Genomic DNA, 57,671 nt, shown 5'->3' with positions numbered 1-57,671 from the left:
AGTAGCCATTGGTCTTTGGACCCTTTCAATCATTGGTTCTAGCTTACTGCCCGACTCTCTCAACCCACATTTGTCAAACAATGTCGTTGCCATCATCGGAGGAATTACCCTAGCGCTCCGTTTCTACCTCAAGAAACGCTTCAATATTAAGAGTGCAACCATGGGGCCAGCGAAATACTAAACAGCATAAAAAAGAGGTTTTTCAACCTCTTTTATTTTGCTCTTTTTGAAAAGTATAATACCAACTCATCGTTATTCTCGCACGAAGCATAGGGCGTGAGTGGCTGATTTTGAAACCAAACTCCTGACCCATCTGGCATATACCCGCGACCTACATATAGTCGTTGTGCTGGGCCATAGCCTTTATGCAGCTCAACACCCAAGCTGACCACATCTGAATAATGCTGTGCTACTTGCTCTGCTTTGTCCAATAAAGCTGTGCCAATTCCTCGCTTTTGGAAACTTTCAAAAACATTAAAATCCGTTAACTCAGGATAAAGACCAGCAAAGGGTCCATGCTTTGCCAAGGGAATAACCGTAATATAACCAGCCAAAGATTCCCCAACAACCGCCACCAAAACTTGGCGCTCACCCGCCTCTTGCTCCAGAAAGTAGGTTTTTAAAATCTCTCTCCGACCAGGCCAGCTTTGCTGGATAAAAGCATTCGATAAGCCTTCAATATCCTCAAAAAGCATCTTTCTGATGGCTAGTTCTTCTGTCATGGCAAACCTCCCATATCTCGATAGTTGCTCCTATTATAGCACTGTCCCTTCCTATCATCAAGACAGCAAAAATCCCTGCAAAAAGCAGGGACTCTCATTAGTCTTCGTTTACGAAAGGCATCAAAGCCATTACGCGAGCGCGTTTGATAGCTGTTGTTACTTTACGTTGGTTTTTAGCTGAAGTTCCTGTTACACGACGAGGAAGGATTTTCCCACGTTCTGAAACGAAACGGCTAAGAAGCTCAGTATCTTTGTAATCAACATATTCAATCTTGTTTGCTGCGATGTAATCAACTTTTTTACGGCGTTTGAATCCGCCACGACGTTGTTGAGCCATGTTATTCTCCTTTATATTATAGTTCTAGTTTTGTCCATTATTAGAATGGTAAATCATCGTCTGAGATGTCCATTGGGTTTGAATTGCCGAATGGGCTTTCATCACGAGAAAAGTTCGGTACTTGGTTGAATGAGTCAGCATTACCATAGCTCGGCGCAGAATTTCCACCGAAGCCACCGCCACCAAAGCCGCCTGAGGGCTGCCCTTCACGGCTTGCACGACTTTCCAGAAGCTGGAAGTTGTCTGCAACGACTTCTGTGACATAGACACGCTGGCCTTGCTGATTGTCGTAGTTACGAGTCTGGATGCGACCAGTAATTCCGATCAGGGCTCCTTTTTTAGCCCAGTTTGCAAGATTTTCTGCCTGCTGCCGCCAGATAACAACATTGATAAAATCCGCTTCACGCTCACCACTTTGATTTTTAAAGTTGCGATTAACAGCCAGAGTAAAGGTTGCGACCGCTTGGTTTTGCGGTGTATAGCGAAGTTCAGCATCACGGGTCATACGTCCCACAAGTACAACGTTATTAATCATAATTTACCTTCTTAAGCGTCAAGTTTGACGATCATGTGACGAAGAATGTCAGCGTTGATTTTTGAAAGACGGTCAAACTCTTTAAGAGCTGCATCGTCGTTTGCTTCAACGTTAACGATGTGGTAAAGTCCTTCACGGAAATCTTGGATTTCGTATGCAAGACGACGTTTTTCCCAGTCTTTTGATTCAACAACAGTTGCACCGTTGTCAGTCAAGATAGAGTCAAAGCGTGCTACCAAAGCGTTTTTAGCTTCTTCTTCAATGTTTGGACGAATAATATAAAGAATTTCGTATTTAGCCATTGATATGTTCCTCCTTTTGGTCTAATGACCCCAAGACGCTGCAAGGGGTAAGTGAGGTTCACTCACAAATAATAATTATACTAGATTTTCCAGCAAATAGCAAGAATAATTTTCGCTTTTCCTTGAATGATCTGCTAAAGCATTTTATCAACTAGATAAAGCATATAAGCCGGTGTTTATTGCACCTGTTCGGCTCCTTCTTTTAAGCGACCGTAAAGCAGATAGGGAACGGATGTTAATTCTTCAAGGTTGCGACAAGACAGGGCACACATCAATAAACGTAAGTCTTCCTTCCAACCATTTACAATAGCAATGACCTCTTCGACTGAGTGTTTTTCGACCAAGTCTAACATAGTCCGAGAAAGGCCGACTGCCTTGGCACCCAGAACTAAGGCTTTAACCATGTCTAGAGGATGGCGAATGCCACCGCTTGCCAGCAACTCCACCTTGTCCACCCAGTCTTGCACTGCCAGTAAGGCCTGGGCTGTAGTCTGCCCCCAACCGTTGAGATAGTCTCGCTGACCGCTCCGCTGATTTTCAATATAGGCAAAGCTCGTTCCACCACGACCAGAAATATCAAAGGTCGAAATACCTAGTGCCTGAGCTTCCTCAATCGTTTTCCGATCCATGCCAAAGCCTACTTCCTTGAGGACAAGGGGAACTGGAAAATCTTTTCCATAGGCTTCCAAATGCTGCTTCCAAGTTCTGAAAGTCCGTTCTCCCTCCGGCATTAGCAATTCTTGCATGACATTAATATGTAGCTGGAGAAACAAAGGTTTCAAATCCGACACCGCCTGTAAGCCTGCGGCTACTGGTTTGTCAAGACCGATATTGCTGGCCAAGAGTAGACTAGGCTTATCCTTTGCCACAGTATAAGAATCATCATCTGGATTTTTCAGGGCTGCACTGTAGGAACCTGTCACAAAGAGGATGCCACAGGCCTCCGCCACTTTAGCCAGTTTTTCATTGATTTCTCGCCCTTTTGGACTTCCACCTGTCATAGCATTGATATAAAAGGGAAAATCCCAGTCACGCCCGGCGAAATGAGTGGATAAGTCAATCTCGTCCAAATCATAGGCTGGCAAAGAGTGATGAATCAATTCTATATCATCAAAGCTATTGTAGCCAAGGGGCTGTTCTAGGGCGTAGTTGATATGATCATCTTTACGACTTTGGCTCATGAGCACCTATCCTTTCTTGGTAGAGTAATTCCAGACCAGCTTCTTGCCAGCGTTGGATCAAGGTTTGGCTATCTTCGGCAGCAAAAGACAGGGCGAAACCACAGTCTCCACCGCCAGCACCACTGCTTTTAGCGACACAATCCAAGCCCTGACTCGCCTCTCTTAAGGCCTGTAATTTCTCCGTGTAAATTAGCGGACTGAGGCTATCTAATAACTGACTGGCAGTCAATAGACTATTTTTTACAGCTGTCTTATCAGCCGACAAAAAAGCTTCTTTCAGACAGTCCACCTGAAGCTGGGTTTGAGTCAGGAAATCTTCGTTTAAACTCGACTTAACCCGCTTGACAAGGTCACTAGAAATAGCCGGTTCTCTCGTCCAACCAACCAGAAAATCACAGGATAAAGCAGGATGGATAGGCTTGATTTCATAGCCCCAATCTTGCTTTAAAATCTCTAACAGATTTGTTTCGACCAATCGCTGACGGATTGCCATCCGATCAAAAGAGCGGTAATAAACCAGTTGTTCATAAGCAATGCAGGCCAGATCTCCCATGGAGCCATTATCCCCCCGCTCGAGAAGCACTACTGCAGCTAGTCTAAAGAGGAGGTCAGAGCTTAGTTTCAGTTGATAAAAAGCGGCCATCGCCTTGATCGTCAAGACAACCACGCTGCCACTAGAACCCAGCCCAAATTTGCGCCCGTCTTTCTCCATTTTTCCCCTGATAGTCAGAGCAAATGGGTGCAATGGGCGTTGCAGCAAGCTGAGATAATCGTTCATCAGTTGAATGGTCTCTTGAACCAAGCCATAGTCCGCGTCTGGCGATAGACTGGCTTTGTGGCTAAAGAGATCCGAATCCAGCTCATAGGCATCCGCCGCCTCAATCTCTGCCCGCATATAGATGGGAATATTCTTAATCAAAGCCGCATGATCAGGGCTCAGAACAGCGTATTCCCCAGCTAGATAGAGCTTCCCGCAGGTCTGGACTTGCATCTTAGTTTCCATCAGGCAATTCCTTCGTTTTGGAGACAATCAGACGGTACTGATCCGCAAAAAGGGGCACCAAGTCTTCCAAGTCCTCTTCAAGACAGAGAACCTTGACATTGGGACCAGCATCCATGGTGAAATAGCAAGGATGTCCCTGGTCTCGGAGCTGGCGAACAAAGTCCATCGCAGCATAGCTTTCCTCTGTCAGATAAGTAAATGGAGGCGTAGCTGTATCGGTCGTTGCATGCATCCGCAGGGCATTCTCCTCGGTCAACTGCCCAACTTTCTCAAAATCATTATCCTTTAAGTAGGCCAGCATATCCTGATAGTCCTGAGCTGACCGATCAATCCAAGCTTGAAAATTTTTGGACGTTTCAGCACAGAGCTGCATGCCAAGTCGACTAGAAATCGGCTTTTTCTCATCATGAAGCACCAACATAATCATGGCCAGCTTAAGGTCGGTTGGCACAGGGTAAATCGCTCCGCTATCCTTGTCCCATGCTGCCAAAGGACCAAAGAAGGAGCGGGCTGACGAACCTGAAGCAAACTTGGCCAACTGAGCCAGCTCCTCAGTATTGTAATGAGTTTCAAAATAAGCATCACAAGCCTTGACCAGAGCAGATAAACCGCTGGAACTAGAGGATAAACCTGCTGCTGTCGGCATATTGTTACTGGTGTCAATCCGAACCCAATCACTTGGCTCCGTCCGAAAACGATCAATAATCCGACTGACCTTAGCATGCTCTTCTGGGCTTTGCAGTTGCCCATCGATATAAAATTCATCGCCAGCAGCCTCAGCCGAAAGCGGGCTTAACTGGGTTTGGGTGTACATATTCTCTAAAGTCAAGGAAATACTACTAGTAGCAGGAATCATCCGCTCAGCATCTGCCTTGCCCCAATACTTGACAATAGCAATATTGGCGTAAGACTTGACACTTACAGGCTTTCTATCCATATATTGCTGGCTCCTTTCTCTCTCAAAAGACGGGCTAGGTCTTCCGCCTCTTTCTTTTCTTTTATTAGCACAATCACGCAGCCACCTAGGCCACCGCCACTCATTTTGGCTCCGAGAGCCCCATTTTCAAGCGCCAGCTCGACCAAGTCATCAGATAGCTGGCAGGAAACTCCCAACTGGGCTAGTTTGCCGTGAGCCTTGGTCATGGCCTGTCCCATGGTTAGCAAATCCTTTAGATGGATCGCCTTCTCAACGATTTTTGTCAGATTTCCCAGCTCCTGTAAGAGGGGCAGAGCCTCTTGACCCAAACTTTCTACCTTTTTGATGGCTTCCCGCGTATGTCCGTGAATACCTGTATCCGCAATCAACAGATAAGCGCTCAAATCTAACTCAATCTCTGAAAATCCGACATTGCGGATAAACTTGATGGCTACATCACTAAGACAGGTCTTGGCATCCAGACCACTTGGATTCATATGGGCAATCATCTCTGCTCGATTGGCCAGAATTTCCAACGTTTCATGATCCAAGGATTCTTCAAAGTAGTCAAAAACCGCACGAATAGCTGCAATGCTGACAGCTGCAGACGAACCCATGCCCCGCTTTTCTGGCACCATAGAATTCACCTGGCAACGAATCTGAGCACCTTGCTTCCCCAAGTGCTCCAGACAGGCAAAAACAGCCATGGACAAGGTATCTTCCTCATAGAGAGTCCAAGGCTTCTCAGAAGGAAATACCTGACAAGTCACTTCGATATTATTGAGAGGCAAAGCCAAGGCTGGATAGCCATAGACCACCGAATGCTCCCCCATCAGAATAATCTTGCTATGTGCCTTGCCGACACCCTTCTCTTTTGTCATACTTTCTCTCTATTTCTTCCTTCTATCTTCTATATTTTAATATACTTTTGGAAAAAAAGCGATCTTTTCCCATCTTAACTGACAAAGTCACGTTAAGCAGTCAAAAACTCCAAGCAAAAGCTGGAGTTCTATCCTATTTTATCATCAGCGACGGACCTTTGGCTTCGGTAGGGAGGAGGCTACCACTCTTTCCTGATTAAATCCATCAGTTCATTGCGGTCTAAAATCCACTGGGCACGTTCATCCTTTTCATAGGTGCGATTGGACAGAAAGATTGCGGCTTTCTGCTCCGCCCGATTATACATGATAAAAGTACCCGTATAGCCAGTATGATCCAGCCAGTTCCCCTCCAAATTCCAAGCTAGACTGCGCGTCTTGCCCAGCTCTAAAGCAAAATTTTGGCTCAATTTCTCTGCAAACTCATCCTGCAAATAATACTCTAAAAAGATCTGCAAATCCTCAAGTGTTGAAAAAAGTCCAGCACTACCGGCATGATGGCCTAGGACACGCGCTTTGGGATCATGAACCACTCCCGCTTTCACGCCACGAACAGTCGGCACCGCAGAAGCTACTGGTCCAAAGCTAGTGTTCTGCATCGCCCACGGCTTAAAAATCTTGTCTTCAAATAAGCGGTCCAAGCCCTCCCCATACAGCTCCTCCAGCATAAAGCCCAGCAGGAGAAAATTAACATCTGTATAATGGAAGGTTTTGTCATCCAGCACTGTCAAGCTATTGAGGGCCGCCTTTAGTTCTTGAGCATTGAGCCTATCCCGATTGGGAATAAAGGGATCGAGCCCAGAGGTATGGGTTAAAAGCTGGCGCAGAGTCACCCGATCATCATGAAAAGCTGGATAGTATTGCCGCAAAGGCGCATCGATATCCAAGTCACCAGTCTGAAACAAAAATGCCACCAAGGTCCCTACGCCAACCACCTTACTAACGCTTGCCAGATCATAAAGCAGGCCTGCTCGCGTTTCTGATTGAATGGCCGGGTCTGCTAAGCCAAGATAAAAACTCTGCCAGTGTCCATCACGATAAAGAGACAAACTAGCCCCAGGATAGAGACCCGCAGCAAGCTGCTGATCGATCTTTTCTAAAATCCGCTGGGTCATAGTTGCTCAAACCATAGTTCAATATTACTTTGGTCTTGGCTGACTAAGAATTTTTTAGATTTAGGTACAAAAAATTCCTGTGTCGCAAAAATCGATGACAATTTTTCCACATCAAAGTCCGCAACCAAACATTTGAGCATAGCCAGATCCCAAGTTTTCGTATTATCAGCCGTCAAATCTTCTCCTTGGGCTTCCTGCACATCTAGGAAATCCAAGACATTGCTCACTGGCTGATAGAAAGCCTTGACAGCCTGTAAATCTGGGACACGAAGCTCAATCTTTTCCACATCAAATTGACTCAAGCCGATAAAATCGTCCTGCCCTTCAAATGCAGGAGTTTCTTGGACTGGTTGCAAGCTACTCAAATCCTCTTCTGCATGGAGCAAGAGGCGATCACCTTCCGGGGAAGTCGCTTCAAAAGCATAACCTTTCTCCCCACGATATAAACTATCAACTTCAATCCCTCGAGCCAACAAAGCCTCAATTTCTGACGCTTGTGCCACCTTGATCACTAAGCGAGCCAATTTCTTTGCCCCTTTGACTCGGCGAGAGCGCATGCTTGGAGATTCTTCTAAGATCAATCTTTCTGTTTTGGTTTGATCGCCCAAAGACAACTGGGCTCCTTCTTCCAATAGGGATTTCATCCCCAGCGTTTTGCTATAGAAATCTTGATTTAGGTTCCGATTATTTACTTTTATTACTGGAACGATTCTTGCAACACGATTCACACTCATAACTTCCTCCAAACTATTTTATTGTAATAAATTTTCATTTTTTTGACAAGAAATTATGCGCAAACCAACAATTTTCAGAACATTTCCACTATCCTAATCTAACAGACCAAAAATATAAACCAAATCGCATTTTTCTATTAGTCAGAAACTAACAAAAAAAGACCGAGATTTCTCTCAGTCTTTTGATAAATATTATCCGTAAATTGCTTTAAATAAAGCTACTGCTGCAATACCAGCCGCAATTGGTGCCACAACCGGTACCCAAGAATACCACCATTTTGAATCACCCTTGTGTTCACCAAGGATTGATTTTGGCAAGATAAAGTGCAAGATACGAGGTCCGAGGTCACGGGCTGGGTTAAGGCCTGGTCCAGTAGGACCTCCAAGTGAAGTTACCAAAGCCATGACAAGGAAACCAAGTGCCAAGTGAGCGACAGCAGATGAACCATTTGTTGCTTGTGCAAATGTATTGTGAATAAGACTTTGAACATCTGATTCTGCTACTTTTTGGCCTGCTTGAGCTGCTTGAAGAGCTTGTTGTTGTACATTCTTCTCGATAAGAACCTTCAATTCCGCACCGAAGTGAAGTTTAGTCAAGCCCATCGCTGCAAAGAAAAGAACAAAAGAACCAACAAACTCATTGATAAAGCCATTGATTGTTGCTGCTTTACGAGATTCAGGTGTTCCGTGATCTAGACTTGAAATGGTTGAGAAAGTACCCAAGATATTGTTTGGATTTTCTGTTTTCAAGTAGTAAGGGCGGTGTGTCGCTACGACCAAAGCCTGTCCGAAGATAGCACCCAAAACTTGAGCAAGAATGTAAGGTGCTACATGCGCCCATGGGAAATAACCACTAATCGCAAGTGCTAAAGTGAAGGCAGGGTTGATGTGGTTACCTGAGGTATTTCCAAACATCAAAGCTGGAATCATAACCCCCATACCGTAACCAACAGCAATGACCAACCAGCCACTTTGATGACCTTTAGTTCCTTTTAATTCAACATTGGCAACAGCACCATTCCCCAAAATGATAAGGATAGCTGTTCCTAAAAATTCCGTGGCATATTTAATAGCCCAACTGAAATCCATCTAATTTCTCCTTTTAAATTTTTTAGACAATCTATATTTTATCAAGTATAATGGATAATGTAAAGGTCATTTTAAATAAAAACCAGAAAAAGAGGGAAAAATATGCGCTTTAATCAGTATAGTTATCGCAAGACAAATCCAGACACTATGCGCCAAGAATTAGCCGAGTTGGGCTTCATCTATGAGCCGCACCTTTCTGACAAAGACAATATCCAAAGCTTCCTACGACGCTGTTTCTTTCTCTATCAGGATACTGACTACTTGCTTCGAGCTTGGGCAGCTGATAGCGAAACTGACCTATTGACCTTCTTCGAGTCAGACCGTGAACTGACAGCTGAGGTCTTCTACATGACTGTCTTTCAGCTATTGGATTTTGTGCCTTTTGTTGATTTCACCGATCTTGAGAAATTCCGAACAGAAAGCAACTTCCCTATCGTTTATGGCGATCTGCTAGAAAACCTCTACCAGTTGCTCAACACTCGAACAAAAAATGGCAATTTGCTGGTTGATAAGCTGGTCAGCGAGGGTTTGATTCCCGAGGACAATACCCACCACTACTTCAACGGTAAGAGCCTGGCAACCTTTTCCAGCCATGATGCCATTCGTGAGGTGGTTTATGTAGAAAGCCGAGTTGATACTGATGGAGATGGCCTGCCAGATCTAGTCAAGGTCAGCATTATCCGTCCTCGTTACCAAGGGCAAGTCCCTACTGTCATGACCGCTTCTCCTTATCATCAGGGAACCAATGATCCGGCCAGCGACAAGGCTCTCCATAATATGAATGTGGACTTAGTAAAAAAAGAGCCACATCACATCACAGTCCAAGACCCTGAGCTTAAATTGCTTCAACTGGATGCGCCAGCTTCTGCCCAAGAAGTATCTGAAACCGAGGAAAAATTGGGGCATATCGGCACCTACACGCTCAATGACTACTTGCTGCCCCGCGGCTTTGCCAATCTCTATGTGTCTGGCGTGGGAACTAAAGACTCTGAAGGACTGATGACCAGCGGCGACTATCAGCAGATCGAAGCCTATAAGAACGTTATTGACTGGCTCAACGGCCGCTGCCGAGCCTTCACCGACCACACGCGCCAGCGGGAAATCAAGGCTAGTTGGTCCAACGGAAAAGTAGCTACGACCGGTATCTCCTATCTGGGCACCATGTCCAACGGGCTGGCAACGACTGGCGTAGATGAGCTGGAAGTCATTATCGCCGAAGCTGGAATTTCTTCTTGGTACAACTACTACCGCGAAAACGGTCTCGTCACTAGTCCCGGAGGTTACCCAGGAGAGGATTTTGAATCCTTGACCGAATTAACTTACTCCCGCAACCTGAGGGCTGGTGACTACCTGCGTCATAATGATGCTTATCAGCAAAGTCTAGAGCAACAGCGCAAAGACCTAGACCGGCAAACTGGAGATTACAATCAATTTTGGCATGATCGCAACTACCTGCTCCATGCAGATAAGGTCAAGGCCGAAGTCGTCTTCACACATGGCTCTCAAGACTGGAATGTCAAGCCTCTCCATGTCTATAATATGTTTCGAGCCTTACCGCCTCACATCAAAAAGCACCTCTTCTTCCATAACGGTGCCCATGTTTACATGAACAACTGGCAGTCCATCGACTTCCGCGAAGCCATGAATGCCCTCCTTAGCAAGAAACTGCTAGGCCATGCTTCAGACTTCGAACTGCCGCAAGTCATCTGGCAGGACAACAGCCAAGCTCAAAATTGGCTAACTCTGGAAAACTTCGGCGGACAAAAGAACTACGCTCATTTCCAACTAGGTGAAGGCTCTCAAGAGATTCAAAACCAATATTCAGAAGAAGATTACAATCGTTTTGCTAAAAACTACCAAAGCTTTAAAAACGAACTCTTTGACGGCAAGGTTAACCAGATTACTCTGGATTGGACTTTGGAAGACGACCTCTTCCTCAACGGAGCCACCCAGCTCAAACTGCGCCTTAAATCCAGCACGGACAAGGGGCTGATTTCTGCCCAGCTACTGGACTTTGGACCAGCTAAACGCCTCACTCCAATTCCGATACCGCTTGAGCCTAGAGTCATGGACAACGGCCGCTACTATATGCTGGACAATCTGCTTGAGCTGCCTTTTGCTGAAACGCCACACCGTGTTATCACCAAAGGCTTCCTCAACCTGCAAAATCGGACAGACTTGCTGACGGTCGAAGAAGTTACTCCTGGCCAATGGATGGAATGTAGCTTTGAACTGCAACCAACGATCTATAAGATGAAAAAAGGCGACCAACTGCGTCTCGTCCTCTACACCACTGACTTTGAGCACACCGTCCGTGATAAGACAGACTATCAGCTGACGGTAGATCTAGAGCAGTCTAGTCTAGACTTGCCGACCATGGTATCACTTGCATAAAACCTAAAAGACGCTGAAATTCAGCGCCTTTTTCTTCTACTGTACATTGAAATATTTTTCTGCATATTTTTTATAATCCGGCTTTTCCTTGCGGTTCATAGCAAAGAGCATACTACCTGTGAGATAGTCATCGTCTGAATCAGGAATTAGCATAATAGCAACATTTTTATCTTTCTCAGGAAAGACGATAGAAAATATTTTTCCATTATCTTTCCGAGTCAGACCATAATAACTCACCCCATTTTTAAAACCAACAGCATTTTGAGTATACTTATACTCTTCTTCGTTGACAATGATGGTCTTGTCTTTTATTTCAATGGTCGTTTCTTCACCTCTAACATCCTGAACATTCCATTTCCCCTGAATTTTAGGGCTACCACTACAGCCGATTAGGATGAAGAGGGATGAGAGCACTACCAACAGCAAAGCTTTTATTTTCTTATTTTTCAAGTTATCTTCTCCTTGGGATATAGATTCATGACCATTCTACTATAAAGGCTAAATCTTTGTCAAACCTTCTAGAAATGTTCTTCTTGCCACTTTTCTAAAAAATGATATAATTGAAGAGTGAAGGTTACTAAGGGCTCAGCCCTTGCGAGAGAAAGGAAAGAAAATCTTATGATGAATATGCAAAACATGATGAAGCAAGCCCAAAAACTTAAAAAAGAAATGGACATTGCTCAAGCAGAATTAGCGGCAACTGAATTTGTTGGAAAATCTAGCCAAGATTTAGTTGTAGCAACTCTTACTGGTGATAAAAAGGTTGTCAAAATTGACTTTCAGCCTGCTATCGTAGACCCAGAAGATATGGAAACTCTGTCTGATCTGACTAGTCAAGCTATCAATGCTGCTATCGATCAAATCAACGAAGTAGCTAAACAAAAACTCAGCGCTTTCCAAAGTGGACTTTCTTTCTAATTCTGTTAAGCCCTTTTAAACATCAACTCCCAAAAGATGAACCACTCATCCTTTTGGGAGTTTTTTTACGCAAAAAAATTGGAGAAAAGATCTAAGCATTTTCTCCAATATAAATCTTCTTAATGTCTAAAATGTCTCACTCCTGTGAAGACCATGGTCAAGCCGTATTTATCCGCTGCTTCGATAGATTCTTGGTCACGATGATTACGTTTAATACCTTACCTTCAACATTCTTTTAATCTTACTGATATATAATGTTTTTCTCATTATCGTCATTAAAACTAATAGACAGTAACTTTCTCAATCCATAGTGGACAACAAATCTTGTATAGATATTTACTGGCTTGTCAATATTATAATCTCGATATCTAAATTCAATATTTCCTGTATTCAACCTAATACCCAATACTCCTAATTGTACAAGTAAAGTTAACAATTCCAATAATTCGTCCGTATTGCCTTGACGTTTTTGCATAAAATCGAATAACTTATGATATGTAAACTCATATTTACCAAGCTCAGAAATTGATTTTAATAGCTTATCAACTTCATCAAATTTACCTGTTATCTTCAATTCATTAGATATTTCCTTGTAAAACCACTCTGAATATTCTTTTTCAACTCGTTGCATATTATTAAGAACAATTTTTTGATCCTCAGGAAATTTTTTTTGTATATGTTAAAGAACGATACTATATCCCTAGGTCGACCAAAACTTCTAGACATCATATATTTAAATATTGTATCTTTTGTAGGAAAGAAATTACTTCGTATTTCGCTCAAAGGAAGATTATCATCAATACTTTTACTCATTTTATATAAAATCATCTTAATTAGAGGACTATCTGAGGCAGCGGCATTAGATTCATACCAAATCAACTCTATTCCTCCAGATGTTATCGGCTTATTAACATCGCCTGATTTCCCAAATAATAGCTTAAGAATGTCACTTCTTAAAAGCAACACAATTTTTGAATTTCCTTCAATTTTTCTGTTGAGTGATTGGGCTCCATAAATCATAGAAATCATTAAATCTATAAATTCATCTAAATCCATGGTTTCTTCTAATCTATCCATATCATCAAAAAAAATAAAATATGCTTTTGAAGACGCTTTCAAATAGTTTAAAACCTCTGTTTCAATTTCCTTATATTTCTTAAAATATGGAGATTCAATACTAGTAGTTTTTTGTGTACTTCCAGAGCTAGAGTTCACCTGTAATTCCGCACCTAAATCAGATATTTTTGAGTTAATTTTCCCGTTATTTTTAATTTCCGTAGAATCTTCGTTTATAAATTGTTGAACCTCTAAAAATTGTCGTGTCACTGATTCAATTAGTTTTTTTATTTTCCGCTTCCTATAAAATTGCCAAAAACGGGCATACTCATAATCTTTTTTTATTAAGTCAACAAACTGTTGCAAAAATACGTATCTCCAAAACAATGATTGTTCTTCCTTCTTAACAGAATCATACTTGAACTCTTTCAGTTTCTCATAGATATATTCATCATAGGAAACTATTTTACTAGACTGATTAGCATTATGCCTCATTTGTTCATTTAGGTATGAAGCTAATAAAGTCTTACCAGTACCTTTTCTGCCATAAATGATAAATTTCTTTTTTTTGCTTAGCTCTTTTTCATAAAAAGAATCTTCATCATAAAATAAATCTTGAAATTTAGGTTCTAACGATTCATCACTTCCATCAACATCTCCAAAATTAAAATCTTTTATTCTTACTTCATTTAATTTCATAATAACTCCTACCACATAATAAGAAAACTGGTGTGCCTAGTGACATAACTTCATCGATAACTCGATTACTGACACTAAAATTACCACACCAGTTTCTTAAATTAATTCTTAGATTATAACTACATTCTACTTAATTATTCGTAAAATGTCAACTATAAAATATTATTTCAAGTAATTTTTCTTAATGTCTAAAATGTCTCACTCCTGTGAAGACCATGGTCAAGCCGTATTTGTCCGCTGCTTCGATGGATTCTTGGTCACGGACGGAGCCACCTGGCTGGATGATGGCCTTAATCCCTGCTTTGGCGATTTCTTCCACGTTATCTGCAAATGGGAAGAAGGCATCGGAAGCGAGCACAGCACCGCCAAGACGGTCTTTAGATTGGTCAATCGCAATACGAACAGAAGCCACACGGTTGGTTTGACCAGGACCAACACCAAGTGTCATGTGGTCATTGGTCACGATGATCCCGTTTGATTTGACGTACTTGATAGCCTTCCAAGCAAATTCAAGAGCAGTTGCTTCTGTCTCGGTTGGCTGGCGTTTGGTCACCACTTGCCAGTCAGCTGGGCTCTCTTTGACCACGTCTTGGTTTTGCACGAGGAGTCCACCGACCACGCCTGTGTACTCAGCTTCCACTTCACTGGCCTCTTGAGCATCAAATGGCAAGGCAAGGATACGCAAGTTTTTCTTTTTGTTGGTCAAAATGGCTAGCGCTTCATCCGTATAGCTTGGTGCGATGATGATTTCAAGGAAGACACCGTGCATCTTCTCAGCAGTCACAGCATCCACCTCGCGGTTAAGGACGACAATTCCACCAAAGATAGACACTGGATCAGACTCATAAGCGTAGTCCCAAGCAGTCTCGATGTCATCAGCCTGACCAATCCCACATGGGTTCATGTGTTTCAAAGCCACAACGGTTGGACGGTCTTTGAAGTCACGGATAATACGGATAGCCGCATCCGCATCACGGATATTGTTAAAGGATAATTCCTTACCATTGAGCTGTTTCGCTGATGCAATCGAATAGTCAGTCGGCAAAGCTTTTTGATAGAAGTCCGCATCCTGTTGAGGATTTTCCCCATAGCGCATAGCTTGCTTGAGGTCATAAGTCAAGGTCAGTTTTTCAGGCTTTGCTTCACCCACTTGCGCTGTGAAGTATTCTGCGATCAAGGCATCATAAGCCGCTGTGTGACGGAAAACCTTAGCTGCTAAACGTTGGCGAGTTTCGTAACTTGTTTCGCCGTTTGCTGCCAATTCGTCCAAAATCACAGCATAGTCAGCAGGATCTACTACAACTGTCACGCTGGCATGGTTTTTAGCCGCAGAGCGAAGCATAGATGGCCCGCCGATGTCGATATTTTCCACCGCATCCGCATACTCTACACCTGGCTTCAGAATGGTTTCCTTGAAAGGATAGAGATTGACCACTACAAGGTCAATGAGTTCAATTTGATTGTCTTTGGCCGCTTCCAAGTGGCTATCCAGGTCACGACGAGCAAGGAGTCCGCCATGGATATTGGGGTGGAGGGTCTTGACACGACCATCCATCATTTCTGGGAAACCAGTCACATCGTCGATAGCAATGGTCACCACCCCAGCATTGTCAAGGGCAATCTTGGTGCCACCGGTTGAGATAATCTCCCAACCAAGTTTTTTAAGTTCTTGGGCAAATTCAACAATGCCCGCTTTGTCTGAGACGCTGATTAAGGCGCGTTTAGTCATAATTCCTCCTTTGGTAATTCAATTTTTGAAAAATTTTTATCTATTTCGTCAAAAAATTTTTCCACCCTATCTTTGCCAAATTTAGTGATTAAAGCTTCCTTTTGAAACTTAAAACTCTTAATTTTGTCCGTAAAAATAGATTCCATTTTTTTATTATATTCTACAATCATATCCTTATAATTTTCGAGCATCATTTTTTGCAGTTTTTTTGTGAATTCTCTAGTTAAAAAACCTTTGCTTTCATGACCAGTAAATGGGTCTAAAATTTGGGGTAAATATACTACATTCCATGGGGCAGCAAATGCGTAGTAATTAAGTGTTTTACCAAATATATGTGATATTTGGTAATTTACTAATTTCTTTTTCTTATTACTATTCTTTTTACTATAGTCCGTGTATTTTTGTAAAACAGAAGTTGGCTTTTGGTTATTGCTGTTATCTATTTTAATAAAGTCAATACCATAAACGTGCTTATAAAAACACCTCAGCAATTCCTCAGATTCTCTATCTTTCTTATTACCAAATGTACGAACATAAACAGTATTGCCTCGCTTGTTTATGCCTTTACTTCTTTCATCAATTGACTGTTTTAAATCTTTCCAAGCTTCCCCTGCCTTTGGATACTCAATTTTATGAAGCGAAGTATTTGCAAAATTCCACAGCTCATTTAAGATATCTGTATCAGACATATTTGGAAAGACTTTCTCAAAAAAAAGTTTATAACCATCCAATTCGTTATAATTCATCATTTCCTCTCCACTCCCAAGCTATCCAGAACCTCTGGATACAGCTTGTACTCCGCTTCATGAATGCGAGCTTCAAAGCTTTCGATGGTATCATCAGCTAGACGTGGTACACGGACTTGTTTGATGACCTTGCCTGTATCCACACCAGAGTCCACCCAGTGAATGGTCACGCCACTCTCAGCGACACCAGCATTCCAAGCATCCTCAATCCCATGAGCACCTGGAAATTCTGGCAGGTAGGCTGGATGAATGTTGATGATTCGATCTTCATAAGCCTCCAATAAGGTTGGCCCAACGATTTTCATGTAGCCGGCGAGGCAGACCAAGTCAATCTGGTGTTCTTCCAAGAGTTCGACTAGGGCTGCTTCGTAGTCTGCCTTGTTCTCAAATTCCTTAAGTTCAAAAGCATGGGACAAAACGCCGAGCTTATCTGCCCGTTCCAGCACATAGGCATCACGATGGTCTGAAAAGACAAACTCCACCGGAAACTCTTCGGCAATCACCTGAAAATTCGAGCCATTACCAGAAGCAAAAACCGCTATTTTTTTCATTTGATGATGACACTTTCGTTTTCTTTCTTAACGATGCGACCAATTTCATAGACTGGTTCATCCAGCAATTCTTTGATACGATCTACGTTTTCAGGGCTAACTGCCAGCATGAGGCCTACACCCATATTAAAGATTTCAAACATTTCTTCATGCTTGATCTGACCGTATTTTTCAAGGGCTTTGAAGATTGGTAAGACTGGAACCTTGTCTTCTTCAATTTCCGCAGCCAAGTCAGCTGAAAACATACGAGGGACATTTTCGATAAAGCCCCCACCTGTGATGTGGGCAATGCCGTTAACCAACCCTTCCTTGATAAGTGGCAAGACAGCCTTGACATAGATACGAGTCGGCTCAAGAAGAACTTCCTTGAGTTTCTTGCCTTCCAATTCTGGCAAGACTTCCTCACCTGTGTAGTCGGCAAAAACACGACGGACGAGCGAGTAACCATTTGAGTGGATACCACTTGAAGCAAGCCCGAGAAGGACATCACCTTCTGCCACCTTTGAGCCGTCAATGATTTGAGATTTTTCAGCCACACCGACTGCAAAACCAGCCAAGTCGTAGTCATCTTCGCCATACATACCAGGCATTTCAGCCGTTTCCCCACCGATGAGAGCAGCGCCTGCCTGCACACAACCTTCTGCCACACCAGCAACCACTTGTTCTAGTTTAGCTGGTTCATTCTTGCCAGTTGCGACGTAGTCGAGGAAATAGAGGGGCTCTGCACCCGCAGCGATTATGTCATTGACACACATGGCAACACAGTCCTGCCCGATGGTATCGTGCTTGTCGTACTTGATAGCCAGCATGAGCTTGGTTCCGACACCGTCAGTTCCCGAAATCAAGACAGGCTCTTTGACACCTGTTTTTGAAAGGTCAAACATACCACCAAAGCCACCCAGAGCCCCCATGACACCTGCACGCTCCGTACGAGCCACGTGCTTTTTAATCCGTTCCACAACTTCATAACCCGCTTCAACATCCACACCAGACTGCGCATAAGCATTTTTATTCGTCATTTGTTTATTCCTTTCCTTTAATGGAGAATCGTCATCCACCTATTTGTAAAAACTGGTCTTTTCATCCAAACTTCTACGATAGTCTTCTTCATAGTCGTAGAGAGGTGTTGGGTAGTCACCGTCAAAGTAAGCGACACAGAGACCGCCATTTGGCGCATCTGTTTCAATCCCTATAGAGTTAATCAAGCCATCAATCGAAAGATAGGTCAGACTATCCGCACCAATGATTTGGCGAGTTTCTTCGACCGTATGATTGGCCGCAATCAGCTCCTGACGCGTCTGGATATCAATCCCGTAAAAACATGGATAAGCTAGCGCTGGACTACCAATGGCAACATGAACCTCAGACGCACCTGCTTCTTTCAAGAGCTGAACGATACGGCGAGAAGTTGTCCCGCGAACAATGGAATCATCAATCATCACCACACGTTTGCCTTTGACAACGCCTGAAACAGCAGACAGTTTCATCCGCACCCCTTGCTCCCGCAATTCTTGAGTCGGTTGGATAAAGGTACGTTGCGTGTACTGGTTTTTGATCAGACCCATTTCATTTGGCAGGCCTGATTCTTCTGCAAAACCCATGGCTGCGCTGAGTGATGAATTTGGCACACCGACCACAATATCCGCTTCGTGCTTGAACTCACGCGCCAATTGGGCACCCATACGTTTGCGAGCTGTATGGACGTTGACACCATGGATATTAGAGTCAGGTCGGGCAAAATAGATATACTCCATAGAGCAAATAGCCAACTGGGTATCATTCGTATAGCTATCGTACTGAATCCCATTGTCATATACTATTACAATCTCTCCTGGTTTTACATCGCGAATCCACTCGGCACCAATGACTTCAAAAGCACAGGTTTCTGACGAAACGACCACCGCTCCGTTTGCCATTTTCCCAATAGAAAGTGGACGAAAACCATTAGGATCAAGAGCCGCAATCAACTTGTCCTCAAACAGCAGGATATAAGCAAAGCCACCTTTGACAAGGCTAAGTGCTTCCTTGATTTTACCCATCAAGTTGGGATTGTGACTCCGACGAATGAGGTGGGCCAAGATTTCCGAGTCAGAGGTTGAGCTGAAAATAGCGCCACTTTGTTCCAATTCTTTCTTGAGCGATTCGGCATTGGTCAAGTTTCCGTTGTGAGCAAGTCCAAACTGCATATCATGAAAGCGAAATAGGAAGGGCTGGATGTTGTCAACAGAAGCTTCGCCAGCAGTCGCATAACGCACATGCCCAATCGCGCTCGTTCCAGTCAATTTATCCAAATTAGCTGGATTTTTGAAGACTTCTGATAAAAGCCCCATATCACGATGGCGCTTCAATTGCCCCTGATCATTGGAGAGGATTCCTGCCCCCTCCTGACCACGGTGCTGAAGACTATGGAGACCAAAATAGGTCAATTTAGCAGCATCTGGATGTCCCCAGATACCGAAAACACCACATTCTTCATTAAGAGATTTTACTTCGTATGTCATTTTTTATACCTAATTTTTATTTGTGTAGCACCAAGAGCTAAATCTACATGACTTTTACATTACTGATACTATCTATTAGAAAATCTGTAAGTCTTATTTCCCAGTAAAGTATTTAACCGCCGACGCGAACAGGTGCTGGTCTTTATTTCCTGGGATGTTTTGGAAGAGACCATCTTCATAACGTTCTGAATGGCCCATCTTACCGATGATTTGACCGTTCTTGCTGGTAATTCCCTCGATAGCATTTACAGAACCATTCGGATTGTACTTAGAATCCATACTTGGTTTGCCGTCAAAGTCAACGTATTGGCTAAAGATTTGACCATTGTCACGGAGCTCCGCAAATTCCTCAACCGTCACAACAAACTTCCCTTCACCGTGCGATACTGGGATGGCATGGATATCGCCCACTTGTACTCCAGCCAACCATGGTGAGTTGGTATTGGCAATCCGAGTTTCCACCATCTTGGCCACGTGTTGGTTGGCATCATTGTAGAAAAGGGTTGGGCTAGTACTGCTGGCATCTTCAAAGTTTCCGTATGGAAGAAGACCTGATTTGACGAGGGCTTGGAATCCATTACAGATACCGATAATCAAGCCACCACGAGCGATAAAGCTATCAATCGCTGCACGCACTTTTTCATTAAGAAGGATATTGACAATAAACTTAGCTGACCCATCTGGCTCGTCTGCAGCGGAGAATCCGCCTGCAAAGAAGAGAATGTTTGCCTTGCCGATGTTGTCAACCATAGTTTCAACTGACTTGACAATGGCTTCTTCATTCAAGGTTACAAATGGCACCAAGTTAACCTCTGCACCTTCTTTTTCAAATGCCTTAGCTGAGTCATATTCTGAGTTGGTTCCTGGGAAGACTGGGATGTAAACCACTGGTTTTTCAATAGTTTCCTTGGCTTTGATGACTGCGTCAGAAACGACAGCTGGAACTTCGTCCAGTTCTTTAGCTTGGGAAAATTCAGTTGGGTAGACTGCTTCCAGTTTTCCTTGGAAAGCATTATCGAGTTTGTCTCCATCTAGCTTCACACCGTTGACAAGGAGAGCAAAGTCTGCGCTCGTTTGACCGATTTTCTCCACTCCAGTGATTTCTTGAGGTGATGTGAAAACAAAGCCACCCAATTGTGCTGTCAAAGAACTTTCAAGTTCAGGCAAGGTCACCTCTGCACCGATATGGTTCCCAAAGGTAGCAAGAGCCAAGCTCTCAAGGACACCACCATATTTAACAGCTGATGCAGATGTTACTTTGTGGCCAGCTTGGATGGCTTCAAACTGAGCAAAATTAGACTTAATCAAGTCAAAATTAATCTCTGCAGAGAGGGCTTGGCCTGGGATGTAGTAGATGTTTTCACCAGCAGCTTTGAACTCAGGAGAGAGCACCTTCCGGCTATCTGCCGTCGTCACCCCAAAGGCAACCAAGGTTGGTGGTACGGTTAATTCTTCAAAGGTACCAGACATAGAGTCCTTCCCACCGATAGATGGCAAGCCAAGCTGGATTTGTGCTTCGATAGATCCTAGGAGAGCTGCTACTGGCTGACCAAAACGCTCAGCTTGCTTGTCCATCCGCTCGAAGTACTCTTGGTATGAGAAACGAGCCTTGGACCAGTTTGCACCAGCAGCCACTAAACGAGCAGTTGCTTCGATAACCGCATAGGCAGCACCATGGTATGGAGACCATTCTGCCACATAAGGGTTGAAACCTTGCGCCATGACAGACGCAGTATTGGTCACCCCGTGCTGAACTGGCAATTTCTGGACAGATGCCTCAGTTGGTGTGAGTTGGTAGCGACCGCCAAGTGGGTGATTGACTGTAGAACGACCGACCGAACAGTCAAAGATGGTTTGCAAGCCTTTTTGACTCGCATGGTTGAGGTCAGACAGAACTGCAAGGGTATCTGCTTCAAGTGTGTCAGCATTGGTTGTGCGTTCTTCTGGAAGTTTGGCATCCTTGTCCACAACCTTGGCATCAACGACTACGCGCACACCGTTTGTATCAAGAAAACGACGTTCCAAGTCGACAATCGTTTCGCCATTCCAGTGCATGACAAGATTTGGTTTTTCAGTCACTGTCGCAACCACAACCGCGTCAATATTTTCTTTATTACATTCTGCAACGAAGTTATCTACATCCTGAGGACGAACCACAACCGCCATCCGTTCTTGTGATTCAGAGATGGCAATTTCTGTCCCGTTCAACCCTTGGTATTTAAGAGGAACCTTGTTGAGGTCGATTTCAAGACCGTCTGCCAATTCACCGATGGCCACACAGACACCACCTGCACCAAAGTCGTTGGATTTCTTGATAAGACGAGTGACATCGCCATTACGGAAAAGACGTTGAATCTTGCGCTCTTCGATGGCATTCCCTTTTTGAACCTCAGCTCCAGCAGTCTCTACAGACTCAACTGTTTGAACCTTAGAAGAACCCGTCGCACCACCGACTCCATCACGTCCTGTCTTGCCTCCAAGAAGGATAATCACATCGCCCGCTTCAGGTTTTTCACGGACCACATTGCCCTTGGGAGCAGCGCCAACAACGGCACCAAGCTCCATGCGTTTAGCTACAAAGCCTGGGTGGAAGTACTCACGAACATAAGTCGTCGCAAGACCAATTTGGTTACCGTATGAAGAATAACCGTGAGCCGCTGTTTTAGAAATGACTTGTTGTGGCAATTTCCCAGTACGAGTCGCTGAAATCGGCGCTGTAATATCACCCGCACCAGAGATACGTATGGCTTGGTAGACATATGAGCGACCTGACAACGGGTCACGAATGGCGCCACCGATACAAGTAGCAGCTCCACCAAATGGCTCAATTTCTGTTGGGTGGTTGTGGGTTTCGTTTTTGAACATGAGAAGCCACGGTTCTTTGACACCATCAACGTCCACTTCGATTTCAACCGAGCAGGCATTGATTTCGTCTGACACTTCCATGTCGTCCAAACGTCCATTAGCACGCTCATAACGACCGAAAATAGTCGCCATATCCATCAAGGTTTGTGGTTTCTCCGAACGCCCCAACTCCTCACGCATGGCAATATACTTGTCATAGGTCGCCTGCAATTGCTTTTGGAATTTTGAAGCTGAGAAGTCGATATTTTTCAACTCTGTCTCAAAAGTCGTGTGACGGCAGTGGTCAGACCAATAAGTGTCCAAAACCTTGAGTTCCGTCTCAGTTGGCACGCGCCCGATTGACTTGAAGTAATCTTGGATAAAGAGCAAATCGTCCACTTCCATGGCCATACCTTGTTCGGCCTTGTAGCGAGCAAAGTCTTCTGCCGTATAGCTTTCAAAGAAAGTCAATTTTGGAATGGTCTTGTCTGACTCTGAAAATTCCTGCTTGGCAATCCCTGTCGTAATGTCCTTGAAACGAGAATCAACTGGATTGAGCAAGTAGTTCTTGACCGCTTCCAACTCATTCGCATCAATATCTTTATTCACCAGGTAAAGTTGAGCCGTGTTGACTGTCACGTCACTCGAACTTCCCAGCAAAAGCAAGGCTTCTTGCGAAGATGCTGCACGTTGGTCAAACTGCCCCGGAAGGCTTTCAATGGCAAAGAAAGCATAGTTGGCAAGATCCGCCTGCACAGCCGCTTCATCCAAGACATGGTCTGTCACCTGCTCAGAGAAGATGTGTTTCTCTGCAGGCGCAAACAAGTCCTCTGCCAAATCAAAGACATCATAAACCTGCACAATGCGAATACTTTTTAAAGTTGAAAGTCCCAAGTTATGCTGGAGCTCCCTTACCAAACTCTCTGACTTGACCTGAAAATCGGCCTTTTTTTCAACAAAAATACGTTTATTCATCAATTCTTATTCCTTTATTTTAGCTCTTGCAATGTTCCCAAACAGCCTTGAGGTTGTTATTTCAACTCCTGCAATTTTTCCCAAACAATCTCGTAAACGTCTGTCAATTCACCTAGTCCTCTACGGAAAACATCCTTGTCCATGTGGTTGCCATCTGCGTCCCACAAGCGGCAATTATCTGGCGAAAATTCGTCTGCCAAGATAATCTCGCCATCCTTGTCAAAACCGAACTCTAGCTTAAAATCAATCAACTTAAGACCAATCTCAGCAAACCAAGCTTTCAAAAGTTCATTGATACGACGCGTTTCTTCCTTCAAGTAAGCAATCTGCTGATCATCCGCAATCTGTAGGAATTTCACATGCTCATCATTGATAAAAGGATCATCCAAATCATCATTTTTATAGTAAAATTCGACAATCGGAGTCTCAAATGCGATACCCTCATCTACACCAAAACGCTTTGAAAAGGATCCAGCTGTGTAGTTGCGAAGCACCACTTCCAAAGGAATGATATCAACTTTTTTATTGAGCTGATCTGTATCTGAGATTTTCTTGATAAAATGCGTTGCTACACCGGCAGCGTTCAACTTTTCAAAGATAAAGGCTGAAATCTGATTATTTAACACTCCTTTGCCCGCAATTTGCTCCTTTTTGACACCATTAAAAGCAGTCGCCTGATCCTTGTAGCGGGACAAAATCACCTGCTCATCTTCTGTCGCAAAAATATCCTTTGCTTTTCCCGAATATAACAAATTGTTTGACATTTTATTATTCGCCTTTCGTGCTTTTATGCTTTAAGTTTATCACTTTTGAATATATTTTACAAGCATTCCCCGTACATTGCAGACAAAAAACATGAAAAAGATTGGAAATAAAACAGTTAAAAACTGAAAATATCTTGTTTCCATACAAAAACAGGACTTTTTCAAGCCCTGTTCTAGAATTCATTAATATAAGTCCAAATAATTATCAATTTCCCATTGGGAAACGAAGGTCGCATAGCTAGCCCATTCAATCCGCTTGGCTTCAACAAAGCTAGTGTAAATATGGTTGCCCAAAGCTGCCTTGACGACCTCATCTTCAGTTAAAGCCTTAAGGGCATTATGGAGAGTAGACGGCAGGTCTGTAATACCAGCTTCCTTGCGCTCCTCAGCTGTCATCACATAGATATTTTCCTCGATTGGAGCTGGCGCTTCGATTTTATTTTCCACTCCATGCAGTCCCACTTCTAAGAGCACTGCCATAGCAATATAAGGATTAGCCATAGGGTCTACTGAACGCAACTCCAAGCGAGTTCCCATGCCGCGCGATGCCGGTACTCGAACCAAAGGTGAGCGATTTTGGCCAGCCCAAGCGATGTAAACTGGTGCTTCAAAGCCAGGCACCAAACGTTTGTAAGAGTTAACAGTTGGATTCATGATAGCTGTATAGTTATAGGCGTGCTTAATCAAACCGCCCAAGAAATAGTAGGCTGTCTCAGACAACTGCATTCCTTTTGGATCCTCTGGATCATAAAATGCATTATTTCCATCTTGGTCAAAGAGGGACATATTGCAGTGCATACCAGAACCAGCAATACCAAATTTTGGCTTAGCCATGAAAGTCGCATAAAGACCGTGCTTACGAGCAATGGTTTTCACTACCAACTTGAAAATCTGAATCTTATCACAAGCACGAAGCACTTCATCATACTTAAAGTCAATCTCGTGCTGACCAACTGCTACCTCGTGGTGACTAGCTTCCACTTCAAATCCCATTTTTGTTAAGACATTAACGATTTCTCGACGGGTATTGTCTGCCAAGTCTGTCGGCGCCAAGTCAAAGTAGCCACCCTTGTCATTCACTTCCAGTGTCGGATCGCCATTTTCATCCAATTTGAAAAGGAAAAATTCTGGCTCAGGACCAAGATTGAAAGACTTGAAGCCCAGTGCTTCCATATGTTTGAGAGCTCGCTTAAGGTTACTACGAGGATCTCCTGCAAAGGGAACATGTTCTGTCGTATAAACATCACAGATCAAGCCTGCTACACTGCCATTTTCATCTCCCCAAGGAAAAACTGTCCAAGTATCCAAATCAGGATAAAGATACATATCAGATTCATTGATCCGAACAAATCCCTCGATAGACGAACCGTCAAACATGGCCTTATTTGATAAGACCTTTTCAAGCTGCTCATCCGTTGCTGGAATTTCAACGTTTTTCATGGTTCCCAAAATATCAGAGAACATCAGACGGATGAAAGTGACGTTTTTTTCTTTTACTTCGCGACGAATATCAGCTGCTGTAATGGGCATGGGTAACTCCTTATAGTTTTAAAAAATAGTTTATGGCCGACGCATGTGACCAAAGGTTGGCAGAGAAGAGCCAAAACGACCTTGATGTAAAATATCATTGTGGAGAGCTCGACGAACTTCCTTTTCACTAATCGTTTTGTGGGATTTAGCTTCACGCTCAGCATATTTCTTTTTGATAGCGGCGATATTATAACCTTCAGAAATATAATCCTTAATTTCCAAAAGTCGGTCCATATCATTCAGGGAATACATTCGGCGATTGCCCTCATTCCGAAGGGGAGTGATGAGGTTTTGCTCCTCATAATATCGAATCTGACGGGCAGATAAGTCCGTCAACTTCATAACGCTACCTATGGGAAAGACTGCCATATTTCGGCGAAACTCTTTTTCCTTCATTTTTTTCCTCTCTATGCACTATTATAACTAATTTTTTTTGTATGTCAATAATCAATGTGAGATTTTCTCACACATTTTAATTTATAGACTTAAAGAAATTCTTAATTCTATCCACATCCGAATTTACCACTATTGCAACAAAGACACCCATAAAGGTTTCAAAAACTCTAGCAAAAACGTATAAAATAGTATCTTCCGGACTAATGGAGAGAGTGATAATCAGCATAGCTGAAACACCACCAATCACCCCAGCCTTATTGTTCATAGCAACATTGGTCATGATCGTCAGCATCGTACAGATTGGCACAAATACCAAGGTCACCCAAAATTGGCCGTTCAATAAATTTCCCAACAGATAGAATAGCAAGGCATAAAAGCCCCCGACACTATTTCCTAAAATACGAGAAGTTCCGAAATGAACACTTTTATCAAAATCTTCTCGCAGGCTAAACACCGCTGTCAAAGCCCCAATTTGGAGCCCCTTCCAGCCAAACATGCCAAAAATGAGTAGGACAATAAAGACTGCTATCCCTGTTTTCATCGTCCGCATACCCAAGCGAAATTTTGATTTATCAAATTTGTACTTACTAAAATAGCTCATGCCTTTTCCCTTTTAAAAGTAAACTATCTTTATTCTAACATATTTTCTAACAAAAAGGCTCTGTCCATCCAGTTTATTGTTTGTATCCTACAAGAATGCATAGCCAGCTTCTACTGTATTTCTAACTACATTCCCCATTATTGATTACTCGCTAGGAAAATAGAAGCCAAAAATCCATTTCCTCAGAAGCCTACGCGTACAAAAGAAAAAGAGTTGGTCTCCCAACTCTTTCCGTTTCAAAGATTATTTTTCAGTCAATGCTGCAAGCCCTGGAAGAACTTTACCTTCAAGGAGTTCCATTGATGCTCCACCACCGCGTCACAAATACCTCCACTAACACAAAAAGGTGACATAGCCACCTTTTTGTTAACGTTTTAGTTTTGTTCCTTTTTCTACAAAATCAGGATTTTGTAGAGACTAACGGGCTGAAATTATTTTTCTGTAAGTGCAGCCAAACCTGGCAATACTTTACCTTCAAGGAGTTCCATTGATGCTCCACCACCAGTAGAGATCCATGAGAACTTGTCTGCACGACCAAGGTTGATGGCTGCGGCAGCTGAGTCACCACCACCGATGATTGATTTCACACCTGGTTGTTTCACGATAGCGTCCATCACACCGATTGTACCAGCTTGGAAGTCAGGGTTTTCAAACACACCCATTGGTCCGTTCCATACAACTGTTTTCGCACCAGTCAAGGCTTCGTCGAATTTAGCGATAGATTTAGGACCGATATCCAAACCAAGGAAGCCTGGATCTACTGCTTCACCTTCAGTATCTTTCACTTCAGTGTAGTCAGCAAATGCGTTTGCTTCTTTTGAGTCAACTGGCAAGATCAATTTGCCGTTTGCTTTTTCAAGAAGAGCTTTGGCAACATCCAATTTGTCTTCTTCTACAAGCGAGTTACCGATTTCGATACCTTGCGCTTTGTAGAATGTGTAAGTCATCCCACCACCGATAAGGACTTTATCAGCTTTTTCAAGCAAGTTTTCGATAACACCGATCTTGTCTGAAACTTTTGAACCACCAAGAATAGCTACGAATGGACGTTCTGGAGTTTCAACCGCTTCTTGGATATAGGCAATTTCGTTTTCAAGAAGGAAGCCAGCAACAGCATTTTCAACGTTTGCTGAGATACCAACATTTGATGCGTGTGCACGGTGAGCTGTACCGAATGCATCATTTACGAAGATACCGTCTCCAAGAGATGCCCAGTATTTACCAAGTTCAGGATCGTTTTTAGATTCTTTCTTGCCGTCAACATCTTCAAAACGAGTGTTTTCAACCAAAAGAACTTGTCCATCTTCAAGAGCATTGATAGCTGCTTCCAATTCAGCACCACGCGTAACGCCTGGGATAAATTTAACTTCTTGTCCCAATTTAGCAGCCAAATCAGCAGCTACAGGAGCAAGTGATTTACCTTCTTTATCTGCTTCTTCTTTTACACGTCCAAGGTGAGAGAAGAGGATAGCACGTCCACCTTGTTCAAGAATGTACTTGATAGTTGGAAGTGCTGCAGTGATACGGTTGTCGTTAGTAATCACGCCATCTTTTACAGGAACGTTGAAGTCAACACGAACGAGAACTTTTTTCCCTTTCAATTCAACGTCTTTAACAGTCAATTTTGCCATTAGATATGACTCCTTCTTTTTTTATACGTGTTAATTATATCACAAAATCTACAAAAGTGATAGCAAAAATTCATGGCTTTTCCTTTTCTCTAATCAAAGACAGATGAAAGACTACACAATTCTCATTTTTCTGATAAATGCTAATGATGTTACATGAGCAAGTTGATTTCCAATAGCCACTCCTTCAAGCTGTTCTACAAAACAAAAAAGAGATCCATTCGGATCTCTTCTTCATACAATTGAATTATTTAGCGATTTTTGCGAAGTATTCAAGAGTACGTACAAGTTGTGCAGTGTATGACATTTCGTTGTCGTACCATGATACAACTTTAACCAATTGTTTACCGTCAACATCAAGAACTTTAGTTTGAGTTGCGTCGAACAATGAACCGTAAGACATACCTACGATATCTGAAGATACGATTGGATCTTCTGTGTAACCGTATGATTCGTTAGCTGCTGCTTTCATAGCTGCATTTACTTCATCAACAGTAACGTTCTTTTCAAGAACTGCTACCAACTCAGTAACTGATCCAGTTGGAGTTGGAACGCGTTGTGCAGAACCATCAAGTTTACCGTTCAATTCTGGGATTACAAGACCGATAGCCTTAGCAGCACCAGTTGAGTTAGGAACGATGTTAGCAGCACCAGCGCGAGCACGACGAAGGTCACCACCACGGTGTGGTCCGTCAAGGATCATTTGGTCACCAGTGTAAGCGTGGATAGTAGTCATCAATCCTTCTACAACACCGAAGTTGTCTTGAAGTGCTTTAGCCATTGGAGCCAAACAGTTTGTAGTACATGAAGCACCTGAGATAACTGTTTCAGTACCATCAAGAACGTCGTGGTTAGTGTTAAATACGATTGTTTTAACATCGTTTCCACCAGGAGCTGTGATAACAACTTTCTTAGCACCGCCTTTAAGGTGTTTTTCAGCTGCTTCTTTCTTAGCAAAGAAACCAGTTGCTTCCAAAACGATTTCTACGCCGTCAGTAGCCCAATCAATTTGTTCTGGGTCACGTTCAGCAGAAACTTTAACGAATTTACCGTTAACTTCGAATCCACCTTCTTTAACTTCAACAGTACCATCGAAACGACCTTGAGTTGTGTCGTATTTCAACAAATGTGCAAGCATAACTGGATCTGTAAGGTCGTTGATGCGAGTAACTTCAACACCTTCTACGTTTTGGATACGACGGAAAGCAAGACGACCGATACGACCGAAACCGTTAATACCAACTTTAACTACCATTAGTGATTTCCTCCTTATGAAAATCAAAAAAAATTTTATGTGAAAAGAGTAACTTGAATCACTACAAATCACCTTTCAACATATCTATTATATACCTTATTGAGTAAAATTGCAACTGATTTCATTATTATTAACAAGTAACAAATTTTCTTTCATATATTTTCGATATTTTTCATAAATTTCATATTTTGATTCCATAAAGAAAAAACGCCCGCTAGAAGCGAGCGTCATGTAGTGAATTATTCACCACGGTGTTTCTTAATGATTTCTTCTTGTACTGACTTAGGTACATCTTCGTAGTGGTCAAATACCATCATGAAGGTACCACGACCTTGTGTTGCAGAACGAAGAACAGTCGCATAACCAAACATTTCAGCAAGTGGAACATAAGCACGAACGATTTGGCTGTTACCATGTGCTTCCATACCGTCAACACGTCCACGACGAGCTGTTACGTGACCCATAACATCACCAAGGTTTTCTTCAGGAACAGTGATGGTTACAAGCATCATTGGCTCAAGGATAGCTGGTTGTGCAGTCTTAGCAGCTTCTTTCAAAGCAAGTGAAGCCGCAACCTTGAAGGCTGTTTCAGATGAGTCGACATCGTGGTATGAACCATCGTAAAGTTTAGCTTTCACATCAACGATTGGGTAGCCAGCAAGGACACCATTCGCCATTGACTCAATCAAACCTTTTTCAACCGCTGGGATGAATTCACGAGGAACCACACCACCGACGATAGCATTTTCAAACTCGAAGCCTTTTCCTTCTTCGTTTGGAGTAAATTCAATCCATACATCACCGAATTGACCTTTACCACCAGATTGACGTTTGAAGAATCCACGTGCTTGAGTAGAAGCGCGGAATGTTTCACGGTAAGATACTTGAGGAGCACCTACGTTTGCTTCAACCTTGAACTCGCGACGCATACGGTCAACAAGGACATCCAAGTGAAGCTCACCCATACCAGAGATAACTGTTTCACCAGTTTCAACATTTGTTTCAACGCGGAATGTTGGATCTTCTTCAGCCAATTTTTGAAGGGCAATACCCATCTTGTCTTGGTCTGCTTTAGATTTTGGCTCAACCATCAATTGGATAACTGGTTCTGGAACGTTGATTGACTCAAGGATGATTTTAGCTTTTTCATCTGTCAATGAGTCACCAGTTGTCGTATCTTTCAAACCAACGGCAGCAGCGATATCACCTGAGTAAACAGTGTCAATTTCTTGACGGCTGTTAGCGTGCATTTGAAGGATACGTCCGATACGTTCACGTTTACCTTTAGAAGTATTCAATACGTAAGAACCTGATTGAAGTACACCTGAGTAAACACGGAAGAATGTCAAACGACCTACGAATGGGTCAGTCATGATCTTGAAGGCAAGAGCTGCGAATGGCTCTTCGTCAGATGCTGGACGAGTTTCTTCTTCGTCTGTATCTGGATTGATACCTTTGATTGCTGGGATGTCAAGTGGGCTTGGAAGGTAATCAATAACCGCATCAAGCATCAATTGAACACCTTTGTTCTTGAAGGCAGAACCACACAATACTGGGAAGAATTCAACGTTGATAGTTGCCTTACGGATACCAGCTTTCAATTCTTCGTTAGTGATTTCTTCACCTTCAAGGTACTTCATCATCAATTCTTCATCAGTTTCAGCAACTGCTTCCACCAATTTTTCACGATATTCTTGTGCTTGTTCAAGGTATTCAGCTGGAATATCTTCTTCAAGGATATCTGTACCAAGGTCGTTAGTATAGATTTCAGCTTTCATCTTGATCAAGTCAATGATACCACGGAAGTCATCTTCAGCACCGATTGGCAATTGAATTGGATGAGCATTTGCTTGAAGACGGTCGTGAAGTGTGCTTACTGAGTAAAGGAAGTCAGCACCGATTTTGTCCATTTTGTTGGCAAATACGATACGTGGAACTCCGTACTCAGTTGCTTGGCGCCAAACTGTTTCAGTTTGAGGCTCAACACCTGATTGTGAGTCAAGAACGGTAACCGCACCATCCAATACACGAAGAGAGCGTTGTACTTCGATTGTGAAGTCCACGTGTCCTGGTGTGTCGATAATGTTTACGCGGTGGTTGTTCCATTGAGCTGTTGTCGCAGCAGATGTGATAGTGATACCACGTTCTTGCTCTTGCTCCATCCAGTCCATTTGTGACGCACCTTCGTGAGTTTCACCAATTTTGTGGATTTTACCAGTATAGTAAAGGATACGCTCAGTTGTAGTTGTCTTACCAGCATCGACGTGAGCCATGATACCGATATTACGAGTTTTTTCAAGTGAAAATTCGCGTGCCATGAGGTTAGTTTCTCCTATTTTTTTATTTTACAATCTATTATAACATTATTTAGAAAAAACGGATAGGCAGGACCTACCCGTTCTAAATGTTTATCTTGTTTTTTGTTGGTTTCAACTTACAAGACGATCAGTTGAATTGTAGCTAAGAATAATATTTTTAGCTAATTTGAACCCGAGCGAGGCCCTGCGCAAAAAAGACAAACTGCTTTGTGTTCTTCAAACACTGCATCAGTTTCCTATTTTTGCCTTGTGCCTTTAGCGCTCTTGGTATCATGATATTACCAACGGAAGTGTGCGAAGGCACGGTTAGCTTCAGCCATACGGTGAGTATCTTCGCGTTTCTTAACTGCTGCACCAGTGTTATTAGCAGCATCCATGATTTCTTTTGCAAGACGATCTTGCATAGTGTGTTCACCACGACCACGTGAAATTGTTACCAACCAACGAAGTCCAAGTGTAGTACGACGTTCTGGACGAACTTCAACCGGTACTTGGTAGTTTGAACCACCGACACGGCGTGCACGTACTTCAAGAACAGGCATGATGTTCTCCATCGCTGTTTCAAATACTTCAAGTGCATCATTTCCAGTAGCTTCTTTGATTTGCTCAAAAGCTCCGTAAACGATAGAAGCTGCTGTACCACGCTTACCATCAAGCATAACGCGGTTGATAAGACGAGTAACTAATTGTGAATTGTAAAGCGGATCTGGCAATACTTCGCGCTTAGGCGCACGGTTTTTACGACTCATTTATCTTTATCCCCTTTCTTTATGCTTTTGGACGCTTAGTACCGTATTTAGAACGGCCTTGCTTACGGTCAGTAACACCTGCTGTATCAAGTGCACCACGAACGATATGGTAACGTACCCCTGGAAGGTCTTTTACACGTCCACCACGAAGAAGCACCACGCTGTGCTCTTGCAAGTTGTGTCCGATACCTGGGATGTAAGCTGTAACTTCGATCAAGTTGCTCAAACGTACACGGGCAAATTTACGAAGGGCTGAGTTAGGCTTCTTAGGTGTCATAGTTCCGACACGAGTTGCAACACCACGTTTTTGTGGTGAAGATACGTTTGTTTGAACTTTTTTGTGGCTGTTGTAACCAACGTTCAAAGCTGGTGATTTAGATTTTTCTACTTTTGATTTACGCGGTTTGCGAACCAATTGGTTAATTGTAGGCATCTACATTCTCCTGTATTTTTTTAATTTTGGTGATGATACACTTGGTGACAGCTATCATCTGTGTGTACTTTTGCAACATTTGTCAGCACGTCTCTGTACACTTTTGAGAGACCAAAAGTAAAAAGTACCGTTTATCATTGTAACATAGAAGCCTATCCTCGTCAATAGATTTTCTTGATTTTTTACTTATCTTTACTTCTTAATCAACCCTTTGCTTGATTATTATCATCTTAAAGATCTGAAAATATGCTACAACTGATTGTTGATATTTACTTAAATACTACCAAAAATAACTATTCAATCTTATTTTTCACTTGAAGTCTGGGAAGGAACCACCGTATTTGAAGAGGCGCCCGAAGTATCTGAAGACGGGCTTGGTATCTCCGAAGATGGACTTGGGGTAACTTCTGGACTAGAGGATGGTGCAGGAGTCGAACTTTCTTGTGGCTGTATTCGTGGTTCGATGGAGATGGCAGGTGTTCGATAAACTGGCGCAACAGGCGTAGGAGAGAACGACTGCTGCTGGTCTGAATCAGGTTCAGTGGATTCCTCAGGTGTCTTCATTGCATCTTTTACGGCTTGAATTCGACCTTGGAACTTAGCTTTGGCTTCCTCATCTTTTACCTTGTCAACCGCTGCTTGTGCTTGAGTCAAACTTTCATCGGTACGCTCTTCTTCTAACTTTTTAACAGCTACTTCAGCATCCTGAATCGTATTATCTTCTGACGATGCTTTCTTAGTAGAACTAGCTTTACTGGAGCTTGAACGTCTACTATAACTGACTGTTTTGGCGGAGCCCGTATTCTTCTGAGCTGGTTTTAAAAATATAAGTCCAGAAACCAAGATAAGCAGCATTATTGCCAGGATCCCTAAACGAACAAGGTTAGAAGCTCTCTCTAATTTATCAAAAATATTTCTCATAATTCTTTCCTAAAGTTAATCAAATATATTCCCAATCTCAACATCAATCTTATTTGATTTAACATCGATATTGGTCACCTTTAACAGCGATTTGTATTCCAGATGATCGCGATTGGCTTGCGCATTGTCTGCAAAGACCGCTACTCCTGCCAACTCCGAATCAAACTCGGACAGAAGGCTAATCATCCCATTAACTGTTCCGCCTCCTTTTAGAAAGTCATCAACAATCAGTACCCGACTGCCAGCTTTTAGGCTACGTTTTGAGAGGAACATTTTCTCAATTCGATCTCCGCTAGAGCCAGAGACATAGTTGACACTGACCGTAGATCCCTCAGTAATTTTCAAATCGCGACGGACAATGACAAAGGGAACATTCAAGACATTAGCGACAGCATTGGCCAAGGGAACACCCTTGGTCGCCACTGTCATAACGGCATCAATCTTTTGGTCTTTGAAAGCTTTGGCAATGATGCGGCCAATATTATTGAGGATAGATGGCGTACTAAGTAAATCTGACAAGTAGATATAGCCGCCAGGCAGGATTCGATTGCTTTCAGACAGTTGATCGCGGAGGTCTTGAACGATAGCCTTGGCCTCCTTTTCTGAAATGGAAGGAGTGAAGACCACACCTCCTCCAGCACCAGTAATTGTCTCAATCGTACCAATTTCGATTTCTTCAAAGGCACGTTTGATAATCACGATGTCTTCTGAAATGGAAGACTTGGCAGACTCATATTTCTCTGCAAATGTGTTTAAACTTGTTAATTGGTAAGGATGGTTAATCAAGTAATTGGAAATAACCACCATGCGCTCACTTCTTCTTAATTTCATTTTTTCACCAATTCGACTCCATCAAAATCAGCCACAAACTAATCTGAGAACGTAGCTCTTCTTGCATAGAGCAGTAATTCAATTCTTTCTATTTCAAAGTTTGGAGTGATTTCTATGAATATTTATTTTATTTTTTTCATTATATCATACTATATCAAAAAAACGAACATTATACTAAATATAATGCCCATTTTTCGTATTTCACTTATCAATTTTTGGTTTATAGAAGGAACGATTTTCCAATGCGAATATTTTATTGGTCATTTCTCCTGGAGCAACAAGAGACAGAGCCGTAGTCATCATCATCATTTCCGCATCCAGATTGTCAATCATGTGTAGGATTTCTGCTTCCATAATCTTTGGACGAACGGGACTGCCGTATTCGAGGAGACCGTGATGACTGAGGAGGACGTGGCGCAAAACAATGACATCTTCCTTGGTATCATCAATTTTCAACTCCGCCAAGGTTTTGGTCAGTTCCTCATCAATCAGTGCAATATGACCAATCAGATTGCCTCGCACGGTATATTCCGTATTTTCTGGACCACTCAACTCAATGACTTTGGCCAAGTCGTGCAACATAATCCCCGCAAAAAGAAGGCTTTTATTGAGCTGAGGATAGATGTTACCAATTGCATCCGCTAGCTTGACCATAGTAGCTGTATGAAAAGCGAGTCCTGATTCAAAAGCATGGTGATTGGTTTTCGCTGCGGGGTAAGAATAGAATTCCTTATCGTATTTACTGTAAAGGGAGCGCACAACCCTTTGCCAGACTTGATTTTCAATCTTGAAGATCATTTGTGACAAATATTCCCGCAGTTCTTTTTGATCAACGGGTGGTTTTTCTTTAAAATCGGCAGGATTATTGGGCTCACCAGCCTTTGGCAGACGTAGAGTCAACTGATTAACCTGAGGGGTGTTATTGTAGACCTCGCGGCGGCCTTGCATGTGGACGACTTTCCCCGCTGTAAATTCTGCCACATTATGGGGCTGGGCATCCCACAATTTCCCTTCAATCACTCCAGTGTCATCTTGGAAAGTGAAGGCGAGGTAATTCTTCCCAGCTCTGGTCTGTCGGACTTCGGCTGACTTAATCAGATAAAAGCCTTCAAACATCTCATCTTTTTTCATTTGATTAATTTTCATAGTCTTCCCTTTCGTCTGGAATATCGAGCAAGTGTAAGTGAAGGTCTTGGTCAGACAATTCAATATGCCGCAGCGTTCTTTCAATGGCATTGGTTCGGCGAGTCAGTAATTCATCGATGCTACCAGAAGCGTTCTTGAGGTGCTTCTGAGCCTTGGCTAAAATACCTCCAAATTTATTGAATTCCAACTTGACACTGCCCAGAACCTTACTGATGTCATCTGCGCTTCGCTGAATGTTCAGAGTTTTAAAGCCAACTGAGAGAGAGTTGAGCAGGGCTGACAAGGTAGACGGCCCTGCCACAACAATCTGCTCATCTCGCCGCAAAACATCGAAAAACTCTGGATTGCGAACCACCTCGGAATAGAGTCCTTCCGTTGGCAAAAACATAATCCCAAAATTAGTCGTAGCTGGCGGAGCTAGATATTTACTCTTGATATCCTTGGCAAAGCGCTTAACACTAGCCAACAACGACTTGCGGTGAAGTTCAATTTCTTCCTTGTTGCCCGATTCATAAGCCTCTTCCAAGCGGTAATAATCCGCCAGAGGAAATTTGGAATCGATGGGCAGATAGACATAGTCCTGATCCGTCTGTCCAGGCAATTTGATGGCATACTCCACGCGCTCACTAGAACCTGCCACTGTGGCAAATTCCCGCTCATACTGACTAGGTGTCATGATGTCTTCGATAATTTGTCCCAGCTGGAGTTCGCCCATAATGCCACGGGTCTTGGTATTGGAAAGAACCTTATTGAGACTGCCCACATCCCGAGCCACTGTCTGCATCTCTCCTAAACCACGATTAACAGACTCTAGTTGTTTGGACACCGTCTCAAAGGAGGTCTGCAGACGACTCTGCAAAGTCTTCTCTAATTTTTCCTCAACAGTTTGGCGCATCTGCTCCAGCCGTAAGTCATTTGACTCCTGAATCTGACGCATCCGCTCATCGGTCTTGTCTCGATTTTTACTGAAACTATCCGCCATTTCGGTTCGCAAATCCGTCAAATGAAGGTGCAAATCTGTTCGAACTTCTGCCAGCCGATCTCCCAGAACAAGTTCCAACTCTTTTTGCCGAAGAGCCTCCTGCTGTCTTTCCTGCTCAAAGCGGTAATCCAGCTGGTCGGACAGATGATCTTCCTGCTCTTCTAACAAGACTTTGATTGCCTGCTCCTGCTGCCCCCGTCTCTGCCAGAAGAAATAGAGAAAGACCAGATTGATGATAAGCAGGATGATGATGATATACTCCATATCAACTCCTATCTTTACTGTAAATAACAACCGTATAACCCCCGTCAAAGGATAAAAATACAGGTCTATCTATAAATTCGTTAGAAGCATAGACTTTTTTGAAGAAAAAATTCCTTTCATTTAAAGGATATTTAGCTCCTTCAATGGTCAGAGCCACATCCTCTGTCGGCAGAAAGGCCAGATAGTCCATGCCTTCCACCGGCTTGATTTCATGACGGCCAGAGGGCACATAGCGAATGCAATTCTGGGCATCTACTAAGATCAGCTGTTCCATATAGGGAGCGATTTTATCATTGCTGGGCAAGAAAACATTGGCCAGAGCATGGTCTAGACGACCGCCAAAGGCGCCGAAAATCGTCAGATAAGCATCTGGATAGCGCGCAAAGCAAGCCAGAACAGCCAATTCCAAGTCCGTATCATCCTTTTCAGGCTGAGCCTGAATGACTTCCTTGGCGCCAGCCTTTATGCGCAGCAATTCTTCGTCAGAGACAGAATCAAAATCACCAACCGCTAAATCTAGAGGCAAGCCCTGCTTTAGCAAATAAAAGGCACCACGATCAACTCCGACAAAAAGATCAAAATCCCGATTGACCGCAGTCAAATCACCGCCAGCAAACAGAGCAATCCTAGGCATCTAGCGCATCCCTCAAGGTCTGAACCTGATGGCTGACATCACCTTTGAAGACATAGCTACCTGCTACGAAAATATTGGCGCCAGCTTCTCTAGCCATCTGAATCGTCTTATCGTCAATCCCACCGTCCACTTCAATATCAAAGCTCAGCTGATTGGCCTCTCGCAGAGCGACCAGTTCACGAATCTTACCCATGGTTTCGGGCAGAAAAGCCTGACCGCCAAATCCTGGATTGACTGTCATAACTAGGACCTGGTCCACTAGATTCAAGACATTTTTAATCGCTTCAACCGGTGTTCCAGGATTGATAACCACACTAGGCTTGACGCCTGCCGCACGAATCTTCTGCAGAGCCCCATGAATATGCGGCGTCGCTTCTACATGGATGCTGATAATATCTGCACCTGCTCGAGCAAATTCCTCAATATGGTGCTCAGGATTGGACACCATGAGATGGCAATCAAAAACCATCTTGCTGTGGGGACGCATACTGGCCACGACACCAGCTCCAAAGCTGATATTAGGGACAAAATGGCCATCCATAACATCCAAATGGGCATACTCTGCTCCGCTAGCTTCTAGCTTTTTCAACTCTGTCTCAAAATTAGCATAATCCGCACTCAGAACAGAGGGAGCAATTTTAAATGTTTTCATGATAGTTCCTTTCTTTATTTAGGAAGTTTTTTAGCCGTCTTTTTATAAGTTTCACGACGATTTTCGATTTCACTGAGAAAGTGCAGGTAATTTTCAAAACGAAAAGCAGCAATTCGCTCGGCTTCTACGGCTGGTTTGACAGCACAAGCCGGCTCGTGCGTATGGGTACAAGTGCGGAACTTGCAGTCCCGACTGATTTCGGTAATTTCTGGAAAGGCGGCGTTCAGGTCTTCTGCCTTGTCTACTTCATAGTCTAAGGAAGAAAAGCCTGGAGTGTCCGCAATTTTTCCGCCATTTAGGTTATAAAAGCTAACCGCCCGTGTCGTATGACGCCCCCGCCCCAGACTTTCAGAAATTTCTCCTGTTTCTAATTGCAAGTCTGGTGCAATTTTATTGAGCAGGGTGGACTTCCCAACACCAGTCTGACCCATAAAAACAGTGACTTCCCCTGTCAGAAGCGGCAGTAACTTCTCAGTGGTTTTAACGACCTCATAGCCGATGGCCTGATAGGCCTGTACATAGACATCCAAGCTCTGCTCATCTTCAAGCAGGTCTAACTTGCTGATGTAGATAATAGGATGGATCCGTTTATGCTCTAAAAGCACCAAAAAACGATCCAAGAGATTGGCATTGAAGTCTGGCTCCTTGGCACTCATGATGACAACTGCCTGATCAATGTTGACAATAGGTGGCCGTACCAAACTATTTTTACGCTCGGCAATTTTTAAAATGTAGCCTTCAGAATCCTTGTCCGCTGAAAATTCGACATGGTCACCAACATAAGGCGTCTGACCTTTTTTGCGGAAATTTCCACGCGCTCTCGTCTGATACACCTGCCCACCTGACTCTACATAATAAAAGCCAGCCAAGGCTTTGATAATTATTCCTTGCAAGACTGCTCCTTTAAAGTTAATACAATTATTATATCAAAAAATGATTGATTTAGCTTGCCAGTTTGATAGTAAAGGCGGAAAATTATTTATCATAAAATTTTTTGGTAAAATAAAGATATGTTATTGCAAGCGCTTTCCGAAAGTATTATAATAGAGACGATGAATAGCAAATGGTTACTACCTCATTTGGGGAAAGGGGCAAGGCCGATTAGAAAGGAGAGTGAGCATTTAGAGGTTTCTTGTCCATCTGCTTTTTTACTGGAACATCCTACAACGCGAAAGTTCCTCTTATCCTAGAAGGAAGTTCTGACTACTTGGATGCTCCATGCTAGGTATAAGGAGGTTATTTATGAGCCTTTCATTTCTATCAAAGAGCAATCCGCTCATTTCCAACGTAAAAAAAGGGAAGTTTTTAACCCCTTGGTTTCTATCTCCCTTTATCCTCTACTACATCACCCAGTACATGTCTCCAATTAGGAAGGCCTCAACTGATTTCTTTTTAGACAAACAAAGTTGGATCCCAGACTGGTGGAATATTTTAGACCTTTTGTCTTTCCTTTACACTATCATTGCCTTCTTCCTTTGGGTCAGGTTCATTGAAAAGCGGCCGATACGGACCATGGGATTCTCCAAAGGAAATGGGCTATCAGAATTCGCAAAAGGTGTCTTGGTTGGTGCCATCATGATTACGACCGTTCTAGTAGTCTTCTTTATCACAGGAGATGCCAAATTTGAACGTATTCAGTTTAGTCTGCCTTTCCTTGTTTCTTGGATGTTAGTTCTCATCGGCTATATTTTGCAAACAGCTGCGGAAGAAATTTATATCCGCGGATGGTTGGTACCAATCATTTCTTATCACAAAAATGCCTATTTAGCGAGTCTGATTGCTTCAACCATGTTCTCTTATTTCCATTTGGACAATAACGGAGCATCTTGGCTTTCGACGCTTCACCTGTTTATTTTCGGCTTATTCACCGCTGTCTATGCCATGAAGCGTGGAAATATCTGGGGACCTTGTGGCTTCCACTTTGCTTGGAATTTCATTATGGGAAATGTGTATGGCTTCCACGTCAGCGGATATGATAGCGAGTCTTCCTTGATGTACTTCACAACTTCCAATCGTACCTTCATTACCGGCGGTCAATTCGGTCCCGAGGGAGGTATTCCGGGCTTGGTTGTCTTCATCTTGGCACTGTTATGGGCCATCTTTATCCTGAAAGATACTTCCAAGGAGCAAGGAGCTCTCTATCCGCAAGCTATCGAATAAATGAAAATACACTTGCAAACAATCACTGCTTAGACTTTGATAGCCGCTTTTAATTTCTACAATCAGCTTTCAAAATCCTCTATTTACCACTATTTCCCTGTGCCTGCCCCAGCCAAAACTTACCATTTTCTCTTGCCATTTTCAAAAAATATGTTATAATAAAAAGCAAGCGGAGGTGGTGGAACGGCAGACACGCATGCTTCAGGCGCATGTGCCCGTACGGGTGTGAGGGTTCAAATCCCTTCCTCCGCATCGAACAAGAACTCTTGTCCCAGTTGACAAGAGTTTTTCTTTTAAAAAATTATGAAATCTTCTTGAAATTTCTTTCAGAAAAACCAGCCCTTTTCAAAAAGAGCTGGTTTTCAAATCTTATAATCCTTGTTCTTTCAAGGCATCCGCCAGACGGGCAAAATCTGCCAAAGTCAAGGCTTCTCCCCGAACACTTGGAGACAATTCAGCTTGCTCTAAAGCAGCTGTTAACTTAACTTTAGTCTCCTCTGACTTGCCAAAATGACTGGTCAGATTATTCCAGAGCGTCTTGCGGCGGTGGACAAAACTAGCCTTGGAAACCTTGAAAAAGAATTTCTCGTCTTGGACTTCAACTGCAGGCTGGTCTCTGCGCACCATCTTGAGAATGGCCGAATCCACATTTGGCGCTGGCACAAAGACTGTCCGTGGCACGATAAAGGCAACCTTGGCCGTCATGTAATACTGGACCGCAATCGACAAACTGCCGTAAGCCTTGGTATTCGGCTGAGCCGAAATCCGATCCGCCACTTCCCTCTGCATCATCACGACAAACTCACTAAAAGGAATCCCGCTCTCAATCAAATGCATGAGAATCGGTGTCGTGATGTAGTAGGGCAGATTAGCTACTACCTTGATAGGCAGGTCTGGATTCTTAAACTCTGCTATGTACTGAGCCAGATCAACCTTGAGAATATCCTGATTGACCACTGTCACATTGTCAAAATCGCGCAGGGTATCCGCCAAAATCGGGACCAAACGGTCATCAATCTCAAAAGCCATGACCTCGGCGGCACTTTCCGCCAAAAATTCTGTCAATGCCCCAATTCCAGGCCCAATTTCAATGACATTGACATTTTTGTCAATCTCAGCTGTATCCACAATCTTCTGGAGGATATTGGTATCCGTCAGGAAATTCTGACCGAAAGATTTTTTAAAAGTGAAACCGTGACGCTCCAGAATGGCACGGGTCACACTATAATCTGCAATTCTCATTTTTTCTCTTTTCTAATTCGTTATTCGTTATCTTTTAAGGAGGTCATTTGCTCAAGCAAGATGTAGAGTTTTTCTTGCTCCTCTTCTTCATAAGCAGATCTATTTGCTTTTACTTCCCTGCATTTCTCGTCATACAAAAAGCCCTCATAGCCATCTTCTGTAGATAAAGCTGTATAGACTTTCGCCATTTCTTCAGGACTCATCGAAAATCTTGACTTAACTTTATACAGATTTTTCATAAAAGCGCTGAGGTGATCATAGCGGCGCATATTAACTTTGACATTAGTTACACGGATGGCCTGAACCTTGATACCTTTCCACTGTTTCCGGATATAAAGCGACAGCATCAACAAGGCCAGCTTATTTTGATAATAAGTCTTAGCAGGGCTGTAATGTTTTTGACCAGATAAATTTTCAAAATCAAGCTTCATGAAAGGATAAAGCACTAGCCCTTGGGAAGAAATATTAATAATCCGACCACTTTCTGACTTTTCTAACAAGCCTCTCAACAAGGTAGAAAGCAAGAAGGGAGCTACCACATTGGTTGCAAACTGCTTCTCCAAACCGTCTTTGGTCAGAATCGGCTTTTTGACCGATAAATCAAAATCGGCCGCATTGTTAATTAAAATATCTAAAGTCTCTTCCTTTTGGATATACTGTTCTACCGCTTTCTTGATACTCTCCAAATCAGATAAATCAGCCAAGATATAATCTACATGCGGATTTGCTGTTTGTTGACGGATTTTCTCACAAGCTTGCTCAGCAGCTTCTTTCCGTCTACAAAATAAAGTTACTGACCACTCTTTTTCAGCTAACTGTTTAGCAGCTTGGTAGCCAATACCACTATTGCCGCCTGTAATAATTACTTTTTTCATTTCTGACTCCGTTAGACCGAATACTTGAGCATGGCTTCTTCCACTTCCGCCAAAGTCACGCCAAACAGTTCCAAGCGTTTGAGTAGCTGTTTGCCATTGGAGTAGCCAATACGAAGCTCTTCCCCCAGATACTCTCGGCGCTGACGGCTGTCGCTTCCTAGGAGCAATCCCAGCCGCATGAGGTCATTCTTCGTCACATCAAAATCACTGCTTGACTCAAAATGGCTGGTTACCTCAGCGAGGGCTGTCTTTAAGTCTTCAAAGCTAGCATGCTCAATGCCTAGCGAGCGTCCTTTAGTCTTGGACTTGGGAGCTGCTTCGTCACGCTTGAGAAAGGCATGTTGGACTGCGGGAATTTCCGTCATGATCAAACGGCGAATCCGCTCGCCATTGAAATCAGGATCTGTAAAGACAATCACACCATGCAAGTCCTGTAGGCGACGAATCCGTTCAATATCCGCATCGCTAATGGCAGAACCTCTCGTTTCATAAGTCTCAACATCAAAATAGCGCTTGAGATTGGCCGTGTCATCACGCCCTTCCACAACGACCACTTGGGGGATTTTTATCTTTTCAGTCAAGCCCAAACACCTTCTTTGCATTTTCATAGGTCGCTTGAGCCACCTCCTCGACAGTCAGCCCACGCAGTTCCGCAATTTTTTCCACAACATAGCGAGTATAGGCTGTTTTGTTTTCTCGGCCACGCTTGGGAACAGGTGCCAAGTAAGGTGCATCCGTCTCGACGAGGATTTTGTCCAAAGGTAGGTTCTGCGCGGCTTCTTGAATATCCGTCGCTTTTTTAAAGGTGACGACTCCAGAAAAGGAGATCATCATCCCCAGCTCGATAAAGCGCTCTGCCATTTCCAAAGAGCCAGAATAAGAGTGCATGATACCGCCCCGAGGGCCTACACCCTCACTCTTGATAATCTCATAGGTGTCTTCTAAAGCGTCGCGCGTGTGGACGACAAAGGGCAGGTCTAACTCTTTCGACAACTGGATTTGTCGGCGAAATACTCGCTCTTGCACTTCCTTGGGTGCTGTCATCCAGTGATAATCCAGACCAATCTCACCCAGAGCCACCACTTTTGGATGACCAAGCTTGTCCAGTAGATAGGCTTCCACCGCCTCATCATAAGTCCCAGCCTCAGTCGGATGCCAGCCAATCGTAGCGTAAATCTGCTCATAATTGTCGGCCAACTCCAAGGCGCGCTCGATGGTCGGCCGGTCAAAACCGACAACATTCATATTGCTAACGCCCATTTCTGCAGCCAACCGAAGCTCTTCTGCCTCTCGACCAGCAAATTCTTCCACATTTAAATGCGTGTGTGTATCAAAAATTTTCATGCTTTACTTCCTTGTATTTCCTGTTCTTCATTATACCAAAAAAGTCAGATAAAGGGGCAAGAGCTTTACTTTCTCTCCGCCTACTTCAGCGGGTATTTGTTATTTTTTCAGCACCTATCAAAAATATTTTTACTGTTTTTTGATAATTTTTTATTATTTTTCGATATTTTGTTATTGATTATCGATATATTTTGTGATATAGTAAATAAAAATAGAAATTTATTTGGAGGAATCCATGTCAAAGACAAGACAAAAAACAGCTGAAGATATAAGCATTATGCTTACAAAAATCAGCCTCAGCATTTTATTTATTGCTTCCATTGTCCTGATAGCCATCGGACCTTGGGTGGTCAGCCTAGTCATTGAATTTCCCTCTCCTTTCTTTCAGGGAGAAAGTCGCTATTGGATATTGTTGCTCCTAGGCTATGTCTTGGGCTGCCTGGCTCTGACCTGTATCGTGCATCTCTATCGGCTCCTTAGCCGCATCGGGAAAAACCAGGTCTTTATCAGACAGAATGTACAGTATATGCGCTATCTGGGCTGGGAAGTTGGAATAGTCGCCCTCATTTCTTTCTTTATGGGCTTGACAGTCTATATGCCCATGCTCCTCGTAGCCGTTTCTTGCTGCATTTTAACCTTGATTATTCGGGTTATCCGCAATGCTTTTGGTAAGGCAATTGAGCTGCAAGAAGAAGTAGACTACACGATTTAGGAGGGACTATGATTCAGATTAATTTAGACCTTGTCATGGCTCAAAAACGGATTAGCGCTGGACGCTTAGCAGAATTGATTGACCTCACCCCTGCCAACTTGTCCATCTTGAAAAATAACCGAGCCAAGGCAATACGCTTTTCAACACTTAATGCCCTTTGTCGGGAATTGGACTGCCAACCCGGCGATATTCTTGAATATATCACAGATGAAATCGAGGAGGAATAAACATGGAAACACCATCACAAGAACAGATAACGGGGCAACCCTACCTTCCTTTTGAAAAAAACCAAGAACGAAAAAGCATCTTCACAGCTTTAAACATAAAGGAACTGAAGAATTTTAGAATCAGCTCTCTCATTCTCTATTTCTTGGCCTACTTTTATACAGTTGCCATCGACGGCAACAAAACCATTTACTTTTTTCCTATTGCGATTGGTCTGATTGGCCTGACCGAGTGGTTAGTAAGAAAAACGCCGAAAAGCTTGTCTCAAATCGAAAAGGATGCTTCTACTGGGCTCGAGTCCAAGCTTTTCCTGATTCTCAGTCTGACTCAGGCACTGGCACTCAGTATCTGGGGGTTTCATCCACAATTAGAGATTTTTCAGACTTTGGCTCTCCACATCTCCTTTTCTTTTTATATCCTGTCACGGACAGGATGGCTCAATCAAGGCCGCTTGGGGATCATGGTTTGGTACGATAGCATTCAAGCTTTTGTGATTCTACCTTTTAGAAACTTTTTCGCTGGTCTTCAAGTCTTTGCTCTGAGTGATAAGGCTTCAGATGCAACTACTGAAGACGGCGATTCTTCTAAAAAAGCACTCCAAAGTACGATGATCGCAAGCAGCCTTCTTATTGCTGGTACGCTTGTCTTCTTCGTTTGGTCACAACTCAGCCAAGTCTCTGATCGATTTGCTCTTTTCTTTAGTGATACAGCTGATGCCTTGCATCTTTTCTTTGACTTGATTTTTGCCAATCTTGATACAGACGCCATCGCTCTTCACCTCTTCTTGGCCCTACCTATCGGTCTCTATCTCTACAGTCTGATTGTTGGCAGCTTACTGAATCAAAAAGATATCAAAGTTACCTATCAAAGCTTCCAAAATAAAATTCAGCCACTGCGAATGTTTCCTGCTTTTACAGCCTATATCATCATCGGCAGCCTCTGCCTGACCTACACTCTCTTTTTCCTCGTTGGTTTAGGAGAATTAAGCGAACTCCTTAGTGCTGGTACGAGCCTCCAAACCATTTCTCCACAAAACGCCTCAACCGTTGCTGTTGCTGGTTTCTGGCAGCTTGTTCGTGTATCACTTCTAAATTTCGCTGTCCTAGCCGCCTTTTATTTGCTGGCTCAAAAACCTCTCTGGGACCAGAAAGGCACTCGTCTAGCCAGCGCTGTCCTCTTTATTTTCGCCTTTTTATTGGCCTTGCTTGCCGGCTGGAAACTCTTTGGCATCTACATCTATCTTTACGGTCCAACACCATTGCGCCTGATCTCCGCTTGGTTTATCCTCGTTCTACTGGTCTGGTGTATTCTGACCCTAATTCGTTTCTACAAGCCCATCCAAGCGATCCGAATCGGTATCTTCTACGCCCTTATTAGTTTCACGCTGCTCTGCTACCTCTATCCCCTGCTCTTAGCTGCTTGATAGAGAGCATACTTATATGCCAATATAATTATCAAAAAGAGGCTGGGACAAAAGTTCTAGCCTCTCAATTGTCTTTAGATTGTCGAGCAAGACGCAGTGGTTGAGTGGGCTCTACTACGCTGATTTCATCAGCTTTTACAGCCCTACTCAACTGTGCGGAGGTGGGACGACGAAATCGAATTCTAACGAATTACCGATTTCTGTCCCACTCTCTTTTCTTTTATTCAAACTAGATAAGATACACCTAGAAACCACCTAGACTAGCCCGTTTACCTTCCATTTCATGTAAAGTTCCTATTCTGCACGGACTCCTTCATAGCAATACTAGCCACCTTTAAACCATAGAAGCCTATTTATCAAGAACAATAGAAAAACCAGCGGTCTCGAGTCTCCACTGGTTTCTTTATGGTAATCGTTTGGATTATGCAGCCAAAACTTTGCGTCCTTTACGACGACGAGCTGCCAATACGCGACGACCGTTTTTAGTTGACATACGGTTACGGAATCCGTGTTTGCGCGCACGACGAAGTTTACTTGGTTGATAAGTACGTTTCACGATGAATACCTCCTCATAGATTTTGTATTCGTTTAGCCGGCTATAAAGTGATCAGTTACTAAACATACTTTACCATTCTATCTGATTCTCTCCTGTTTGTCAATAGTATTGGACGAATTGTTTCTTTTTGGAAACGAAATCATTCAAATCGTGTCGCTTCATAGAAGGGAATCAAGGCTGTCATAGCCTGCTCAAGCTCCGACAGAACTTGCTGCTTACTTGTAGCCTCAGAAAGGTTGACGTCATATTTGATCAAAACCTTGCGGACTAGCCCAGCAGCCACCTCCTGGCTTAGATGCTGCCTATTTGCCTCAGTAGCCTCGAAGCGTTGACTCACACCTTCTATCTGGGCAAAATAGTAAGCTGGCGGTTGAATGGGCAGATTCAATACCCGGTTTTGCTTGCTAAGACTATGCTCATCTTTCTTGCGCTCCATGAAACTCACCTCTAGCGAGACCCCAAAATCTTCTGCAGTTCCATACAAGCGCAGAGCGAACATGGGCTCTGTGATTTCTCCATAGCCTCTTAGATAATTCCAAAAATGTGGGCGTAAAATCTGAGCCTGATTCAGCCAATTACTGGTCCGCTCCAGACTCAGCTTAGGATAGAGAGTCTGAAAGTCTCGGACTAAGTTCGCAAACTCCTGCCGAGCAGCCTGACCTCTAGCTTTCAAATCCAACATTGTCTCTCGCAGTTCCCCGGCCTTATCCGGTGAAATGTATTTACTTCCTTGAACGGTTAAAAATGACTCAATAGCTGGAAAAAGTGACATAGAATTTTCTCCTTTCTGTATCTAAAAACCAGCTGAGCAGCTGGTTAAGATTTATTCCGAATCAATATCTACAACAACGTAGCGGTTAGGCTCATCGCCTTCTGAATAGCTAGTCACACCATCAATTCTTGAAATAATCCGATGGATGATTTTACGCTCACTATTGGACATAGGATCCGTATGCTGGCTGCGACGGTCTTCTAGAGCACGCTGAGCCAATTTTTGCGCATAGCTTTGTAAAACTTCTGCACGATGCTCCGCATAGTCATTCACGTTGATAGAAATGTAGAAACTCTTGGAATATTGATTGTAAAGATAATTCTGAGCCAACAGCTGCAAGGCTTTCAAGACTTTACCGTGGTAACCAATCACGCGCCCTGGCTCATTCGTATCGATTTGCATATTGATTGTTCGACGATTGTGGCTGCTAGAAAGAGTCGCTTCAACATCCATTTCATCCACAATCTTTTGCACATATGTGGTCACACTTGCGACAACTTCTTCAATATCACAATCATCCTCAATCTGGATACCCAAGTCAAAGAAGGACGACTCAGCTGTCTCTTGCTGACTAGGTGCCACCTCTGCTAAAGAGCTATCTTCCTCTGAGTCTTTCAGAGGCTGTGCTTCATCAACCGCTTGACTGGTCTTTAAGAAATCAATTGCACCTGTTTCTTCCAGAATGGTACTGGCGTCTTTATCGTTCTTAAGAATTTCAGCCTTGACTTTTTCTGAAACAGCTTCACCTTCGCCTTCGGCCTTCTTGATAGCTGTCACAGCTCGCCCTAAGTCGACTGTTGCTTCACTGACACTTTGTACCGGCTCGTTTTGTGCATTGATTTCCTCAGGAACTCCTTTTACCGCCTGTTGGTTGGCTTTGGCCACAGTCGTTTCAGCAATCGGCTCCACATCTACCTGCGCAGGCTTCTTGCCAAATAAACCGAGAAAACCTTTCTTTTCACGCGAAACAACGGTAATATGTGCTCTCATTCGTGGGATATCCAGCGTTTTTAGTCCATTTTGAATCGCTTCTTCAACACTTGCTCCTGTAAAAATAACCATCTGCAAGGGTCCTCCTTTTTACTTTTTCTTTTTCTGTGCTTTTTGAAGGGCACGTTTTTTCTTCATTTCCAATTGGCGCTCTGCCTTTGCCTTTGCTTCACGTTCAGCAATAATCTTAAAAGGATTGCTCAAAAGCAGGGTCTGACCGACTTGATAGGCGTTAGAAACTGTCCAGTAAAGAGCGACCCCACTCGCTGCATACACCGCAAAGAAGAAAATCAATACTGGCATCAGGTAGGTCATCACTGCCGTCCCACCATTTTTTTCTGGCAAGGCTTTATTGGATAGCCAAGTGCTAAAGAAAGTAAAGAGAGCAGCGAGAATAGGTAGGATAAAGGTCGGATCTGTTGTTCCTAGATTGAGCCAGAGGAAGTGACCTGTCTTTAGAAACTCAACTCGTGTCAGAGCTTGGAAAAGTGCCACAAGCACAGGCATTTGGATAAAGAGCGGAAGAAAAGCAGCATAGGGATTGACTCCCATTTCTTTATAAAGCTTGCTGGTTTCCTCTGCTAAAGCTGCTCTGCTATCCATATCTTTGCCCGGATATTTTTCCTGAAGTTTCTTGATATGAGGCTGAACTTCCTGCATCTTTCTAGATGAGGTCGTCTGAAATTGAAAGACTGGCAACAAGACTGTCCGAATAATCAACGTAAAGAGAATAATCCCGATCCCTGTACTTCCATTAAAGGACAAGAATTGAATCATCTCCGCAAAGAAATAAACTAATTTCTCCCAAAAATCACTTGAATTAGCAGTCACTTCGCTGGTGCCACAAGCTGTCAGAATGAGCAGCGAAGCCACTAAAAGAAATCCTATCTTACTCTTCTTTTTCACAAACAAATCCTTCCTGATAAATTTTTGAAACTTTTAAGACATGCAATAAATTTTGTTCCACTTGATGGTAGTCTAGAGTTTCAACTCCCTTGCGAGCAATAACAACAAAGTCATCCTTGGTCAAATCTGCCCGATGCTGAATCAAGACATGACGAATCTTTCTTTTGATACTATTACGAACAACTGCATTGCCCAGCTTTTTACTGACTGAAATCCCCACTCGAAAATGGCGCTGTTCTTTTTCTAATTTATAAACGACAAACTTTCGATTGGCAAAATTCTGCCCAGCTTTAAAAATCGCCTTGAAATCTTTTTCGCTCTTGACGCGATAGTTTTTTCTCAAAACTCAACTCCATCCACCAAAATTAACTCTATTATACCATATTTTCCCAAAAAGCCAATAAGGGCTAGGTGCGAGACGAACCCTCTTTTTGAATAGTTTTACCGAATGAAAGAAGGTGTTCGGAAAGAAGAGATCGGCAGTACAGCTCCAAAAAAGAGTCCGGGACAAAAGTCCTAGCCTCTCAATTGTCTTTGGATTGTCGAGCAAGACGCAGTGGTTGAGTGGACTCTATTACGCTGATTACATCAGCTTTTATAGCCCTACTCAACTGTGCGGAGGTGGGACGACGAAATCGAATTCTAACGAATTACCGATTTCTGTCCCACTCTCATTTTACACGGTAAAAAACGTCTGGGTGCTCTGAGATGCCTTGGGCAATGATGAAGCGATCTCGACTGCTATCAGTCGGATCCTGCCCACTAACAGTCTCTCCTGCTGGCAATTTTTTCCCTGCTGGAATAATAGACAAGGCAGCACCTGTAAGATTATGCCAACGAATATTTGTACGATAAATTCCGTTTTCATCCAGACCAGCGTAAACCAGCTCCAACTTGGCAACATCTGACACCAGTCCCTTGGCATCAAATGTATAAGTGACGCCATTGGCATCCTGCCAAGTACCAGCCATACTAGAAAAGTCCCCAGAAGCAATGGCCTGCATATCTAAATTAGAGGTTGCGGCAGGCTCTTTTTCCACCTTGCTTTCTGACTTAGCAGAAGACTCCTTAGTTGCTGGCTCCGAAGGCTCCTGACTGCTAGAGATAGAAGTGTCCGAACTAGTTGTTTCGGTAGAAAGCTCTGTCGAACTTTTGCGCGTCTCAGACTTTTTGGAAGAAGCCGAGCTGGTCGAGGTCGAGCTAACTTTGAAACTGTTAGAAGGCGAAGTCGGCTGGTCTTTCTTTTGACCACAAGCCACTAACACAGACGATGCCACCAGAGTTCCAGCCAAGAGAATCATCCATTTTTTCATCTTTAGCACCTCGCAATATTTTCCTGTTCTTGTAACATTATTGTAACATAAATACAGCTTTTTAGAAAGCATAAACCAGCTCGAAAGCTGGTTTATCTTATTGAATTTTTTTCAACATATTGTCGATATGCTGGATAGATTTTTCACGTCCTAATAGATAAATGGTATCTGGTAATTCTGGACCGTGCATTTCACCTGAAACAGCGATACGAATTGGCATGAAAAGATTCTTGCCCTTGATACCTGTTTCTTTTTGGACGGCTTTGATTTGTGGGAAGATGTTTTCTGTCACAAATTCTTCATCTGTCATTGCTTCCAGTTTTGCTTTGAAAGCTTCCAACACCACAGGAACAGTTTCACCGGCCATCACTTCTTTCTCTGCTTCCGTCAATTCTGGGAAATCTGAGAAGAAAAGGTCTGTCAATGGCACAATCTCATCTACTGACTTCATTTGTGGCTTGTAGAGTTCTACCATTTTTTCAGCCTTGTCGGTCAAGCGTCCTGCTTCTTCTAAGTATGGTTTGGCCATTTCAAAGATAGTAGCAAGTTCTGCTCTCTTGATGTAGTCGTTGCTCATCCAGTCTAGTTTCTTCTGGTCGAAGGCTGCTGGAGACTTGCTGAGGCGGTTTTCATCAAAGAGTTTAATCAATTCCTCACGTGAGAAAATTTCATCTTCGCCACCTGGGTTCCAACCAAGAAGAGCGATAAAGTTAAAGACTGCTTCTGGCAGGTAACCTTTTTTACGATAATCTTCGATAAACTGGAGGGTATTGGTATCGCGTTTGGATAATTTTTTACCAGTTTCAGAGTTGATAATCAGGGTCATGTGACCAAACTCTGGTGCTTCCCAACCAAGCGCCTCATAAACCATGAGCTGTTTTGGTGTATTGGCAATATGGTCGTCACCACGGATAACATGGGAAATTTGCATGTCGTGATCATCGATGACAACGGCAAAGTTGTAAGTTGGATAACCGTCTTTCTTTTGGATCACCCAGTCGCCACCGATATTGCCACCTTCGAACTCAATGTCGCCCTTGACCATGTCCGTCCACTTGTAGATACCAGCTTCATTGACAGCCAGACGAACCGTTGGAATGATACCCGCTGCTTCGCGCTCTGCGATGTAAGCTGCTTTCTCCTCTTCGCTCATGCCAAGGTATTCGTTAATGTAGCGAGGTGTTTCACCAGCTGCTTCTTGGCGCTCGCGCTCAGCAGCCAATTCTTCTTCTGTAACGTAAGATTTGTAGGCCTTGCCTTCAGCTAGCAATTGGTCGATGTATTTTTGATACAATTCCAAACGCTCTGATTGGCGATAGTTCTCATGAGTTTCTGGACTTTCATCCCAGTCCATGCCCAACCAACGAAGGTTTTCAAGCTGTGAACGTTCACCATCCTCAACATGGCGCTTGCGGTCAGTATCTTCGATACGGATGATAAATGTTCCGCCATGATGACGAGCATAAAGGTAGTTAAAGAGCGCCGTCCGCGCATTTCCGATGTGTAAAAGTCCAGTTGGACTTGGTGCATAACGCACTCGAATATCTTTTGTCAATTTTCGATCTCCTATTGGGAATAGCAGGAATGTCTCGCTCCTGCTTTCGTATTCAAACGTTATTATTATATCACATTCTCGACCCAGAATCTGCTGAATCGTATGATTTTTTAAGACAGTCTTTCTTCGAGGACAAAATCAATCGGCAGCCAAGCTAAGACCCGCTCCAATTGCTTTTCCCAGTAGTACCATTCGTGCTTACCAGGACTGTGACTATAGCTAATATCCAGACCTAGCTTTTTCAAATTTTCCACGGCATGGTTATTGGCCGCATAGAGGAAATCCTCCTCGCCGCACCAAGCCCAAAACTTAGTTTTGCCATCCGACTGCTTGGCCAAAGTTTCCAGCGAATAAGGGCTGCTGGTCCAGTCCTCCAAATCACCAAAAATACCACGCCAGTATGCCGGCTTAGCTAGGTCAGTATCGTCTGGATGCCGATCGTGAAAGCTGAGTGCCCCAGACAAACTAGCTGCATAAGAAAAACGATTAGTCTTAAGCGCCAGCATAAAAGAGCCATAGCCACCCATGGACAAGCCAACAATAAAGTTTTTCTCCCGCTTGTCAGACATATTGGGGAAAAAGCGTTTGAGCACCCGTGGCAGCTCCTCAGCGATAGCTTCATAGTAATGATAGCCATACTGGGTATCAGTGTACCAGCCATTGTTGGTATTTGGCATCACAATAATCAAGTTAGTCGAGCGAACGAGGCGCTCAATATTTGAGCGTTTGAGCCAACTATTGTGGTTGCCACTCATACCATGAAGCAGATACAAGACAGGAATATCTGTATCATCTGGTTCGTCCACGCGCGACGCATCTGGATAAAGGACATTGACTCCCCACTCCATCTCCAAGGCTTCTGAATAATATTCTATCTGCATCACTGCCATCTTTTTTCTCCTCTTGTAAAAACTACTGTTCTTGGCTAGGCGTCACCGTTAGCCACTCTCTGAAATCAAATCCTGTTCTGCGACCGCCAAAAGATAAGAAAAAGCCGATATTCGACTTTCTCTCTGCAAAATACTGGGAAAGCTCTTCCCTCGAATAATCTAGCGAACTTCCATGACAACCGGAAGAATAGCCGGTCGGCGCTTGGTTTGCTCAAAGAGGAACTTAGCCAAACTATCACGGACTGTTCCCTTAAGCTCGCCCCAGTCAAAGTTATCCTGAGCCAGATAGTCTTCCACTGTCTTATTGATCAGGTCAGTGCTCTCCCGCAGGATGTCACGGCTCTTCTTGACATAGACAAACCCGCGAGTATGAACCTTGGCTTTGGAAATGATTTTCTTCTCCTTACGATTGACCGTGAGCGCCACGATAAAGATACCGTCTTCTGACAGAACCTTACGGTCACGCAGGACGATATTGCCCACATCACCGATGGCATTTCCATCAATCATGACATCGCCTGCTGACACTGCTCCAGCTGGCACAAAGTCGCCATTTTCGTAGGACATGATGCTACCACGCTTCGGTATCAAGATATTTTCTGGTAAAATCCCGACTTCCATGGCTGCCTTAGCATGGGCGTCCAGACCACGGTATTCTCCCTGAATCGGGAAGAGATACTTGGGTTGCAATAAATTGAGCATGAGCTGCAAGTCACGCGCATTGGCATGGCCAGATACACGCAAGTTTTGGGTGATCAGCTTAACCACGCCACCAGCTTGGTAAATCATATTTTCCACACGCGCTACGACTGCTTCCTTGGCAATAGATGGCGTTGTAACGATGTAAACCAAGTCTCCGTCTTTGATTTCTACATAACGGTGACGACCAATGGACATCTTGCGCAGACCATTAATAGGCTCGCCCATCCGACCCGTCTCCAGGATAATCAGCTCGTGGTCCTCAAACTTAGACATTTCCTTAGGCTTGATCAACAGGCGCTCATCTGCCAAGGATAATTTCTTGAGGCGGATAGCCGTACGGACGATATTTTCAATATCAAAACCTGTCAAAACGACGCGACGACCTGTTTCTGCCGCAGCTTCAAAGACCTGCTGGATCCGAGACAGGTTGCTGGCAACCGCTGCTACGATGACACGGCCATCCCAATCAGAAATCGTGTCCGTGATCTCACGGCCAACCTCGCTCTCACTAGCTACTTGCACAGTACTATCAGCGTTGGCTGAATCGCTTAGCAAAGCTAGAACGCCCTCACGGCCAATCTCAGCCAAACGGCCAAAATCTGTCGCATAAGATTCGCTGGCAGATTGGTCAAACTTGAAATCTCCTGTATAAACAATATTGCCTTCACGCGTCTTGACAACGATTCCCAGACTCTCTGGAATCGAGTGGGTCGTCCGGAAGAAAGAGACAACCGTTTCGCCAAACTCAATCTCGGTATTTTCATCGATAACATGAAAATCATTGAACTTCTTAACAGCATCATTGTTTTTGACAAAGAGCTTAGCTAGCTCAATCGTCAACTCCGAACCGAAAACCGGTACCTTGGCTTCTGTCAAAAGATAGGGCAGTGCACCGATGGCATCCGCATGACCGTGGGTCAGAAAGACACCCGCAATTCGGTCTTTATTTTCAAACAAATAGTCCATGTTGGGAATGACTACATCTACTCCCAACTGCTCATTTTCTGGGTACTTGAGCCCAGCATCCAATACAAAAATGGAATCATCCACTTCGGCGACATAGAGATTTTTCCCATTCTCACGAACGCCGCCCAAAGTAATCAGCTTAATCGTGCTTTTACTCATTTTTACTCCTATCGATTTTAGAATCTCCTTTATCAAAGATTCCTTGATTTTATTACTAACGGTCCTTGGCAAGCCAAGTCGAATTACAGTTTTGCAAACAGAGTTTGCACATCTTAGTCATTATAGCATTTTTTCACGTTTTTTTCAAAACAAAGGAAACCTATAGAATGAGCGACAAATCTAAGGATAGTAGTTTGATACAGCAAGTTTCTGGCCACTTCTTTCTTCCTGATGTAACATGCGAAGAAAGGCATCCTCCCAGTTTCATTTTAGAAGACAGCTTTTAGAAACTAGATCTACTCACAAGATAAAAAATAATAGAACCTAGTCTGAGATTAGATTCTATTATCCGAGCAAGATACCCTAAGCTGATCTCCTGAAATCGATCAGAAGAATAGTTGGGAAGCTGTCCTATCTTATATAGGCTAAATGGATGAACAGACTTACTCAAAGCCATTGTTTTGACTCAACTCTTTGAACCAGTGCCCTGATTTTTTGATAGTCCGTTCTTGGGTTTCTAGATTGAGCTCAATCAAGCCGTAGCGGTTCTTATAGCTATTGAGCCAAGACCAGCAATCGATAAAGGTCCACATGAGATAGCCTGTACAGTTGGCCCCGTCCTGAATGGCACGATAGAGCTGGCGCAGATGGCCTTTAACAAAGTCTATCCGGTAATCGTCTTGAATCATACCATTTTCACGGAATTTCTCTTCACCCTCGACACCCATACCATTTTCCGTCAGCATCCACTCAATATTGCCGTAGTTCTCCTTGATATTCTGTGCAATATCGTAGATTCCTTGTTCATAGATTTCCCAGCCACGGTGAGGGTTAATCTTGCGACCAAGCATGACATAAGGCTCATAGAAATGATCTGGCAGAAGCGGTGACTCTGGATGCTTCGAATACTTAGGCGCTGCAACCCGCAGAGGCTGATAATAATTGACACCCAAAAAGTCGACCGTATTTTCCCGAATAGCTTGCAACTGCTCCTCAGTCGTAGCTGGTAAAAGATCGTGCTCACGCAAAAGATCGACCAGCTCTGCTGGATAATGCCCCAAAACAGATGGATCCAAGAAAGACTTGGCTTGGAATAGCTCGGCAATGCGAGCCGCCTTCAAGTCCGCCGGATGCTGGCTGCGTGGATAAGCAGGTGTCAGATTCAGGATAATACCGATTTTGTAGTCTGCTCCAACCTCATGACAGGCTTTCACTGCTAAAGAACTAGCTAGCTGGGTATGATAAGCCACCTTAACCGCAGCCCGAGCGTCCACTTTATTAGGATAATGTCCATCGTAGAAATAGCCAAACTCAACTGGTACGATAGGCTCGTTAAAGGTCACCCACTGATCCACCAAGTCACCGTAGCTTTCAAAGCAAAAACGAGCATAATCTACATAAGCATGGACTGTATCCAAGCTTTCCCAACCTTCTTGCGCTTCCTGCAAGGCAAAGGGCAGGTCAAAATGATACAGATTGACAATCAAGTGAATGCCCTTAGACTTGATTCTTTCAAAAACCTTGCGGTAGAAGTCAACACCGACTTGATTGACCGGACCACGACCATCTGGAAAAATCCGTGACCATTGGATAGACGTCCGAAAGGCTGTGTGGCCTGTTTCGACTAAAAGATCGATATCTTGCTCCCAATTTTCATAAAAAGTAGATGCCTTGGCAGGGCCAATTTCGTTATAGAAACGATGGGCTTCTTGGCTAAACCAGTAGTCCCAAAGGTTGTCTCCCTTTCCATCTCCTGAAATCCGACCTTCTGTTTGCGGACCAGATGTAGAAGAGCCCCAGACGAAACCTTTTGGAAATTGAATCATATTTTATTTACCTCTCGATTTATCTTTACACTTCATTATATAAAGACCTTCTGCAAAAAGAAAGCAACAGTCTATTCAAATTTTTCTACTGATTAAAGACATTTTTGATTTGGAAAACTTAAAGTTCATTCAAAAAACGCAGACAAATCTGTCTACGTTTCATTATTTTTACTGAGTTAATAAACGGTTTTCTCTGTTTCGAAATCAAAGAAATGCGCCTTGTTCAGGTCAAAACCAAGGTCAATTCCAGCACCTGTTTCTGAGTAGTCACGAGCATCTACACGCGCGATAAACTCACTGTCACCAACTTGACAGTAAAGGTGAGACTCAGAACCCAAAAGCTCAGAGACAGAGATGGTCGCATGAACCACAGAGTCTGGGAAGGTCTCTAAGAAGGCAGGCTCTGTATTAATGTCTTCTGGACGAATACCAAAGATCAACTTCTTGCCGTCATAACCCTTCTCACGCAGAACCTTCAGTGCTCCTTCTGGCACGGTCAAACGCAATCCAGAAGCAACGATTTCATTCCCCTCAAGTGTTACGGTGATAAAGTTCATGGCTGGGCTGCCAATGAAGCCTGCCACAAACTTGTTGACTGGATTTCTGTAAACTTCCTGTGGACTACCGATTTGTTCTACTCGACCAATCGTTCCAGTTCCAGCAGGGTTCTTGGTTGCTGACATGATAACAATCCGGTCAGCCAGCGTCATTGCTTCTGTCTGGTCA

The 57,671-nt window shown here is 43.4% G+C and carries 58 protein-coding genes, 1 tRNA gene and 1 pseudogene (1 of these 60 running past the window's edge); 8 read left to right on the top strand and 52 right to left on the bottom strand.

What is annotated here, in order from left to right:
• Positions 1 to 181, top strand: the 3' portion of a protein-coding gene (locus tag SCRDD08_RS02150; protein ID WP_061422219.1) for a DUF1129 domain-containing protein. The gene continues 494 nt to the left of window position 1, outside the view; only the last 181 of its 675 coding nucleotides appear in the window; its start codon lies off the left edge, out of view; the stop codon is at positions 179 to 181.
• Positions 182 to 212: 31 nt separating this feature from the next.
• On the opposite strand, the gene SCRDD08_RS02145 is transcribed toward SCRDD08_RS02150, so the two are convergent.
• From SCRDD08_RS02145 to gla, 11 genes are all read right to left on the bottom strand, one after another.
• The gene (locus SCRDD08_RS02145) at positions 213 to 722 is read right to left on the bottom strand and encodes a GNAT family N-acetyltransferase (protein ID WP_061422218.1); all 510 of its coding nucleotides are present in this window, start codon (positions 720 to 722) and stop codon (positions 213 to 215) included.
• A 97-nt stretch (positions 723 to 819) separates the two neighbouring features.
• Positions 820 to 1,059, bottom strand: a complete 240-nt coding sequence (gene rpsR, locus SCRDD08_RS02140; protein WP_000068664.1) for a 30S ribosomal protein S18 — start codon at positions 1,057 to 1,059, stop codon at positions 820 to 822.
• Between the two features lie 40 nt (positions 1,060 to 1,099).
• On the bottom strand, positions 1,100 to 1,594 hold the full coding sequence (locus tag SCRDD08_RS02135) for a single-stranded DNA-binding protein (protein ID WP_061422217.1): 495 nt from the start codon (positions 1,592 to 1,594) through the stop codon (positions 1,100 to 1,102).
• 11 nt (positions 1,595 to 1,605) lie between these two features.
• Positions 1,606 to 1,896 carry a 30S ribosomal protein S6 gene (rpsF, locus tag SCRDD08_RS02130; protein WP_002896497.1) on the bottom strand — a complete coding sequence of 97 codons (291 nt, stop codon included), beginning with the start codon at positions 1,894 to 1,896 and terminating at the stop codon, positions 1,606 to 1,608.
• 176 nt (positions 1,897 to 2,072) lie between these two features.
• Positions 2,073 to 3,077, bottom strand: coding sequence for a type 2 isopentenyl-diphosphate Delta-isomerase (fni, locus tag SCRDD08_RS02125; protein WP_061422216.1), 1,005 nt, complete (start codon positions 3,075 to 3,077; stop codon positions 2,073 to 2,075).
• Positions 3,061 to 4,080 carry a phosphomevalonate kinase gene (locus tag SCRDD08_RS02120; RefSeq protein WP_061422215.1) on the bottom strand — a complete coding sequence of 340 codons (1,020 nt, stop codon included), beginning with the start codon at positions 4,078 to 4,080 and terminating at the stop codon, positions 3,061 to 3,063. Before SCRDD08_RS02120 ends, fni begins: the two co-directional genes overlap by 17 nt.
• Entirely contained in the window at positions 4,070 to 5,017 is a 948-nt protein-coding gene (gene mvaD, locus SCRDD08_RS02115) for a diphosphomevalonate decarboxylase (protein WP_061422214.1), read from the bottom strand. Before mvaD ends, SCRDD08_RS02120 begins: the two co-directional genes overlap by 11 nt.
• On the bottom strand, positions 4,999 to 5,877 hold the full coding sequence (gene mvk / locus SCRDD08_RS02110; protein ID WP_061422213.1) for a mevalonate kinase: 879 nt from the start codon (positions 5,875 to 5,877) through the stop codon (positions 4,999 to 5,001). Before mvk ends, mvaD begins: the two co-directional genes overlap by 19 nt.
• 179 nt (positions 5,878 to 6,056) lie before the next feature.
• Complete coding sequence (locus tag SCRDD08_RS02105) at positions 6,057 to 6,989, bottom strand: serine hydrolase domain-containing protein (protein WP_061422212.1); 933 nt, start codon at positions 6,987 to 6,989, stop codon at positions 6,057 to 6,059.
• Entirely contained in the window at positions 6,986 to 7,723 is a 738-nt protein-coding gene (locus tag SCRDD08_RS02100; RefSeq protein WP_061422211.1) for a CppA N-terminal domain-containing protein, read from the bottom strand. The genes SCRDD08_RS02105 and SCRDD08_RS02100 overlap by 4 nt, the downstream gene beginning before the upstream one ends.
• Positions 7,724 to 7,915: 192 nt before the next feature.
• Positions 7,916 to 8,812, bottom strand: a complete 897-nt coding sequence (gla, locus tag SCRDD08_RS02095) for an aquaglyceroporin Gla (RefSeq protein WP_045500550.1) — start codon at positions 8,810 to 8,812, stop codon at positions 7,916 to 7,918.
• Between the two features lie 102 nt (positions 8,813 to 8,914).
• Here gla and SCRDD08_RS02090 point away from each other — a divergent pair, with 102 nt between their 5' ends.
• Complete coding sequence (locus SCRDD08_RS02090; RefSeq protein ID WP_061422210.1) at positions 8,915 to 11,206, top strand: Xaa-Pro dipeptidyl-peptidase; 2,292 nt, start codon at positions 8,915 to 8,917, stop codon at positions 11,204 to 11,206.
• Between the two features lie 36 nt (positions 11,207 to 11,242).
• Here the strand turns inward: SCRDD08_RS02090 and SCRDD08_RS02085 are convergent, their stop codons facing one another.
• Positions 11,243 to 11,656: a hypothetical protein gene (locus SCRDD08_RS02085; RefSeq protein WP_061422209.1), complete on the bottom strand. Its 414-nt coding sequence runs from the start codon at positions 11,654 to 11,656 to the stop codon at positions 11,243 to 11,245.
• 168 nt (positions 11,657 to 11,824) lie between these two features.
• Here SCRDD08_RS02085 and SCRDD08_RS02080 point away from each other — a divergent pair, with 168 nt between their 5' ends.
• Positions 11,825 to 12,124, top strand: coding sequence for a YbaB/EbfC family nucleoid-associated protein (locus SCRDD08_RS02080; protein WP_015605798.1), 300 nt, complete (start codon positions 11,825 to 11,827; stop codon positions 12,122 to 12,124).
• Between the two features lie 119 nt (positions 12,125 to 12,243).
• On the opposite strand, the pseudogene SCRDD08_RS12155 reads toward SCRDD08_RS02080, so the two are convergent.
• From SCRDD08_RS12155 to rsgA, 25 genes and pseudogenes are all read right to left on the bottom strand, one after another.
• Positions 12,244 to 12,324 (bottom strand): annotated as a pseudogene (locus SCRDD08_RS12155) (IMP cyclohydrolase); the annotation flags it as partial.
• A gap of 41 nt (positions 12,325 to 12,365) precedes the next feature.
• Positions 12,366 to 12,698 (bottom strand): hypothetical protein, encoded by a 333-nt coding sequence (locus tag SCRDD08_RS02075; RefSeq protein ID WP_061422208.1) that lies wholly within the window; start codon positions 12,696 to 12,698, stop codon positions 12,366 to 12,368.
• The gene (locus SCRDD08_RS02070) at positions 12,695 to 13,879 is read right to left on the bottom strand and encodes a P-loop ATPase, Sll1717 family (protein WP_061422207.1); all 1,185 of its coding nucleotides are present in this window, start codon (positions 13,877 to 13,879) and stop codon (positions 12,695 to 12,697) included. The genes SCRDD08_RS02075 and SCRDD08_RS02070 overlap by 4 nt, the downstream gene beginning before the upstream one ends.
• 181 nt (positions 13,880 to 14,060) lie before the next feature.
• Positions 14,061 to 15,608 carry a bifunctional phosphoribosylaminoimidazolecarboxamide formyltransferase/IMP cyclohydrolase gene (purH, locus tag SCRDD08_RS02065; protein WP_061422206.1) on the bottom strand — a complete coding sequence of 516 codons (1,548 nt, stop codon included), beginning with the start codon at positions 15,606 to 15,608 and terminating at the stop codon, positions 14,061 to 14,063.
• Positions 15,605 to 16,357 (bottom strand): hypothetical protein, encoded by a 753-nt coding sequence (locus tag SCRDD08_RS12110; RefSeq protein ID WP_330997067.1) that lies wholly within the window; start codon positions 16,355 to 16,357, stop codon positions 15,605 to 15,607. Before SCRDD08_RS12110 ends, purH begins: the two co-directional genes overlap by 4 nt.
• Positions 16,354 to 16,905: a phosphoribosylglycinamide formyltransferase gene (gene purN / locus SCRDD08_RS02055; RefSeq protein ID WP_061422205.1), complete on the bottom strand. Its 552-nt coding sequence runs from the start codon at positions 16,903 to 16,905 to the stop codon at positions 16,354 to 16,356. The genes SCRDD08_RS12110 and purN overlap by 4 nt, the downstream gene beginning before the upstream one ends.
• Positions 16,902 to 17,924, bottom strand: a complete 1,023-nt coding sequence (gene purM, locus SCRDD08_RS02050) for a phosphoribosylformylglycinamidine cyclo-ligase (protein WP_061422204.1) — start codon at positions 17,922 to 17,924, stop codon at positions 16,902 to 16,904. The genes purN and purM overlap by 4 nt, the downstream gene beginning before the upstream one ends.
• Before the next feature lie 39 nt (positions 17,925 to 17,963).
• On the bottom strand, positions 17,964 to 19,406 hold the full coding sequence (purF, locus tag SCRDD08_RS02045; protein WP_061422203.1) for an amidophosphoribosyltransferase: 1,443 nt from the start codon (positions 19,404 to 19,406) through the stop codon (positions 17,964 to 17,966).
• Between the two features lie 93 nt (positions 19,407 to 19,499).
• The gene (locus tag SCRDD08_RS02040; RefSeq protein ID WP_061422202.1) at positions 19,500 to 23,225 is read right to left on the bottom strand and encodes a phosphoribosylformylglycinamidine synthase; all 3,726 of its coding nucleotides are present in this window, start codon (positions 23,223 to 23,225) and stop codon (positions 19,500 to 19,502) included.
• A gap of 56 nt (positions 23,226 to 23,281) precedes the next feature.
• Positions 23,282 to 23,989 (bottom strand): phosphoribosylaminoimidazolesuccinocarboxamide synthase, encoded by a 708-nt coding sequence (gene purC, locus SCRDD08_RS02035; RefSeq protein WP_061422201.1) that lies wholly within the window; start codon positions 23,987 to 23,989, stop codon positions 23,282 to 23,284.
• Positions 23,990 to 24,172: 183 nt separating this feature from the next.
• Positions 24,173 to 25,519: a type I glutamate--ammonia ligase gene (gene glnA / locus SCRDD08_RS02030; protein ID WP_005591666.1), complete on the bottom strand. Its 1,347-nt coding sequence runs from the start codon at positions 25,517 to 25,519 to the stop codon at positions 24,173 to 24,175.
• A 30-nt stretch (positions 25,520 to 25,549) separates the two neighbouring features.
• A complete protein-coding gene (locus SCRDD08_RS02025) occupies positions 25,550 to 25,915 on the bottom strand; it encodes a MerR family transcriptional regulator (protein WP_061422200.1) in 366 nt (121 codons plus the stop codon).
• A 76-nt stretch (positions 25,916 to 25,991) separates the two neighbouring features.
• A complete protein-coding gene (locus SCRDD08_RS02020; RefSeq protein WP_005591664.1) occupies positions 25,992 to 26,516 on the bottom strand; it encodes an FUSC family protein in 525 nt (174 codons plus the stop codon).
• A gap of 431 nt (positions 26,517 to 26,947) precedes the next feature.
• A complete protein-coding gene (locus tag SCRDD08_RS02015) occupies positions 26,948 to 28,147 on the bottom strand; it encodes a phosphoglycerate kinase (protein ID WP_061422199.1) in 1,200 nt (399 codons plus the stop codon).
• A 244-nt stretch (positions 28,148 to 28,391) separates the two neighbouring features.
• On the bottom strand, positions 28,392 to 29,399 hold the full coding sequence (gene gap, locus SCRDD08_RS02010; RefSeq protein WP_061422198.1) for a type I glyceraldehyde-3-phosphate dehydrogenase: 1,008 nt from the start codon (positions 29,397 to 29,399) through the stop codon (positions 28,392 to 28,394).
• A 239-nt stretch (positions 29,400 to 29,638) separates the two neighbouring features.
• Entirely contained in the window at positions 29,639 to 31,717 is a 2,079-nt protein-coding gene (gene fusA / locus SCRDD08_RS02005) for an elongation factor G (protein ID WP_048764138.1), read from the bottom strand.
• 278 nt (positions 31,718 to 31,995) lie between these two features.
• A complete protein-coding gene (gene rpsG / locus SCRDD08_RS02000; RefSeq protein ID WP_005591659.1) occupies positions 31,996 to 32,466 on the bottom strand; it encodes a 30S ribosomal protein S7 in 471 nt (156 codons plus the stop codon).
• Between the two features lie 19 nt (positions 32,467 to 32,485).
• Complete coding sequence (rpsL, locus tag SCRDD08_RS01995) at positions 32,486 to 32,899, bottom strand: 30S ribosomal protein S12 (protein WP_005591658.1); 414 nt, start codon at positions 32,897 to 32,899, stop codon at positions 32,486 to 32,488.
• Positions 32,900 to 33,202: 303 nt separating this feature from the next.
• A complete protein-coding gene (locus SCRDD08_RS01990) occupies positions 33,203 to 33,820 on the bottom strand; it encodes a hypothetical protein (RefSeq protein WP_061422197.1) in 618 nt (205 codons plus the stop codon).
• A gap of 15 nt (positions 33,821 to 33,835) precedes the next feature.
• Positions 33,836 to 34,651, bottom strand: a complete 816-nt coding sequence (purR, locus tag SCRDD08_RS01985; RefSeq protein WP_061422196.1) for a pur operon repressor — start codon at positions 34,649 to 34,651, stop codon at positions 33,836 to 33,838.
• A 201-nt stretch (positions 34,652 to 34,852) separates the two neighbouring features.
• Positions 34,853 to 35,797, bottom strand: coding sequence for a 3'-5' exoribonuclease YhaM family protein (locus SCRDD08_RS01980; protein WP_061422195.1), 945 nt, complete (start codon positions 35,795 to 35,797; stop codon positions 34,853 to 34,855).
• Positions 35,787 to 37,043, bottom strand: a complete 1,257-nt coding sequence (locus SCRDD08_RS01975) for a DNA recombination protein RmuC (protein ID WP_061422194.1) — start codon at positions 37,041 to 37,043, stop codon at positions 35,787 to 35,789. The genes SCRDD08_RS01980 and SCRDD08_RS01975 overlap by 11 nt, the downstream gene beginning before the upstream one ends.
• 1 nt (position 37,044) lies before the next feature.
• Positions 37,045 to 37,677, bottom strand: a complete 633-nt coding sequence (locus tag SCRDD08_RS01970; protein ID WP_061422193.1) for a thiamine diphosphokinase — start codon at positions 37,675 to 37,677, stop codon at positions 37,045 to 37,047.
• On the bottom strand, positions 37,670 to 38,329 hold the full coding sequence (gene rpe / locus SCRDD08_RS01965; RefSeq protein WP_048791945.1) for a ribulose-phosphate 3-epimerase: 660 nt from the start codon (positions 38,327 to 38,329) through the stop codon (positions 37,670 to 37,672). Before rpe ends, SCRDD08_RS01970 begins: the two co-directional genes overlap by 8 nt.
• A gap of 14 nt (positions 38,330 to 38,343) precedes the next feature.
• Positions 38,344 to 39,222, bottom strand: a complete 879-nt coding sequence (gene rsgA, locus SCRDD08_RS01960) for a ribosome small subunit-dependent GTPase A (protein ID WP_061422192.1) — start codon at positions 39,220 to 39,222, stop codon at positions 38,344 to 38,346.
• 349 nt (positions 39,223 to 39,571) lie between these two features.
• Between rsgA and SCRDD08_RS01955 the strand changes: the two genes are divergently transcribed.
• Positions 39,572 to 40,489 carry a CPBP family intramembrane glutamic endopeptidase gene (locus SCRDD08_RS01955; protein WP_061422191.1) on the top strand — a complete coding sequence of 306 codons (918 nt, stop codon included), beginning with the start codon at positions 39,572 to 39,574 and terminating at the stop codon, positions 40,487 to 40,489.
• A 169-nt stretch (positions 40,490 to 40,658) separates the two neighbouring features.
• Positions 40,659 to 40,741, top strand: a tRNA-Leu gene (locus SCRDD08_RS01950).
• A 117-nt stretch (positions 40,742 to 40,858) separates the two neighbouring features.
• Here SCRDD08_RS01950 and rsmA read toward each other — a convergent pair.
• From rsmA to SCRDD08_RS01930, 4 genes are read right to left on the bottom strand one after another with little or no spacing between them, the layout of a single operon-like run.
• Positions 40,859 to 41,731 (bottom strand): 16S rRNA (adenine(1518)-N(6)/adenine(1519)-N(6))-dimethyltransferase RsmA, encoded by an 873-nt coding sequence (rsmA, locus tag SCRDD08_RS01945; RefSeq protein WP_061422190.1) that lies wholly within the window; start codon positions 41,729 to 41,731, stop codon positions 40,859 to 40,861.
• A gap of 20 nt (positions 41,732 to 41,751) precedes the next feature.
• The gene (locus SCRDD08_RS01940) at positions 41,752 to 42,606 is read right to left on the bottom strand and encodes an SDR family NAD(P)-dependent oxidoreductase (protein WP_061422189.1); all 855 of its coding nucleotides are present in this window, start codon (positions 42,604 to 42,606) and stop codon (positions 41,752 to 41,754) included.
• Between the two features lie 11 nt (positions 42,607 to 42,617).
• Positions 42,618 to 43,214, bottom strand: coding sequence for a ribonuclease M5 (rnmV, locus tag SCRDD08_RS01935; RefSeq protein ID WP_061422188.1), 597 nt, complete (start codon positions 43,212 to 43,214; stop codon positions 42,618 to 42,620).
• The gene (locus SCRDD08_RS01930; protein WP_061422187.1) at positions 43,180 to 43,950 is read right to left on the bottom strand and encodes a TatD family hydrolase; all 771 of its coding nucleotides are present in this window, start codon (positions 43,948 to 43,950) and stop codon (positions 43,180 to 43,182) included. The genes rnmV and SCRDD08_RS01930 overlap by 35 nt, the downstream gene beginning before the upstream one ends.
• 235 nt (positions 43,951 to 44,185) lie before the next feature.
• On the opposite strand from SCRDD08_RS01930, the gene SCRDD08_RS01925 reads away from it, so the two are divergent.
• The 3 genes from SCRDD08_RS01925 to SCRDD08_RS01915 are packed head-to-tail and all read left to right on the top strand — an operon-like array spanning position 44,186 to position 46,310.
• Complete coding sequence (locus SCRDD08_RS01925; RefSeq protein WP_061422186.1) at positions 44,186 to 44,662, top strand: DUF2975 domain-containing protein; 477 nt, start codon at positions 44,186 to 44,188, stop codon at positions 44,660 to 44,662.
• A gap of 8 nt (positions 44,663 to 44,670) precedes the next feature.
• Positions 44,671 to 44,889 (top strand): helix-turn-helix domain-containing protein, encoded by a 219-nt coding sequence (locus tag SCRDD08_RS01920; RefSeq protein WP_061422185.1) that lies wholly within the window; start codon positions 44,671 to 44,673, stop codon positions 44,887 to 44,889.
• A gap of 2 nt (positions 44,890 to 44,891) precedes the next feature.
• Positions 44,892 to 46,310 carry a DUF4153 domain-containing protein gene (locus SCRDD08_RS01915; RefSeq protein WP_061422184.1) on the top strand — a complete coding sequence of 473 codons (1,419 nt, stop codon included), beginning with the start codon at positions 44,892 to 44,894 and terminating at the stop codon, positions 46,308 to 46,310.
• Positions 46,311 to 46,731: 421 nt separating this feature from the next.
• Here the strand turns inward: SCRDD08_RS01915 and rpmH are convergent, their stop codons facing one another.
• The 11 genes from rpmH to SCRDD08_RS01860 form a co-directional block, all read right to left on the bottom strand.
• Positions 46,732 to 46,866, bottom strand: coding sequence for a 50S ribosomal protein L34 (gene rpmH / locus SCRDD08_RS01910; RefSeq protein WP_000831905.1), 135 nt, complete (start codon positions 46,864 to 46,866; stop codon positions 46,732 to 46,734).
• A 139-nt stretch (positions 46,867 to 47,005) separates the two neighbouring features.
• Positions 47,006 to 47,638 (bottom strand): hypothetical protein, encoded by a 633-nt coding sequence (locus SCRDD08_RS01905; RefSeq protein WP_061422183.1) that lies wholly within the window; start codon positions 47,636 to 47,638, stop codon positions 47,006 to 47,008.
• 51 nt (positions 47,639 to 47,689) lie between these two features.
• Entirely contained in the window at positions 47,690 to 48,700 is a 1,011-nt protein-coding gene (jag, locus tag SCRDD08_RS01900) for an RNA-binding cell elongation regulator Jag/EloR (protein WP_061422182.1), read from the bottom strand.
• An 18-nt stretch (positions 48,701 to 48,718) separates the two neighbouring features.
• Complete coding sequence (locus tag SCRDD08_RS01895) at positions 48,719 to 49,534, bottom strand: YidC/Oxa1 family membrane protein insertase (protein ID WP_061422181.1); 816 nt, start codon at positions 49,532 to 49,534, stop codon at positions 48,719 to 48,721.
• Positions 49,518 to 49,877: a ribonuclease P protein component gene (gene rnpA / locus SCRDD08_RS01890; RefSeq protein WP_061422180.1), complete on the bottom strand. Its 360-nt coding sequence runs from the start codon at positions 49,875 to 49,877 to the stop codon at positions 49,518 to 49,520. The genes SCRDD08_RS01895 and rnpA overlap by 17 nt, the downstream gene beginning before the upstream one ends.
• 328 nt (positions 49,878 to 50,205) lie before the next feature.
• Positions 50,206 to 50,847 (bottom strand): DUF6287 domain-containing protein, encoded by a 642-nt coding sequence (locus SCRDD08_RS01885; RefSeq protein ID WP_061422179.1) that lies wholly within the window; start codon positions 50,845 to 50,847, stop codon positions 50,206 to 50,208.
• Between the two features lie 97 nt (positions 50,848 to 50,944).
• The gene (gene gltX / locus SCRDD08_RS01880) at positions 50,945 to 52,402 is read right to left on the bottom strand and encodes a glutamate--tRNA ligase (RefSeq protein ID WP_061422178.1); all 1,458 of its coding nucleotides are present in this window, start codon (positions 52,400 to 52,402) and stop codon (positions 50,945 to 50,947) included.
• A 110-nt stretch (positions 52,403 to 52,512) separates the two neighbouring features.
• Positions 52,513 to 53,292, bottom strand: a complete 780-nt coding sequence (locus SCRDD08_RS01875; RefSeq protein WP_061422177.1) for an alpha/beta hydrolase — start codon at positions 53,290 to 53,292, stop codon at positions 52,513 to 52,515.
• A 159-nt stretch (positions 53,293 to 53,451) separates the two neighbouring features.
• The gene (locus SCRDD08_RS01870) at positions 53,452 to 55,119 is read right to left on the bottom strand and encodes a ribonuclease J (protein ID WP_061422176.1); all 1,668 of its coding nucleotides are present in this window, start codon (positions 55,117 to 55,119) and stop codon (positions 53,452 to 53,454) included.
• A 443-nt stretch (positions 55,120 to 55,562) separates the two neighbouring features.
• Positions 55,563 to 56,945: a glycoside hydrolase family 1 protein gene (locus tag SCRDD08_RS01865; RefSeq protein WP_061422175.1), complete on the bottom strand. Its 1,383-nt coding sequence runs from the start codon at positions 56,943 to 56,945 to the stop codon at positions 55,563 to 55,565.
• 176 nt (positions 56,946 to 57,121) lie between these two features.
• Positions 57,122 to 57,671 (bottom strand): TOBE domain-containing protein (locus tag SCRDD08_RS01860; protein ID WP_155719780.1); only part of this gene is annotated, 550 nt, incomplete at its 5' end.

The organism is Streptococcus cristatus, from assembly GCF_001578775.1.
GTDB classification, from domain to species: domain Bacteria; phylum Bacillota; class Bacilli; order Lactobacillales; family Streptococcaceae; genus Streptococcus; species Streptococcus cristatus_A.
The sequence above is the reverse complement of the archived record's forward strand: the minus strand, read 5'-3'. Positions and strand labels throughout refer to the sequence as shown.

Coding starts and splice junctions, on each gene's coding strand:
- rpsF (WP_002896497.1), bottom strand. CDS start 1,896: ATGGCTAAATACGAAATTCTTTATATTATTCGTCCAAACATTGAAGAA.
- rpsL (WP_005591658.1), bottom strand. CDS start 32,899: ATGCCTACAATTAACCAATTGGTTCGCAAACCGCGTAAATCAAAAGTA.
- rsmA (WP_061422190.1), bottom strand. CDS start 41,731: ATGAGAATTGCAGATTATAGTGTGACCCGTGCCATTCTGGAGCGTCAC.
- SCRDD08_RS01975 (WP_061422194.1), bottom strand. CDS start 37,043: ATGGAGTATATCATCATCATCCTGCTTATCATCAATCTGGTCTTTCTC.
- fni (WP_061422216.1), bottom strand. CDS start 3,077: ATGAGCCAAAGTCGTAAAGATGATCATATCAACTACGCCCTAGAACAG.
- jag (WP_061422182.1), bottom strand. CDS start 48,700: ATGGTTATTTTTACAGGAGCAAGTGTTGAAGAAGCGATTCAAAATGGA.
- SCRDD08_RS01955 (WP_061422191.1), top strand. CDS start 39,572: ATGAGCCTTTCATTTCTATCAAAGAGCAATCCGCTCATTTCCAACGTA.
- rnmV (WP_061422188.1), bottom strand. CDS start 43,214: ATGAAAATGCAAAGAAGGTGTTTGGGCTTGACTGAAAAGATAAAAATC.
- SCRDD08_RS02090 (WP_061422210.1), top strand. CDS start 8,915: ATGCGCTTTAATCAGTATAGTTATCGCAAGACAAATCCAGACACTATG.
- glnA (WP_005591666.1), bottom strand. CDS start 25,519: ATGCCCATTACAGCAGCTGATATTCGTCGCGAAGTAAAAGAAAAAAAC.
- SCRDD08_RS02135 (WP_061422217.1), bottom strand. CDS start 1,594: ATGATTAATAACGTTGTACTTGTGGGACGTATGACCCGTGATGCTGAA.
- SCRDD08_RS01980 (WP_061422195.1), bottom strand. CDS start 35,797: ATGAAAATTAATCAAATGAAAAAAGATGAGATGTTTGAAGGCTTTTAT.
- SCRDD08_RS01905 (WP_061422183.1), bottom strand. CDS start 47,638: ATGTCACTTTTTCCAGCTATTGAGTCATTTTTAACCGTTCAAGGAAGT.
- purC (WP_061422201.1), bottom strand. CDS start 23,989: ATGTCAAACAATTTGTTATATTCGGGAAAAGCAAAGGATATTTTTGCG.
- purM (WP_061422204.1), bottom strand. CDS start 17,924: ATGACGAATAAAAATGCTTATGCGCAGTCTGGTGTGGATGTTGAAGCG.
- rpsG (WP_005591659.1), bottom strand. CDS start 32,466: ATGAGTCGTAAAAACCGTGCGCCTAAGCGCGAAGTATTGCCAGATCCG.
- SCRDD08_RS01870 (WP_061422176.1), bottom strand. CDS start 55,119: ATGAGTAAAAGCACGATTAAGCTGATTACTTTGGGCGGCGTTCGTGAG.
- SCRDD08_RS02120 (WP_061422215.1), bottom strand. CDS start 4,080: ATGGAAACTAAGATGCAAGTCCAGACCTGCGGGAAGCTCTATCTAGCT.
- SCRDD08_RS01875 (WP_061422177.1), bottom strand. CDS start 53,292: ATGGCAGTGATGCAGATAGAATATTATTCAGAAGCCTTGGAGATGGAG.
- purH (WP_061422206.1), bottom strand. CDS start 15,608: ATGACTAAACGCGCCTTAATCAGCGTCTCAGACAAAGCGGGCATTGTT.
- SCRDD08_RS12110 (WP_330997067.1), bottom strand. CDS start 16,357: ATGATGAATTATAACGAATTGGATGGTTATAAACTTTTTTTTGAGAAA.
- SCRDD08_RS02015 (WP_061422199.1), bottom strand. CDS start 28,147: ATGGCAAAATTGACTGTTAAAGACGTTGAATTGAAAGGGAAAAAAGTT.
- gla (WP_045500550.1), bottom strand. CDS start 8,812: ATGGATTTCAGTTGGGCTATTAAATATGCCACGGAATTTTTAGGAACA.
- SCRDD08_RS01930 (WP_061422187.1), bottom strand. CDS start 43,950: ATGAAAATTTTTGATACACACACGCATTTAAATGTGGAAGAATTTGCT.
- SCRDD08_RS01970 (WP_061422193.1), bottom strand. CDS start 37,677: ATGCCTAGGATTGCTCTGTTTGCTGGCGGTGATTTGACTGCGGTCAAT.
- SCRDD08_RS02040 (WP_061422202.1), bottom strand. CDS start 23,225: ATGAATAAACGTATTTTTGTTGAAAAAAAGGCCGATTTTCAGGTCAAG.
- rpsR (WP_000068664.1), bottom strand. CDS start 1,059: ATGGCTCAACAACGTCGTGGCGGATTCAAACGCCGTAAAAAAGTTGAT.
- SCRDD08_RS01920 (WP_061422185.1), top strand. CDS start 44,671: ATGATTCAGATTAATTTAGACCTTGTCATGGCTCAAAAACGGATTAGC.
- SCRDD08_RS02070 (WP_061422207.1), bottom strand. CDS start 13,879: ATGAAATTAAATGAAGTAAGAATAAAAGATTTTAATTTTGGAGATGTT.
- SCRDD08_RS01990 (WP_061422197.1), bottom strand. CDS start 33,820: ATGAGAAATATTTTTGATAAATTAGAGAGAGCTTCTAACCTTGTTCGT.
- SCRDD08_RS02020 (WP_005591664.1), bottom strand. CDS start 26,516: ATGAGCTATTTTAGTAAGTACAAATTTGATAAATCAAAATTTCGCTTG.
- mvaD (WP_061422214.1), bottom strand. CDS start 5,017: ATGGATAGAAAGCCTGTAAGTGTCAAGTCTTACGCCAATATTGCTATT.
- gap (WP_061422198.1), bottom strand. CDS start 29,399: ATGGTAGTTAAAGTTGGTATTAACGGTTTCGGTCGTATCGGTCGTCTT.
- mvk (WP_061422213.1), bottom strand. CDS start 5,877: ATGACAAAAGAGAAGGGTGTCGGCAAGGCACATAGCAAGATTATTCTG.
- SCRDD08_RS02025 (WP_061422200.1), bottom strand. CDS start 25,915: ATGAAGGAAAAAGAGTTTCGCCGAAATATGGCAGTCTTTCCCATAGGT.
- SCRDD08_RS01915 (WP_061422184.1), top strand. CDS start 44,892: ATGGAAACACCATCACAAGAACAGATAACGGGGCAACCCTACCTTCCT.
- SCRDD08_RS01865 (WP_061422175.1), bottom strand. CDS start 56,945: ATGATTCAATTTCCAAAAGGTTTCGTCTGGGGCTCTTCTACATCTGGT.
- purF (WP_061422203.1), bottom strand. CDS start 19,406: ATGACATACGAAGTAAAATCTCTTAATGAAGAATGTGGTGTTTTCGGT.
- SCRDD08_RS01925 (WP_061422186.1), top strand. CDS start 44,186: ATGTCAAAGACAAGACAAAAAACAGCTGAAGATATAAGCATTATGCTT.
- SCRDD08_RS01885 (WP_061422179.1), bottom strand. CDS start 50,847: ATGAAAAAATGGATGATTCTCTTGGCTGGAACTCTGGTGGCATCGTCT.
- rpe (WP_048791945.1), bottom strand. CDS start 38,329: ATGAAAACATTTAAAATTGCTCCCTCTGTTCTGAGTGCGGATTATGCT.
- purN (WP_061422205.1), bottom strand. CDS start 16,905: ATGAAAAAAATAGCGGTTTTTGCTTCTGGTAATGGCTCGAATTTTCAG.
- SCRDD08_RS02105 (WP_061422212.1), bottom strand. CDS start 6,989: ATGACCCAGCGGATTTTAGAAAAGATCGATCAGCAGCTTGCTGCGGGT.
- SCRDD08_RS02100 (WP_061422211.1), bottom strand. CDS start 7,723: ATGAGTGTGAATCGTGTTGCAAGAATCGTTCCAGTAATAAAAGTAAAT.
- SCRDD08_RS02145 (WP_061422218.1), bottom strand. CDS start 722: ATGACAGAAGAACTAGCCATCAGAAAGATGCTTTTTGAGGATATTGAA.
- fusA (WP_048764138.1), bottom strand. CDS start 31,717: ATGGCACGCGAATTTTCACTTGAAAAAACTCGTAATATCGGTATCATG.
- SCRDD08_RS01940 (WP_061422189.1), bottom strand. CDS start 42,606: ATGAAAAAAGTAATTATTACAGGCGGCAATAGTGGTATTGGCTACCAA.
- SCRDD08_RS02080 (WP_015605798.1), top strand. CDS start 11,825: ATGATGAATATGCAAAACATGATGAAGCAAGCCCAAAAACTTAAAAAA.
- purR (WP_061422196.1), bottom strand. CDS start 34,651: ATGAAATTAAGAAGAAGTGAGCGCATGGTGGTTATTTCCAATTACTTG.